Source organism: Streptomyces sp. NPDC001153 (genome assembly GCF_053598315.1).
This window is the reverse complement of sequence record NZ_JBSFJZ010000001.1, coordinates 113,206-170,876: the sequence shown is the minus strand read 5'-3', so window position 1 is coordinate 170,876 and position 57,671 is coordinate 113,206. Positions and strand designations below refer to the sequence as shown.

45 protein-coding genes (1 of these 45 running past the window's edge) are annotated in these 57,671 nt (G+C 72.1%); 26 read left to right on the top strand and 19 right to left on the bottom strand.

Translation table 11 applies throughout. The annotated features are described in order from the left end of the window. The 4 genes from dhaL to ACWDEN_RS00730 all read right to left on the bottom strand — a co-directional run. On the bottom strand, positions 1-358 hold the 5' portion of the coding sequence (gene dhaL / locus ACWDEN_RS00745) for a dihydroxyacetone kinase subunit DhaL (protein ID WP_450856522.1). The gene continues 248 nt to the left of window position 1, outside the view; the window shows 358 of its 606 coding nt (coding positions 1-358); it begins with the start codon at positions 356-358; its stop codon lies off the left edge, out of view. Between the two features lie 67 nt (positions 359-425). Beyond that, positions 426-1,418 (bottom strand): dihydroxyacetone kinase subunit DhaK, encoded by a 993-nt coding sequence (gene dhaK / locus ACWDEN_RS00740; protein ID WP_450856520.1) that lies wholly within the window; start codon positions 1,416-1,418, stop codon positions 426-428. 168 nt (positions 1,419-1,586) lie between these two features. Beyond that, a complete protein-coding gene (locus tag ACWDEN_RS00735) occupies positions 1,587-1,886 on the bottom strand; it encodes a hypothetical protein (protein WP_450856518.1) in 300 nt (99 codons plus the stop codon). A gap of 173 nt (positions 1,887-2,059) precedes the next feature. Beyond that, positions 2,060-6,130 (bottom strand): beta-galactosidase, encoded by a 4,071-nt coding sequence (locus ACWDEN_RS00730; RefSeq protein ID WP_450856516.1) that lies wholly within the window; start codon positions 6,128-6,130, stop codon positions 2,060-2,062. Positions 6,131-6,661: 531 nt separating this feature from the next. On the opposite strand from ACWDEN_RS00730, the gene ACWDEN_RS00725 reads away from it, so the two are divergent. Further along, positions 6,662-6,904, top strand: a complete 243-nt coding sequence (locus tag ACWDEN_RS00725; RefSeq protein ID WP_450856514.1) for a LysE family transporter — start codon at positions 6,662-6,664, stop codon at positions 6,902-6,904. A 461-nt stretch (positions 6,905-7,365) separates the two neighbouring features. Then, positions 7,366-7,710, top strand: a complete 345-nt coding sequence (locus ACWDEN_RS00720; RefSeq protein ID WP_450856512.1) for a DUF3040 domain-containing protein — start codon at positions 7,366-7,368, stop codon at positions 7,708-7,710. 573 nt (positions 7,711-8,283) lie between these two features. Here the strand turns inward: ACWDEN_RS00720 and ACWDEN_RS00715 are convergent. Then, a complete protein-coding gene (locus ACWDEN_RS00715) occupies positions 8,284-8,847 on the bottom strand; it encodes a hemerythrin domain-containing protein (RefSeq protein ID WP_351617152.1) in 564 nt (187 codons plus the stop codon). Positions 8,848-9,376: 529 nt separating this feature from the next. On the opposite strand from ACWDEN_RS00715, the gene ACWDEN_RS00710 reads away from it, so the two are divergent. From ACWDEN_RS00710 to ACWDEN_RS00700, 3 genes are all read left to right on the top strand, one after another. After that, positions 9,377-9,859 (top strand): STAS domain-containing protein, encoded by a 483-nt coding sequence (locus ACWDEN_RS00710; RefSeq protein ID WP_351617149.1) that lies wholly within the window; start codon positions 9,377-9,379, stop codon positions 9,857-9,859. Positions 9,860-9,980: 121 nt separating this feature from the next. Next, positions 9,981-11,510 carry an ANTAR domain-containing protein gene (locus ACWDEN_RS00705; RefSeq protein ID WP_450856509.1) on the top strand — a complete coding sequence of 510 codons (1,530 nt, stop codon included), beginning with the start codon at positions 9,981-9,983 and terminating at the stop codon, positions 11,508-11,510. A 127-nt stretch (positions 11,511-11,637) separates the two neighbouring features. Then, positions 11,638-12,093: an RpiB/LacA/LacB family sugar-phosphate isomerase gene (locus tag ACWDEN_RS00700; protein WP_351617142.1), complete on the top strand. Its 456-nt coding sequence runs from the start codon at positions 11,638-11,640 to the stop codon at positions 12,091-12,093. Between the two features lie 44 nt (positions 12,094-12,137). Here the strand turns inward: ACWDEN_RS00700 and ACWDEN_RS00695 are convergent, their stop codons facing one another. Continuing rightward, positions 12,138-12,503, bottom strand: a complete 366-nt coding sequence (locus ACWDEN_RS00695; protein WP_351617139.1) for a DUF6479 family protein — start codon at positions 12,501-12,503, stop codon at positions 12,138-12,140. A gap of 165 nt (positions 12,504-12,668) precedes the next feature. On the opposite strand from ACWDEN_RS00695, the gene ACWDEN_RS00690 reads away from it, so the two are divergent. The 7 genes from ACWDEN_RS00690 (at position 12,669) to ACWDEN_RS00660 (ending at position 21,863) form a co-directional block, all read left to right on the top strand. Next, on the top strand, positions 12,669-13,040 hold the full coding sequence (locus tag ACWDEN_RS00690; protein ID WP_351617136.1) for a ferredoxin: 372 nt from the start codon (positions 12,669-12,671) through the stop codon (positions 13,038-13,040). 106 nt (positions 13,041-13,146) lie between these two features. After that, entirely contained in the window at positions 13,147-14,325 is a 1,179-nt protein-coding gene (locus tag ACWDEN_RS00685; protein WP_351617133.1) for an acyl-CoA dehydrogenase family protein, read from the top strand. Between the two features lie 9 nt (positions 14,326-14,334). Further along, complete coding sequence (locus ACWDEN_RS00680) at positions 14,335-15,177, top strand: oxygenase MpaB family protein (protein ID WP_450856505.1); 843 nt, start codon at positions 14,335-14,337, stop codon at positions 15,175-15,177. A 111-nt stretch (positions 15,178-15,288) separates the two neighbouring features. Next, complete coding sequence (locus ACWDEN_RS00675) at positions 15,289-17,448, top strand: protein kinase domain-containing protein (protein ID WP_450856503.1); 2,160 nt, start codon at positions 15,289-15,291, stop codon at positions 17,446-17,448. 110 nt (positions 17,449-17,558) lie between these two features. Beyond that, positions 17,559-19,124 carry a phytoene desaturase family protein gene (locus ACWDEN_RS00670; protein ID WP_450856501.1) on the top strand — a complete coding sequence of 522 codons (1,566 nt, stop codon included), beginning with the start codon at positions 17,559-17,561 and terminating at the stop codon, positions 19,122-19,124. A gap of 79 nt (positions 19,125-19,203) precedes the next feature. Next, complete coding sequence (locus ACWDEN_RS00665; protein WP_351617123.1) at positions 19,204-20,313, top strand: NAD(P)H-dependent flavin oxidoreductase; 1,110 nt, start codon at positions 19,204-19,206, stop codon at positions 20,311-20,313. Next, positions 20,310-21,863: an acyl-CoA synthetase gene (locus ACWDEN_RS00660; protein ID WP_351617120.1), complete on the top strand. Its 1,554-nt coding sequence runs from the start codon at positions 20,310-20,312 to the stop codon at positions 21,861-21,863. Before ACWDEN_RS00665 ends, ACWDEN_RS00660 begins: the two co-directional genes overlap by 4 nt. Before the next feature lie 34 nt (positions 21,864-21,897). Here ACWDEN_RS00660 and ACWDEN_RS00655 read toward each other — a convergent pair whose 3' ends face one another. The 3 genes from ACWDEN_RS00655 to ACWDEN_RS00645 form a co-directional block, all read right to left on the bottom strand. Next, entirely contained in the window at positions 21,898-24,807 is a 2,910-nt protein-coding gene (locus ACWDEN_RS00655) for an ATP-binding protein (RefSeq protein WP_351617117.1), read from the bottom strand. 99 nt (positions 24,808-24,906) lie between these two features. Continuing rightward, on the bottom strand, positions 24,907-25,968 hold the full coding sequence (locus ACWDEN_RS00650) for a (-)-alpha-amorphene synthase (RefSeq protein WP_351617114.1): 1,062 nt from the start codon (positions 25,966-25,968) through the stop codon (positions 24,907-24,909). Next, positions 25,943-27,370, bottom strand: coding sequence for a cytochrome P450 (locus ACWDEN_RS00645; protein WP_351617111.1), 1,428 nt, complete (start codon positions 27,368-27,370; stop codon positions 25,943-25,945). The genes ACWDEN_RS00650 and ACWDEN_RS00645 overlap by 26 nt, the downstream gene beginning before the upstream one ends. Positions 27,371-27,602: 232 nt before the next feature. On the opposite strand from ACWDEN_RS00645, the gene ACWDEN_RS00640 reads away from it, so the two are divergent. Further along, positions 27,603-29,099, top strand: a complete 1,497-nt coding sequence (locus tag ACWDEN_RS00640) for an acyl-CoA synthetase (RefSeq protein ID WP_351617108.1) — start codon at positions 27,603-27,605, stop codon at positions 29,097-29,099. Here the strand turns inward: ACWDEN_RS00640 and ACWDEN_RS00635 are convergent. From ACWDEN_RS00635 to paaK, 3 genes are all read right to left on the bottom strand, one after another. Further along, positions 29,096-29,998: a TIGR03620 family F420-dependent LLM class oxidoreductase gene (locus ACWDEN_RS00635; protein ID WP_351617105.1), complete on the bottom strand. Its 903-nt coding sequence runs from the start codon at positions 29,996-29,998 to the stop codon at positions 29,096-29,098. The genes ACWDEN_RS00640 and ACWDEN_RS00635 overlap by 4 nt on opposite strands. A gap of 106 nt (positions 29,999-30,104) precedes the next feature. Further along, the gene (locus ACWDEN_RS00630) at positions 30,105-30,437 is read right to left on the bottom strand and encodes an ArsR/SmtB family transcription factor (RefSeq protein WP_351617103.1); all 333 of its coding nucleotides are present in this window, start codon (positions 30,435-30,437) and stop codon (positions 30,105-30,107) included. Positions 30,438-30,766: 329 nt separating this feature from the next. After that, complete coding sequence (gene paaK, locus ACWDEN_RS00625; RefSeq protein WP_351617100.1) at positions 30,767-32,065, bottom strand: phenylacetate--CoA ligase PaaK; 1,299 nt, start codon at positions 32,063-32,065, stop codon at positions 30,767-30,769. Positions 32,066-32,427: 362 nt separating this feature from the next. Between paaK and ACWDEN_RS00620 the strand changes: the two genes are divergently transcribed. Both ACWDEN_RS00620 and ACWDEN_RS00615 read left to right on the top strand, forming a co-directional pair. Then, positions 32,428-33,294, top strand: coding sequence for an alpha/beta fold hydrolase (locus tag ACWDEN_RS00620; protein ID WP_351617097.1), 867 nt, complete (start codon positions 32,428-32,430; stop codon positions 33,292-33,294). A gap of 38 nt (positions 33,295-33,332) precedes the next feature. Beyond that, positions 33,333-34,046 carry an alpha/beta fold hydrolase gene (locus ACWDEN_RS00615; RefSeq protein ID WP_351617094.1) on the top strand — a complete coding sequence of 238 codons (714 nt, stop codon included), beginning with the start codon at positions 33,333-33,335 and terminating at the stop codon, positions 34,044-34,046. Positions 34,047-34,064: 18 nt separating this feature from the next. Here the strand turns inward: ACWDEN_RS00615 and ACWDEN_RS00610 are convergent, their stop codons facing one another. Beyond that, the gene (locus tag ACWDEN_RS00610; RefSeq protein WP_450856495.1) at positions 34,065-35,897 is read right to left on the bottom strand and encodes a sulfatase; all 1,833 of its coding nucleotides are present in this window, start codon (positions 35,895-35,897) and stop codon (positions 34,065-34,067) included. A 294-nt stretch (positions 35,898-36,191) separates the two neighbouring features. Continuing rightward, entirely contained in the window at positions 36,192-37,808 is a 1,617-nt protein-coding gene (locus ACWDEN_RS00605) for an acyl-CoA synthetase (RefSeq protein WP_450856493.1), read from the bottom strand. 188 nt (positions 37,809-37,996) lie between these two features. Here ACWDEN_RS00605 and ACWDEN_RS00600 point away from each other — a divergent pair, with 188 nt between their 5' ends. From ACWDEN_RS00600 to ACWDEN_RS00565, 8 genes are all read left to right on the top strand, one after another. Further along, a complete protein-coding gene (locus ACWDEN_RS00600; RefSeq protein ID WP_351603576.1) occupies positions 37,997-38,797 on the top strand; it encodes a crotonase/enoyl-CoA hydratase family protein in 801 nt (266 codons plus the stop codon). Between the two features lie 22 nt (positions 38,798-38,819). Then, positions 38,820-39,761, top strand: a complete 942-nt coding sequence (locus tag ACWDEN_RS00595; RefSeq protein ID WP_351603578.1) for a Zn-ribbon domain-containing OB-fold protein — start codon at positions 38,820-38,822, stop codon at positions 39,759-39,761. Beyond that, positions 39,758-40,807, top strand: coding sequence for a thiolase domain-containing protein (locus ACWDEN_RS00590; protein ID WP_351603580.1), 1,050 nt, complete (start codon positions 39,758-39,760; stop codon positions 40,805-40,807). The genes ACWDEN_RS00595 and ACWDEN_RS00590 overlap by 4 nt, the downstream gene beginning before the upstream one ends. Next, a complete protein-coding gene (locus ACWDEN_RS00585) occupies positions 40,804-41,970 on the top strand; it encodes a thiolase domain-containing protein (protein WP_351603582.1) in 1,167 nt (388 codons plus the stop codon). The genes ACWDEN_RS00590 and ACWDEN_RS00585 overlap by 4 nt, the downstream gene beginning before the upstream one ends. Before the next feature lie 82 nt (positions 41,971-42,052). Next, positions 42,053-42,295, top strand: coding sequence for a DUF397 domain-containing protein (locus ACWDEN_RS00580; RefSeq protein WP_055704613.1), 243 nt, complete (start codon positions 42,053-42,055; stop codon positions 42,293-42,295). Positions 42,296-42,432: 137 nt separating this feature from the next. Continuing rightward, entirely contained in the window at positions 42,433-43,335 is a 903-nt protein-coding gene (locus tag ACWDEN_RS00575) for a universal stress protein (protein ID WP_351603584.1), read from the top strand. A gap of 322 nt (positions 43,336-43,657) precedes the next feature. Further along, on the top strand, positions 43,658-45,073 hold the full coding sequence (locus ACWDEN_RS00570) for a 3-hydroxybutyrate oligomer hydrolase family protein (protein ID WP_351603586.1): 1,416 nt from the start codon (positions 43,658-43,660) through the stop codon (positions 45,071-45,073). 120 nt (positions 45,074-45,193) lie between these two features. Continuing rightward, the gene (locus tag ACWDEN_RS00565; protein WP_351603588.1) at positions 45,194-45,691 is read left to right on the top strand and encodes a glycosyltransferase family protein; all 498 of its coding nucleotides are present in this window, start codon (positions 45,194-45,196) and stop codon (positions 45,689-45,691) included. A gap of 15 nt (positions 45,692-45,706) precedes the next feature. Here the strand turns inward: ACWDEN_RS00565 and ACWDEN_RS00560 are convergent, their stop codons facing one another. Both ACWDEN_RS00560 and ACWDEN_RS00555 read right to left on the bottom strand, forming a co-directional pair. Then, positions 45,707-47,677, bottom strand: coding sequence for an N-acetylmuramoyl-L-alanine amidase (locus ACWDEN_RS00560; RefSeq protein WP_351603590.1), 1,971 nt, complete (start codon positions 47,675-47,677; stop codon positions 45,707-45,709). Between the two features lie 259 nt (positions 47,678-47,936). Beyond that, complete coding sequence (locus ACWDEN_RS00555) at positions 47,937-49,082, bottom strand: aminoglycoside phosphotransferase family protein (protein ID WP_351603591.1); 1,146 nt, start codon at positions 49,080-49,082, stop codon at positions 47,937-47,939. A gap of 332 nt (positions 49,083-49,414) precedes the next feature. On the opposite strand from ACWDEN_RS00555, the gene ACWDEN_RS00550 reads away from it, so the two are divergent. After that, entirely contained in the window at positions 49,415-50,908 is a 1,494-nt protein-coding gene (locus tag ACWDEN_RS00550) for a DNA-binding protein NsdB (protein WP_351603592.1), read from the top strand. Between the two features lie 54 nt (positions 50,909-50,962). On the opposite strand, the gene ACWDEN_RS00545 is transcribed toward ACWDEN_RS00550, so the two are convergent. Beyond that, on the bottom strand, positions 50,963-52,393 hold the full coding sequence (locus tag ACWDEN_RS00545) for a PP2C family protein-serine/threonine phosphatase (protein WP_351603593.1): 1,431 nt from the start codon (positions 52,391-52,393) through the stop codon (positions 50,963-50,965). Between the two features lie 347 nt (positions 52,394-52,740). Between ACWDEN_RS00545 and ACWDEN_RS00540 the strand changes: the two genes are divergently transcribed. Then, positions 52,741-53,157 carry an SsgA family sporulation/cell division regulator gene (locus tag ACWDEN_RS00540; RefSeq protein ID WP_351603595.1) on the top strand — a complete coding sequence of 139 codons (417 nt, stop codon included), beginning with the start codon at positions 52,741-52,743 and terminating at the stop codon, positions 53,155-53,157. A 133-nt stretch (positions 53,158-53,290) separates the two neighbouring features. Then, the gene (locus ACWDEN_RS00535) at positions 53,291-55,315 is read left to right on the top strand and encodes a phosphocholine-specific phospholipase C (RefSeq protein WP_450856486.1); all 2,025 of its coding nucleotides are present in this window, start codon (positions 53,291-53,293) and stop codon (positions 55,313-55,315) included. On the opposite strand, the gene ACWDEN_RS00530 is transcribed toward ACWDEN_RS00535, so the two are convergent. Together ACWDEN_RS00530 and ACWDEN_RS00525 are read right to left on the bottom strand one after the other, a co-directional pair. Then, a complete protein-coding gene (locus ACWDEN_RS00530; protein WP_450856484.1) occupies positions 55,305-56,339 on the bottom strand; it encodes a Gfo/Idh/MocA family protein in 1,035 nt (344 codons plus the stop codon). The genes ACWDEN_RS00535 and ACWDEN_RS00530 overlap by 11 nt on opposite strands. 101 nt (positions 56,340-56,440) lie before the next feature. Beyond that, positions 56,441-57,535, bottom strand: a complete 1,095-nt coding sequence (locus ACWDEN_RS00525) for a baeRF3 domain-containing protein (RefSeq protein WP_351603601.1) — start codon at positions 57,533-57,535, stop codon at positions 56,441-56,443. Between the last annotated feature and the right edge of the window lie 136 nt (positions 57,536-57,671).

Sequence of the window (57,671 nt, the reverse complement as noted above, 5' to 3'; positions counted from 1 at the left end):
CCAGCGCCATCACCCCGTCCACCCCCGCGCGCAGCGCCGCGGCCAGCTGCTCCTCGCTGACCTCGGCGGCGTCGCCGAGAGCCTTGCCGGTCCGGCGCAGCAGCGTGCCGTACAGGGGCCCGGACGCGCCGCCGACCGTGGAGATGAGCTGCCGCCCGGCGAGGACCAGGACCGCACCCGGGGTGTCCGGCGCCTCCTTCTCCACAGCGGCCCGTACGGCGGTGAAGCCGCGCTGCAGATTGCTGCCGTGGTCGGCGTCCCCGATGGCCGAGTCGAGGGCGGTGAGCCGCTCCGCCTCACGGTCGACGGACACGGCGGTCGCCGCCATCCAACGGCGGAAGAAGTCGGCGTCGAGCACTGGATCTCCTTGCGTGGTAGGGGTGGTGACCGGCGTGCTGCGGGTGATGGGCGCCTCGTCCGCCGTATCACATCCCCCACCGCAGCGCCGGGGTCTTCACTGGCGCCTCCCACAGCCGCAGCAGCTCCTCGTCGATCTGGCAGAGCGTCACCGAAGCGCCCGCCATGTCCAGGGAGGTGACGTAGTTGCCGACGAGCGTGCGGGCCACGGCGACGCCGCGCTCGCGCAGCACCCGCTGCACCTCGGCGTTGAAGCCGTACAGCTCCAGCAGCGGGGTGGCGCCCATGCCGTTGACCAGCACCAGCACGGGGCTGCGTGGCGGCAAGTCCTCCAGGATCACGTTCACCGCGAAGTCGGCGATCTCCCCGGACGTCATCATCGGCCGCCGCTCCCGGCCCGGCTCGCCGTGGATGCCGATGCCCAACTCCAGCTCGCCGTCGGGCAGATCGAAGGTGGGGCTGCCCTTCGCCGGGGTCGTACAGGCGCTGAGCGCGACACCGAAACTCCGCGCGTTCTCGTTCACCTGACGCCCGATGGACTCGACCCGCTCCAGCGGCTGCCCCTCGGCCGCGGCGGCGCCCGCGATCTTCTCCACGAACAGCGTCGCACCGGTGCCGCGCCGCCCGGCCGTGTACAGACTGTCCGTGACCGCCACATCGTCATTGACGAGCACCTTGGCGACCTGGATGCCCTCGTCCTCGGCCAGTTCGGCCGCCATGTCGAAGTTGAGCACGTCGCCGGTGTAGTTCTTCACCACGAACAGCACGCCGGCGCCGCTGTCCACGGCCGCCGCGGCACGCACCATCTGGTCCGGCACCGGGGAGGTGAACACCTCTCCGGGGCAGGCGGCGGAGAGCATGCCCGGGCCGACGAACCCGCCGTGCAGCGGCTCGTGCCCCGACCCGCCACCGGACACCAGCGCGACCTGCCCGGCCACCGGTGCGTCCCGGCGGACGATCACCCGGTTCTCCACGTCCACGGTCAGATCGGGATACGCGGCCGCCATCCCGCGCAGCGCGTCCGCCACGACGGTCTCGGGCACGTTGAACAGCATCTTCACGGGTACCTCCTGGTGAGGCCGGCAGATGGGCCTCTGGTCAGTATTTTTGCTGGTACTGACGCTGACTCGATGCTGACTTTCGTGACAGAGCGTCAGTCATTGTCGGTGATCGGTGGCGTTGTGGTGGAAGCCCTGCTGTCGGCAGTATCGACCTTGCGGCAGCGAAGGTCACGTGCGGCGGAGCCGAGGCGTGCGATTGCGCAGAGGGAGCAGCCCTAGCGCGCGGCGTTCGGCGGTGCCCAGGACGACGAGTGCGGTGTTGTCCAGCACCTCCGCGAGCGCCCGCGGCGCACGGCTCATGTGACAGTAGTCCGCGAGCGCGGAGGACAGGCGGTGGCCGTCCACGGGCCCGGCGGAGAATGCCAGGAACGCAGCGGGGTCCGCGCCCACGGGTGTGTCGTCGGCGGCCTCATCGTCCCGGACCGGCCAGGAGTCGTAGCTGTGGGCGCGGACTCCGTCACGCCACACCTCCAACTCCAGCCGGTCACCGTCGCCGGCTGCCCGTGCTGCGCAGATGGACCGTCAGCGGGGCTGGGGGCACAGGGACCGCACGGGTGACGGCCGCCTGGTGGAGGCGGCCGCCCGTCCCGTCTACCGGAGGTATCGGCCTTGCGGCAGCGAAGGTCCAGGAGCCCCAGACCCTAGCCGCACGTCAGCGTCGGCATCGCCCAGTCGCCGTGGTCGTTGCCGTTGCCGTCGCCGGCGTCACCGACCCTGAGGTCGACCACCTGGGCGCCGCTGACGTCGACGTCGATCGGCACCGCGGCCTGTTTGCCCCGGATCGGCGGCGTGGTCACCAGGGCTCTGCCGTCGGCGATCACGGAGAACGTCACCGTTCCCGCACCACCTGTCTCGTCGTCGACCCCGACGTCCGCCGTCAATCGCGAGCACCGTCCGGCCAGGTAGAGCTCGACGTCGCTGACCGAGTTGGTGCCCAGGCCCTTGGCGTAACCGACGCCGGCGATGCTGATCGGACGGCCGTCCCCGGCCGCCTGCTCGCCGACGCTGCTGTCGCGCTCCACCGGCCCCCACCCGTTGGTGGAGGACAGGAACGGCAGGTCGCTCACCGCGCTCTTCCCGGCCGGCGGAGCCGGCGGGATCCCGCCGACGATGCGCTCGTCACCGCCGGCGGCCTGCCGTCCGTTCTGCACGTAGTGCACCGTGGCGGTGAGTGCCGAGGCGGAGGGCAGCGTCCCGCTCGGTGGCTGGACCTTCCAGGCGAAGGTGGCCGATCCGCCGGGTCGCACGCGCTGGACCGACGTGGGGCCGGTGGCACTCACGCTCCAGCCGTCGGGCGCGGAGAGCGAGGCCGTCAGCCGCGAGGCGGGCACTCCGTCCTTCGGCACCCGCACCGTCGCCTCGGCCGCGAAGACCTGTCCCGGCTGCGCGGTGTCCGGCACGTCCAGGGCGACATCCGCCCCCGGACGCTTCGGCATCGCGTACTTCCGGTGGTCGTAGCGGGGGCTGTCGTTCTGCGCGACGCGCAGGGACGAGGCATAGCTGCCGTAGTTCGTGAGCGAGACCTTGCCGAGCCCGCCGGTGCCGCCGTCCAGGTTCCACACGGCGATGGCGATGGTGTTCCGGCCGTTCGGATTCAGGATCCCGTCGGGCACCGGGAACGTGCTCTGCGGGCCGAGGTAGTTGACGTAGTTGCCGACCTGCCAGCCGTTCACGAAGATCGTGGCACGGTACCTGCGTGACGGGTCGTCGGTGAACGTCAGCCCGAGCGAGGTGTCCTGGCCGTGCGGCAGGTCCAGGTTGACGTCGGTGCGGTACCAGGAGACCCCGGGACGGGTGTCGGCCGTCGGCAGGGACACCTGGTTCCAGTCGCCGTCAGGGTAGCCCGGCAGGGACCAGCCGGCGCGCTCGCCGTACAGGCCGCCCGTCGAGAGCGGGCCGCGCACCGGGTCCTGCAGGTCCTCACCGCCCCGTACGCCCTGCAGCCGCCAGGTGGCGGAGGTCAGCGGCGCCCCGACGAAAGAGGCGCTGGTCAGGCCGCGCGCGGTCTTGTTGCCGTTGGTCGAGTCGTAGTCCTCCTCGTGGCCCATGTTCACGGTGAGCACGGAGACGACGTTGTCACCCGTGGGCTTCACCGAACCGGCCGGGAAGGTGAGGTCGGCGCTGCCTGTGGTGGAGCTGCCCAGGAAGGTGCCGTTGAGCCAGGCGGAGAACGCCTGCGCCTTGCCGCCGGAGTCCGAGACCAGGTGGATGCCGGTCTCCTTGCCGGTGGCGCGGAAGCGGCCGCGGTACCACGTGGTGCCGGTGTGGAAGCCGTAGTCGTCCGCGTAGAGCACCGGCAGCGAGTTGACGCCGGAGACGCTGTTGGTGGTCGTCCTGTCCGCCACCAGCCAGCTGGAGTCGTCGAAACCCGGGGCCGCTTCGGGGGACTCCTCGGCATGCTTCCAGTTCGTCAGCGCCGGCAGGTGTATCGGGGCGGCCACCGGTATCTTCCCGGTGAGGCTTCCCGTGTCGGTGGCCTGGGTGTCCAAGGTCCCGCCGTTCCAGGTGACGTGGTCGGCGGAGGTGAACACCTCGATGTTCTCGTCATCGGCGTTGTCGCCGGTCAGGGCCACGGTGTGGCCGCCGTCCAGGCTGGTCGCCGTCCGCAGCAGGTGGGTGCCGCGCACGAGCACCGGGCCACTGGCCGTGTCCTGGCGCCAGAAGGTCTCCGCCGTGGCCTTGTCGCCGACGAGCAGCAGCACCGGGCGGGATCCGCCGCCGCTGATGCTGATGCGGATCAGGCCCTTGTGCGTGTAGTTGAGCCGCACGTCACCGGTGGTCGCGTCCCAGGTGGTCGTGACCGCGCCACCGCGGGCGGTCACGGTGGGCTTGGAGGAGTAGCGAAGGACGGTCTCGCCGTCGCTTTCCGGGTCGCCGTAGAGCACGGCGACATCCCGGTTGCCGATGGTCGCGTTGGTCATGATCTCCGAGGTCGAGTACTGCAACCGCGCGTCCCCGAGCCGGTAGTTCGCCACGATCACGTGCGAGTCGCGTCCGTCGAGCGTGATCGCAGTGCCCGGCTGCTGCGGCACGACCGGGTAGGTCGGCTGCGAGGCAGCGGCCGTCGGCACGTCGATGGCGTCGATGGCCACGTAGTTGTCCGTGGACCCCGAGCTGTGGTTCCCGTCGACGACGATCTTCAGCGTGTGTGCTCCGGGTATCAGGCCGGTCTTCTGGAAGACCACCGCCTGGTTCTCGCCGCCGGAGTCGTCGACCGTCGCCACCTTGGTGCCGTCGAGGTAGACGTCGGCGTAGCCGTGGTTGTTCGTCTTCGAGCCGATCCAGCGGATCGCGGTGCCGTCGAAGGGGACGGTGACCGAGTCACCGGCCTTGGCGGAGAACGACTCGGTGTGCTTGTAGTCGCCGCCGGTGTAGCTCTGGTCGGCCACGTGCGACCACGAACCGGTGTACTGCAGCGCGGAGTCGGGGTCGTCCCAGGTGTAGGTGGTGTCCGCGGACGGCTGGGCGTTGAAGTCCAGCGAGATGTGCGTCCCGTCGACCGCCGTGGACGTGGAGTTCCCGTGCCGCAGGACGTGGAACTGCGTCTTGGTGTCGGGGTTCATCCGGGCGGTGTCGACGACCGCCGGGTCGTCCGGCGGCGTGGCCCTGATCGCCTCGGTCTTGGTCAGCGGGGCGACCGACTGCGTGAAGTACCCGATCAGTTTGTCCTCGTAGTACTTCGGATCGAGCCGGCGGTTCTCGCGGATGGCGGCCCCGTAGTCGTACGACGTGTAGTTCTCCGGCATGCCCAGCCAGCCCCAGTTGGTGCCGCCGTAGGTCATGTAGAAGCTCTGCGCGGTGGCACCGACGGCTATGTTCTGCTTGTAGAACACGTTGGCGAACCGGTCGTTGATCAGCTGGGCGCACTTGTCGTAGCCCGGCCCGCCCCAGGGGTCGAAGGCGCCGCCCTGGAACTCCGGCGAGTACAGCGGCCTGCCGGCCGGGTGGTCGTAGCCGATGTCGGGTACGCCGTTCCACTTCGAGGGGTTCGAGCAGTTGAAGCCCTGCGGGTAGGAGTCCGGTCCGTCGACGTCCAGGGCACCCGTACCGGAGTTGAAGGTGCCGTTGTTGTTGCCGGTCAGCGGTACCGTGATGCCGTCGGCGCGGGCCTTGTCCTCCAGGTGCTTCATGTAGGAACGGCCGGCGGTGGAGCCGTTGTAGTACTCGTTCTCGACCTGGTAGGCGATGACCGACCCGGTGCCGTTGGTCAGCTGGTGGCGGGCGATGATCCGGTCGATCCGGGTGAGCCACTCGTCCGCGTACTTCAGGAACTGCGGGTCGTCACTGCGGTTGTGGCCGGCCTTGGTGGTCATCCAGCCGGGCAGGCCACCGCTGTCGACCTCCGCGTTGATGTACGGCGCCGGGCGCGCGATCACGTAGAGCCCGGCCTCCTGGGCCATGTCGAGCAGCTTGTCGACGTCACGCACCCCGCTGAAGTCGTACACCCCCGGCTTCGGCGAGTGGTATCCCCAGTCGAAGTACAACGAGGTGGCGTTGAACCCGGCGGCCTTCATCTTCTGGAAGATGTCGCGCCACAGGTCCGGACTCGGGAGCCGGAAGTAGTGGAACTCGCCGGACCACAGGTAGGTGCGCCTGCCGTCGACGAGGAACGAGTAGCCGTCGAAACTCACCGTGTGTGCCCGCGGACTTGCGGCAGGCGCGGCGGCGGGTGCCCGCCCGCCGCTCTCCCGCGCCGCGGCGGGCGCGGGCATGCCGGCCGCCAGGGCGATGGTCGCGGCCGTCGCGAGGACCGCTCTCCACCCCCGACGGCGACCGGGTCTCGCAACCTCTGAACCGATCCGATCACTCCGCACTGCGGCCTCCCCACCGACTGAGCAATCAGCATCAAACAGACTCAGGCAAAGTCGAACAGTAGAGCCGCACAAGGCTCAACACAATGGGGCGGGAGAACACGGCCGGGGGAGTGGTCGGGCCTCAGCGGATGCGCGAGTCGAAGCGGGCACGCAGGGGCCGGTCGGGGCCGGGGCTGTGCTGTCGGACCATCGGGCAGCCGCCGTCGGCCCCGTGCGGCCCTGGACCCCGGAGCCGGACGCGCCCGGCGATCCGGCTCCGCGGGAGCCCCTGTATCCGGTGGCCGAGACCGCAGCGGCCAGCGCGGACCAGGTCTTCTCACCACAGCACATGGCCGAGGTGCGTGCCGGCGGACACCGGAACGCACCTCGGGGCGGGCAGTGGAGAGTTCAGCGCCGGGTTGGCAGAGGCGTGGTCCCCTCAATCCGAAGATGGGCGCCTTCTACGTTGCGGTCCTCCCGCACTTCATCCCTGCCGGTGCCTCGCACCTCGGTGCGGGCGTGCTCCTGGCCTGCGTGCGCATCCTCCTGGCTGTCGCCTGGGCTTGGGCGCTGATCGCCTTCGCGCGCGTGCTCCGGGACCGCCTGAGTCGGCCTTCGGCCCGCCGCTTTCTCGACCGCGTCACGGGCATGGTCATCGCCACTTTCGGTATCCGGCTCGCGCTCGGACAGTGAGGCCGAATCACTCCTCGAAAGAGTCCGCGAAGAGCTTTCCCGAGGCGCCGCAGCCCTCCCCGGGGCGGCGGAACACTCAGGACAACTCCCCAACTCTCCATCGCCTTCGAGGACTCGGCCACGGGTGCCGCCGCGGCGCGTGCTGCACTCAGCTTCGCGCACATCGGCAGGCCCGCCTGGGCAAGTTGACGACTCCGCTCAGGCCGCGCCGTTCCGGCGGGCCGGCGTGACAGGGGAACACGCCCCGCTCGCACGACCCGCCGGACACCGCCGAGTGCGCCTTGCCGGAGCTGGGTGGAGCAAGAGGCTCCAGGCGGTATCGACCTTGGACCAGCCGAGGTCGCGTGGGATGTTCGTGGTCACGGACCGCGATGTCGCGGCTCCGCATCGGCCGGGCCGTCCTGGGGAACTCGGGCGTCCGGGGACGGAAACCGCCGATCGGCGGAGGAGGTGCCGTTGCCGTGGACGACTGGGAAACATGGGAGATGCACGACTACGTACGGCTGTCGCCACGCGAACGTGTCGCGCTGCTGCAGATCGAGGCCTGCCTCAAGCAGGACCGCAGGTTCGCGCGCCGCATGGGCGACCCGCAGCGAGGCGTGTGGCTGCCGGTGGCGGTGCTGCTGCTGGGCATCGCCTCGGCGTTCGCGGCCGTCATGGGCGTCCGCACCTCGGACCCCGCACTGATGTGGTGCTTCGCGCTGCTCTGGCCCCTGACCCTCTTCCAGGCGTTCCGCCTCCTGGGCCGAGCGGTCCGCAGCCGCGCCCGATCCCGCTCCGGAAAAAGCGTGCGGCCATGGCTGTGACTCTCTGTGGCGGCAACCGGCGACCTCGTCGGCCCACGGATGCCGGAGACGGGTGATCGGAGTCGCCGGTGGACCCTGTGAAGCCTGTGATGAAGGGGCTCGTGAGGCCGATACGGCTGCGGCGCTGATCGCTGATCGGGGCCGTGCCGGCCGCCGTGCTGATCGGGGCCGCGGGCCGAGGCCGGGTCCGGTGCCTGTTCCGCCTGCCGTGCCTGTTCCGCCTGCATGCGTTCTCGGCCTGCGGCCCGCGGCAGTGTCATTCAGCCGCGCCGCTCGGAGCCGGTGGCGGCTCCCCGGCCGCTCCTCGCGGGCAATGCCGCACCCGCTATCCCACGGACGCACGACCGCCCTTGCCGGACAGGCCCCGGCGTCCGCCCACCGTCACGACAGACAGACGCCGGGGTCTGCCCGGCCATGCCATGGGCGCCATGCCATGGGCCAAGACCCGTCGCGGTCCTCGGCTCGGTCGACCCCTGCCCGCGGGGCTCGACCACCGACTCCCTTCCCGCATCCCGGCCCCACCCCGGCCGCGACCCGGCCCCACTTCACCCCACCCCCACTTCACCCCACCCCTCAGCTCCGCTTGCCCCGCCCCGACAGCGCGTCGCGCATCCTGTCGACCAGGCCCGCGCCCGGGGCCAGCAGCTTGTTGGCCGGGGGAGTGTCCGGTGCCGAGGGGTGCGGACGGGTCGGAGCCATCTTCTTCGCGCGGCGCACCTTGTCGCCGAGGTCCATCAGCGCGTCCGCCGGGCAGGCGGCCTCCATCTTCGGGAAGAGGTTCTGCTCCTCGTCCATCACATGGGACCGGATCTCGCTCATCAGCTGGGCCATGAGCGTGTCGAACCGGGCGTCGTCCGCCTGCAGGCTCTCCAGGTCCTTCATGATCCGTTCGGCCTTGGCGTGATCCTCGATCTCCTTGTCGGCCAGGGCGTCCCCGCCCGTGATGTGCTTGCGCACCGCCGGGTACAGATAGGACTCCTCCGCGACCGAGTGCCGTACCAGCTCGATCGTCGCCTGGTCGGCGAGGTTCTTGCGGTCCTTGGAGCCGGGCGGCAGCGCCTCGATACGGCCGAAGATCTCCTCGACCTCACGGTGATCGGTCGTCAGCTCCTGGATGACGTTTCCGCCGTGACCCATGTCGTCACCTCCTGCGAGACATCGCGGCGGCCCATGAGCGGCCTGCCGTCGCCGCGCCGAGTGCCCCGCGCACACCGCGCTACACGGCCCACCCGCGCGCGGCCGGCGCATCACGTGGCGGGCGGCTGCCATCCGGCCCGCTCCGGACAGCGCGCGCCCTCCGCCACCGGTGGTCCGGCAACTCCTCGTTCGGCGCCCCCGCGTCCATCAGCGCCGGGCGGCCCGGGGAGACCAGCGCCAGGAACCGTTCGGCCGTGGCGCACAGCCGCCGGTCGTCCGTGGCCAGGCGGGTGTCGGTGGGCGGGCCTGCGGAGTCCTTGCCGGCCGGCCGGTGCGCCGCATGTCGACCTCCTCGTGCCGACGGCGCTGGAGCGGGCCCGTCGGCCCTCACCCGCCCGGCGGTATGTCGGCCGAACCGCCCCTGGTGCGACACGCCCGGGAGAATCGTTGCGTCAGGCGGGGGGCGCGGGCACAGTGAACTTCCCGGTCAAGACGCGGCTGGCTGATCCCTGCTCACCCAGGAAGCCCGATGCCCATGGAAAAAGGTCAGCTGTCCCGTGCCCGGATCCGCCCCGGCGGCCCGGCCCCGCTGCTCCTGCACACCGTGCGTGAGGACCGGCCCGGGACCGGCGCCGTCAGCGTCCTGAAGGCGCGGGGTACCGTCGACGCCACCAATGCCGTGGAGTTCTCCGAGACGCTCGCCGAGCACATCGCCCGGGCCGACCGGGACGGGGAGCACCCGGTGCTGGACATGACCGAGGTCTACCTCGCCTGCGCGGCCGCGGTGCGGGCCGTGGACCGGGCCACCGGGGTCCTGGCCTTCTCCGGCCGCGCCCTGCCCGTCGTACAGCCCCGGCCGCATGTACGGGAGGCGCTGCGCGCCGCGGGACTGCCGGGCGTCCGGGTGCACGCCACCATGGCATCCGCCCTGAACTCGATGGAGGCCCGGAACCTGAACTCGATGGAGGCCCGGAAAGGGGCCGGCCCACGGCCCGGCGGCAGCGGTTGGTGAGCAGAGCGGCCCGTCCCGTCCGGCGCGGTGGACGGCGCGGCCGGGGGCCGGGCCCCTACCGTGCACAGTGGTCGGGAAGAGGCCGCCCGCGTTCCTCGCACCGTCTTGTCCGGGTGATGCCATGAATCCCTCTTCCGACCCGTCCGCCGCCCCGGCACCGCTCGTCATCGAGTCGTCCGTGGTCGAGGGACTGCCCGCCGAGGCGGCGCTGCTGCTGCGCATGTCCGGCAGCCTCGATCCCGCGGGCGCCCAGGCCTGGTCGGCGGAGCTGCGGGGCCACCTCGAACAGGCCGACCGCGCGGGACTGCGGCCCGTCCTGGACATGGCCCATGTGCAGCTCGGTGGCGCCGCCGTGCTGCACACGCTCAGCGAGGCGACCCGGGCGCGCAGCGGCCGCCCGGACCTGATCATCGTCCGCGCCCGGCCCGGCGTGCGCGAGGCGGTGCATCTCGCCCGCCTGGACGGGGTCCGGCTCTACGCCACCCTCGACGAGGCGATGCGGGAGCTGGCCCGGGCCGTCTCCCGGGTGGAGGAACTGCCCGCCTGGCGGTCCCAGATGGCGGATCCGCTGCGGCCCAGCTACGAGGATCTGCGCAAGGAGGTCCGTGCGCTGCGCGCCCGCGTGCGCACCGCCCCGGTCATCGGCATGGCGCAGGGCGTGCTCATGGTCCGCTACGGCCTGACCGACTCCGGCACCGCCTTCCGGGCGATGCGCGAGGCCTCGCAGCGATTCAATGTGCCGTTGCGCGTCCTCGTCTCCGCCGTGGTCGTGGCCCGGCCCCCGGACGGCGGGGTGTGGTTCCCGGGCCGCCGCCCCGTGCCCGTGCCGCAGCTGCGGATCCTGGCCCGCGACGGCCGCGACCCCCGCTACCGGGGGCAGATGATCGACGCCGTGCTGCACGAGGCGCTGGCCATCGGCCGGGCGCCGGCCGGTTATGTGCGGCTCGTGGACCCGGCCGTGAACGCGCTGATGCTGGAGACCCACTACGGCTGCGCGGACACGTTTCTCGACCTGCTCGTGCGCGGCCGGGACGAGGGCACGGCCGACGCGCTCGCCCGGCTGCGCGGGCACCGGGTGAGCGTGCCCGACGTGGCCGCCGACGCGCTGCTCTCGGAGGAGGCCCGGGGGGTCCTGCTGAGCGCGGGAGTGGGCGCCCTGCAGAGCGTCCCTGTTCTCTCCTCGGCCGGCGCCTGCACCGGCGTGATCACCCTGCAGTGGCCCGACGCCGGGCACCGGCCGACCGCCGCCCAGGCCGAGGCGCTCGGTCTGCTGGCCTCCGACGCGGCGGCCTGGCTGAGCTGGTACCACCGGTCGGTGCTCCTCGACGCCCTCGAACACCTCCACCGGACGGTGACCGGCTCCGCCGCGCCCGCGGAGGGCGGCGGGGGTGACCCGCACCGTCCTGGGAACCCGGAGCCCGTGGGCACCAGGCACCACCCGGAGGGAGTCCGGCGCATGTCCAATCCGCAGCAGCCCGAACAGCGGCGCAGCGACAAGGGGGGCGCCACCCCGCAGGACAGCGGCCAGATGAAGGCCCGGCAGGCAGCCGAGCGCGCCGCGGGCGGCCGCCCGCACGGCTCGGACAAGGGCAAGAAGGGCGGGGGCCAAGGCGGAGGTGTGCCTCCGGCACAGCAGCCCGATCATCCCTGACGGACGGATCACAGCTCGGGGCGCACTGCCGTTGGCCGGGTGCGGGTGCGGGTGAGTCATGGCTGGTCGCGCGGTTCCCGCGCCCCTTGGGGGCGCTCACCTCGCCACAGGCGCTAGTCTCGCCGCCATGAGGATCTCCGTCTCCTCCGACATGGACGAACCCGTGGCGCGCCTCCTCCTCGACGAGCTGAGGCGGCGCGGCCACGACGTGAATCCGCACGGCGCCCTGTGCCCCGGCGCCGACGCGCAGTGGGCGGCCTGCTCGGAGGCGGCCGCCCGGGACGTGGCCGAGGGAGTCGCCGATCAGGCGGTGGTGTGCTGCTGGACCGGCACGGGCGCGTCCATCGCGGCCAACAAGGTGCCCGGCGTGCGCGCGGCGCTGTGCACGGACGCCGTCACGGCGGACGGCGCGCGCCGCTGGAACGACGCCAACGTCCTCGCGCTGAGCCTGCGCCTGACCTCCGAACCCCTGCTGAAGGAGATCCTCGACGCCTGGTTCGCCGGCGAGCCCAGCCAGGACCCCGAGGACCGGCAGAACGTGGCCCGCGTCGGCCGCCTGGACGCCGCCCGGAAGGATTCCTAGGCGGGCGTACGACGGACAGCGCGGGCCGGGGCGGCTGGAGTGGGTCAGTGGGCGCCGAGTCCGCCGCCACCGAACGAGCCGCTGGAACCCCGGCTCCAGCGCGGACGCTCCTTCGAAGCGCTCGGCTTGGAGTCCTGGTTCCTCAGGTCGTACGGGGTGAGCGGACGGCCGCCCTTGGGGATCTCGGGGACCTCCTCGTAGTCCCTGTTCTCCCGCACCTCGCGCACCGGCCCCTCCGGCGGCAGCTTGGGCTGTTCCTCCGGCCGTGGCCGGGGGGACTCTCGGTACTTGACGCGGGAGGTCATCCAGAAGCCGCCGGCGAGCAGCGCCAGGACGGCCACGGCCACGATGAACAGGAACAGGCTCATCAGGCCGCTCGCTGCGGCCAGCTGCATCGATGCGGTATTCATAGGACAGGAATACCCCTCCCAGAACCGGACGAACCGGACACTGTGTGTGACCGGTGGCGGACGGACGGCAACCCGGCTCCTGTCGACGGCTCCCGAGGCGCGTCCGGGGCGTTCTCCGGCCCCGTGGAGTGGTTTGCGGCCCCGCGCCCCGGCTACCCGCACCGTGTGACAACGCCGACTTCGCAGCAGCTCTACCAGTTCCTGGAGGACCGCTTCGCCTGTGCCCAGGCCTGCACGGAATGCGCCCGGGTCTGCGCCGTGCGCGCGAGTCTGGTCGACCCGGACGGCACCGAACGCCATGAGCGGGTGCGCAGGCTCGGCATCATGTGCGCCGAGGTGTGCGACGCCACGTGCCATGTGCTGTGCGAGGAGAGCCGGCAGGACGAGGGTGAGATCCGGGTCCGGCTGGAGTGGTGCCGCTCGGTCTGCCTGGAGTGCGCCCGCGCCTTCGACGAGCAGCCCGGCGCCGAGTCGGCGGCGGCCTCCTGCCGGATCTGCGCCGACGCCTGCTCGGAGTTCCTGCAGAGCCTCATGTGAGGCTGCCGTGGGTCCGGAATTCGCCCGGGGCGCACCATTCCTAATTTCTGAAACACGTTCTACGGTGTGCGCCGTCAGGACCGCCCTTGGGGAGCCTGGAGGCGCCGTGCATCTCGACCACACGCCCGAGCAGCAGCGACTGCGCGCGGAACTGCGCGCCTACTTCGCACAGCTGGTCCCGGACCACGCCTACGCCCGGTACGCCGACCCGGTCGCACAGAAGCGGTTCTACCGCGACACCATCCGCCGGCTCGGCACCGACGGCTGGCTCGGCGTCGGCTGGCCCGAGGAGTACGGCGGGCGCGGCATGACGGCGATGGAGCAGTTCATCTTCTTCGACGAGGCCGCCCAGGCCGGCGTACCGCTGCCCCTGATGGCGCTGAACACGGTCGGCCCGACGCTCATGCGGTACGGCACCGAGGAGCAGAAGGCGTACTTCCTGCCGCGCATCCTCTCCGGCGAGATCGACTTCGCCATCGGCTACAGCGAGCCCGACGCCGGCACCGACCTCGCCTCCCTGAAGACCAGGGCCGTACGCGACGGGGACGGGTACGTCGTCAACGGGCAGAAGATCTGGACCACCAACGGCGACACCGCGGACTGGGTGTGGCTGGCCGTGCGCACCGACCCCGCCGCCCCGCCGCACCAGGGCATCACCATGCTGTTGGTGCCGACCTCCGACCCCGGGTACTCCTGCACGGTCATCAACACGCTCGCCTCGCACGACACCACCGCGAGCTACTACGAGAACATCCGCGTCCCGGTCTCCCGGCGCGTCGGAGAGGAGAACCAGGGCTGGCGGCTGATCACCAACCAGCTCAACCACGAACGCGTCACCCTCGCCGCCCACGGCACCATGGCCATCCGCGCCCTGTGCGACGTGCAGCGCTGGGCCATGGAGACCAAGCTCGCCGACGGCCGCCGGGTGGCCGACCTGCCCTGGGTGCGCCGGCTGCTCGCCCGTACCCACACTCGGCTCGACGCGATGAAGCTGCTCAACTGGCAGATGGTCGGCGCCGTCCAGGACGGCACGCTCACCCCGCAGGACGCCTCCGCCGTCAAGGTCTACGGCTCCGAGGCCCGCCGGGACGCCTACGCCTGGCTCATGGAGATCGTCGCGGCCGCGGGACCGCTGAAGGAGGGCTCGGCGGGCGCCGTCCTGCACGGCGAGCTGGAGCGCGGCTACCGGTCGGCGGTCATCTTCACCTTCGGTGGCGGCAACAACGAGATCCAGCGCGAGATCATCTCCTGGATCGGCCTGGGGATGCCCAGGGTGCGGCGCTAGCCTGCGGGCATGGGCGACCCCGGGCTGTTCACGCCGAACTCCGTGACCTGGCAGATGCACGGCGACCCGATGATGTGGGTCGCCGGCGTCCGCGCGCTCTACCTCCAGGCCCTGCACCCGCGCGCCGTTCGTGGCGTCCTGCAGAACTCGGACTTCCGGCGGGACGCCTGGGGCCGGCTGATGCGCACCGCGAACTTCGTCGGGACGACGACGTACGGCACGACCGAGGCCGCCGAGCGGGCCGGCGCCCGGGTGCGGAAGATCCACAGCGTGCTGACGGCCACCGACCCGGAGACCGGCGAGCGGTACGGCGTCGGCGAACCCGAGCTGCTGCTCTGGGTGCACTGCGCGGAGATCGACTCCTATCTGCACGTCCTGCGCCGCTCCGGCTTCCCGCTCACCGACGCCCAGGCCGACCGGTACATAGCCGAACACCGGGTCACTGCCCGCCTGGTGGGCCTCGACCCGGAGACCGTACCGGCGAGCCGGGCCGAACTCGCCGCGTACTTCGGGAAGGTACGGCCGGAACTGACGGCGGGACCCGAGGCACGCGAGGTGGACGACTTCCTGCTCCGTCCGCCGACGCATCCCCTCCTCATCCCGGCGCGCGAGGTGCTGTGGCGGCGCGTGGCGCACCTGGCGTACGCCGCTCTGCCGCCGTACGCCCATGAGCTGTACGGCAGACCGGCCCCCACGCCTGCCGTCGTCACCCGCCGGCTGCGGGCCACGGGCGCGCTGCTGCGGTGCGTTCCCGCACGTGTGCGCTGGCAGTTGCCGCCCAAACACATCCTGCGGGCCATGGCGAGGCTCGGACCCCAAGCGCGTCCGGCACCGTACAAAGTCGGACGATAGACCGCCATACTGGACGAGCAGGGGGGTGTGGCGCGGATCGGGCCGACGTGGTGCGGTGCCGGGCCGGCCTCCCGGCGGCGGGGCGGACGGCGACGGGGGCGGCGGATCGCTATGGGGGAGAACAGGCTGGTTCAGGGCCGGTACCGGCTGCTCGACCTGATCGGGCGGGGCGGGATGGGCGAGGTGTGGCGGGCCCGGGACGAGTCCCTGGGCCGGCAGGTCGCGGTGAAGTGCCTCAAGCCACTCGGCCCCGACCACGATCCGTCCCTCGCCCGTGTCCTGCGCGAGCGCTTCCGTCGCGAGGCCCGGGTGGCCGCCGGGCTCTCGCACCGCGGGGTGACCGTCGTGCACGACTTCGGCGAGTCCGACGGGGTCCCGTACCTGGTCATGGAGTTCCTGGAAGGCCGCGACCTGAGCCGACTGCTGCAGGACAACAAGGGCCATCCGCTGCCGGTGCGGGACGTGGTGGACATCGCCGCGCAGATCGCCGCCGCCCTCGCCTACACCCATCAACAGGGCGTCGTCCACCGCGACTTGAAACCGGCCAACATCGTGCGGCTGGCCGACGGCACGGTGAAGATCTGCGACTTCGGCATCGCCCGCCTCGGCCACGACATCGGCTTCACCGCCCGGCTGACCGGCACCGGGGTCGCGCTGGGCACCCCGCACTACATGTCCCCGGAACAGATCGGCGGCGACCCGGTGGACCAGCGCAGCGACCTGTACTCGCTGGGCTGCGTGCTGTACGAGATCGCCACCGGGGCGCCGCCCTTCGACCTGGAGGACGCCTGGGCGATCCTCATCGGCCACCGCGACACCCCGCCCCGGCCCCCACGTGAACGGCGCCCGGAGCTGCCCGGCCACCTCCAGCGCATCATCCTCGACCTGCTGGCCAAACGGCCCGAGGAACGGCCGTACGACGCCGGGGAGTTGGTCCGCCGGATACGGGCCGGGCACGGGGCGGTGGTCTCCGGCACGGTGGTGGAGATACCGGAGGCGAGAGGCGCGGCCCGACTGCCGTCCTGGACCCGTGGCATGACCACCGGCCACAAGGCGCTCGGCGCCGGACCGGGCGCGCTGAGCCCGGACGCGGGGGCGGCACTGTCGGTCCGATGGGACGCCGTCCGGTGGGACGCGCCCCGAAGGGGCGCGGGGAACTGCGCGACCAGCCACAACGGACCAGCAGACGCTCGACAACCCGTACGGGCGTTTCCCGCAGCGTGCACTGCGCCCACCGCCGAGCGCTCCGGCCCCGATCACCCCGAGACCCTCGCCGGCCGCCACAAGGCGGCCTTCGCCCTCGTCCGCGCCGGCCGGGTCGCCGAGGCGCTGGCCGCCTACACGGACCTCGCCGAGACCGGAGCGCGCGTTCTCGGCGCCGACCACCCCGACACCCTCGCCGCCCGCCAGGAGACGGCCTACGCGCTGGGCCGGCTGGGCCGCCACTTCGAGGCCCACCAGGTGTACGCGGAGGTGCTGGCCGCCCGGCTGCGCGTCATGGGCCCCGACCACCCCGACACCCTGCGCTGCCGCCACAACCTCGCCTGCACCCTCGGCCGGCTCGGCCGCCTGGACGACGCCTGCCGTACGGCCCTGGAGGTGGCCGCCGCCCGGGCCCGGGTGCTCGGTGCCGACCATCCCGACACCCTGGTCTCGCGCTGCGAAGTCGCCTACTCCCAGGGCCAGTCGGGCCGCTGGGAGGAGGCGCTGCGCATCTACCGCGAGGTCGCCGACGCCAGGGCGCGGGTCCTCGGCGCCGACCACCCCGACACCCTCGCCGCCCGCTACGAGACCGCCCTCAGCCTCGGCCGCCTCGGCCGCAGCGCGGACGCGCTGCGCCTGTACCGCGAGCTCGTCGTGCACCGCACCCGCGTCCAGGGCCCCACGCACCCCGAGACCCTGCGCGCCCGGCACGGCCTCGGGGTCAACCTCGGCCGCCTCGGGCGCTGGGAGGACGCCCTGACCGAGGCCCGGGAGGTCTGTCTGCTCCGCGAGCAGGTCCTCGGCCCCGCCGACCCCGACACGCTCGTCAGCCGCCGCGAGATCGCGGTCGCCCTCGGCTGGCTCGGCCGCTGGGCCGAGGCCCTCGCCGAGTACCGGTGGGTGGCCGCCACCCGCGAGGAGGTCCTCGGCCCGGACCACCCCGACACGCTCGCCGCGCGCGGCGACGAGGCCCACTGTCTGGAGCGCCTCGGGCGGGGCACCGAGGCCGGCGAGTTGTACCGCAGGCTCGCGGTGGTCCGCCGACGGCACGCGTCCGGCGGCATCTGACGGAGACCGCGTGCTGCGGCCACCTGATCGAACGGCCCGTCCGAAGCCGCCCGGCCCACGGTCGGGGCACGCCTCTGGCCGCCATGGATCATCGCGTGTTACGAAGAACCATGCCTGCCAACGAGCACACACGCACCTACGACGCCGTCATCGTCGGCGGCGGCCACAACGGCCTGGTCGCCGCCGCCTACCTGGCCCGGGCCGGCCGTTCGGTGCTGGTGCTGGAACGGCTGGACCACACCGGCGGCGCCGCGATCTCCACCCGCCCCTTCGTCGGCGTGGACGCCCGGCTGTCGCGCTACTCCTACCTGGTCAGCCTGCTGCCGCAGAAGATCGTGCGCGATCTCGGGCTGGACTTCCGGGTGCGCGCCCGCACCATCTCCTCGTACACCCCGGCGGAGCGGGACGGCCGGCCCACGGGACTTCTCGTCGGCGGCGGCGAGCAGCGCACCCGGGCGGCCTTCGCCCGGCTGACCGGCGGCGAGGGCGAGTACCGGGCCTGGCAGCGCTTCTACGGCATGACCACGCGCGTCGCCGAACGCGTCTTCCCGACCCTCACCGAGCCCCTGCCCACCCGCGAGGCACTGCGCCGCCGCATCGACGACGAGACCGCCTGGCGGACCCTGTTCGAAGAGCCGGTCGGTGTCGCCGTCGAGGCGAACTTCCAGGACGACCTGGTGCGGGGCGTGGTCCTCACCGACGCCCTGATCGGCACCTTCGCCGACGCCCACGACCCCTCTCTGGCCCAGAACCGCTGCTTCCTCTACCACGTCATCGGCGGCGGCACCGGCGCCTGGGACGTGCCCGTCGGCGGCATGGGCGCCCTCACCGACGCCCTGGCCGCCGCGGCGCGCTCGGCGGGCGCGGTGATCGCGACCGGGCACGAGGCGGTCCGGATCGCCACCGACGGACACACCGCCGAGGTCACCTACCGCACCGCCGACGGCGAGGGAGTCGCCGCCGCCCGGCACGTCCTGGTGAACGCCTCCCCGCAGGACCTGGCGGTCCTGACCGGGGACCCGGCACCCGAGCCCGCCGAGGGCGCCCAGCTCAAGGTCAACATGCTGCTCACCCGGCTGCCCCGGCTGCGCGACACGGCCGTCGACCCGCGCGAGGCCTTCGCCGGCACCTTCCACGTCGCCGAGGGCTACCGGCAGCTCGCCACCGCCCATGCCCAGGCCGCCGCCGGTGAACTCCCCGCCGTGCCGCCCTCGGAGATCTACTGCCACTCCCTGACCGACCCCACCATCCTCGGCCCCGAACTCGCCGAGCGCGGCTACCAGACCCTCACCCTGTTCGGCCTGCACACCCCGGCCCGACTCTTCGACCGGGACAACGACGCCGTACGCGAGGAACTGCTTAAGTCCACCCTCGCCCAGCTCGACGCCCACCTCGCCGAACCCCTCGCCGACTGCCTGGCCACCGACGCCGACGGCCGCCCCTGCATCGAGGCCAAGACCCCGCTCGACCTCGAGAGGGACCTCAGGCTGCCCGGCGGCAACATCTTCCACCGCGCCCTGTCCTGGCCGTACGCCCAGGAGGGCACGGGCCGTTGGGGCGTGGAGACCCGGCACGCGAACGTCCTGCTGTGCGGCGCGGGCGCGGTGCGCGGGGGAGGGGTGAGCGGGGTACCGGGACACAACGCGGCGATGGCGGTGCTGGAGGACGTTGCGTAAGACAGCGCTCGGCAAAAGAATCTGACGGTACGTCAGAAAAACTCTTCCGTCGTCCGGCCCGCTGCGGCATCCTGCGCCCATGCAGACGGAGCTGAGCAGGAAACTGGGAGTCGAGCACGCCGTCTTCGGCTTCACGCCGTTCCCCGCCGTCGCCGCGGCCATCAGCCGGGCCGGCGGCTTCGGCGTGCTCGGCGCGGTCCGCTACACCGCCCCCGACGACCTCAAACGCGACCTCGACTGGCTCGACGCGCACGCCGGCGGCCGGCCCTACGGGCTCGATGTCGTCATGCCCGCCAAGAAGGTCGAGGGCGTGACCGAAGCCGACGTCGAGGCGATGATCCCCGAGGGACACCGGCAGTTCGTGCGGGACACCCTCGCCAAGTACGGCGTCCCCGAACTGGCCGAGGGCGAGGCGTCCGGGTGGCGCATCACCGGCTGGATGGAGCAGGTCGCCCGCACCCAGCTCGACGTCGCCTTCGACCACCCGATCAAGCTGCTCGCCAACGCCCTCGGCTCCCCGCCCGCCGACGTCGTCGCCCGCGCCCACGACCGGGACGTGCTGGTCGCCGCGCTCGCGGGCAGCGCCCGGCACGCCCGCAAACATCAGGAGGCGGGCATCGACATCGTCGTCGCCCAGGGCTACGAAGCCGGCGGCCACACCGGCGAGATCGCCACCATGGTGCTCACGCCGGAGGTGGTGGAGGCCGTCGATCCGCTGCCCGTCCTGGCCGCGGGCGGCATCGGAAGCGGACAGCAGGTGGCGGCCGCCCTCACACTCGGCGCGCAGGGTGTGTGGTTGGGCTCCATATGGCTGACCACCACAGAAGCGGACCTGCACTCGCCCGCCCTGACCCGCAAGCTGCTCGCCGCCGGGTCCGGCGACACCGTCCGCTCGCGTGCCCTCACGGGCAAACCCGCGCGCCAGCTCCGTACCGAGTGGACCGACGCCTGGGAGGACCCGGCCGGACCCGGCACCCTGCCCATGCCGCTGCAGGGCCTGCTCGTGGCCGAGGCGGTCTCCCGGATCCAGAAGTACGAGGTCGAGCCGCTGCTCGGCACGCCGGTCGGACAGATCGTCGGCCGGATGAGCAGCGAACGCAGCGTCCAGGCCGTCTTCGACGACCTCACCCGCGGCTTCGAGAAGGCCGTGGACCGCATCAACCGCATCGCCGGAAGGAGCGGCACGTGACCAGCACGCCCCCCGCCGGATTCTGGGCCCAGGCCGCCCAGCGGCCCGACCGCACGGTCCTCGTCGCCCCCGACGGCGAGGAGTGGACCGCCGGACGACTGCACGGCGCCGCCAACCGGCTCGTCCACGGGCTGCGCGCGGCCGGTCTGGAGCGCGGTGACGCCTTCGCCGTCGTCCTGCCCAACGGCGTCGAGTTCGTCACCGCCTACCTGGCCGCCACCCAGGCCGGCCTCTATCTGGTCCCGGTCAACCACCACCTGGTCGGCCCCGAGATCGCCTGGATCGTCGCCGACTCCGGCGCCAAGGTGCTCATCGCCCACGAGCGGTTCGCCGCCGCCGCACGCGCCGCCGCCGACGAGGCTGGACTGCCCGCCACCCACCGGTACGCGGTCGGCGAAGCCGACGGCTTCCGGCCGTACCCCCAACTCCTCGACGGACAGCCGGAGTCCGCGCCCTCCGGCCGGGAACTCGGCTGGGTCATGAACTACACCTCCGGTACGACGGGACGCCCGCGCGGCATCCGCCGCCCGCTGCCGGGCAAGTCGCCCGAGGAGGCGTACCTGGGCGGCTTCCTCGGGATCTTCGGCATCAAGCCCTTCGACGACAACGTCCACCTGGTCTGCTCTCCGCTCTACCACACGGCCGTCCTGCAGTTCGCGGGCGCGTCCCTGCACATAGGCCACCGCCTGGCCCTGATGGACAAGTGGACCCCGGAGGAGATGCTCCGCCTCATCGACACCCACCGGTGCACCCACACCCACATGGTCCCCACCCAGTTCCACCGTCTGCTGGCCCTCCCGGACCAGGTGAAGGCCCGCTACGACGTCTCGTCCATGCGGCACGCCATCCACGGCGCCGCCCCCTGCCCGGACCACGTCAAGCGGGCCATGATCGACTGGTGGGGCCACTGTGTGGAGGAGTACTACGCGGCCAGCGAGGGCGGCGGCGCCTTCGCCACCGCCGAGGACTGGCTGAAGAAGCCCGGCACCGTCGGCAAGGCCTGGCCCATCAGCGAACTGGCGGTCTTCGACGACGACGGCAACCGGCTCCCGGCGGGCCGACTGGGCACCGTCTACATGAAGATGAGCACCGGCGGCTTTTCGTACCACAAGGACGAGGCCAAGACCCGGAAGAACCGCATCGGCGACTTCTTCACCGTCGGCGACCTCGGCTACCTCGACGAGGACGGCTACCTCTTCCTCCGCGACCGCAAGATCGACATGATCATCTCCGGCGGGGTCAACATCTACCCGGCCGAGATCGAGTCCGTGCTCCTGTCCCACCCGGCCGTCGCCGACGCCGCCGCCTTCGGCATCCCGCACGACGACTGGGGCGAGGAGGTCAAGGCCGTGGTCGAACCGGCCCCCGGCCACGAGCCCGGCCCGGCCCTCGCCGCCGCCCTCCTCGGCCACTGCGCCGAGCGGCTCGCCGGCTACAAGCGGCCCAGGAGCGTCGACTTCATCGCCGAGATGCCCCGCGACCCCAACGGCAAGCTGTACAAGCGGCGGTTGCGGGACCCGTACTGGGAGGGGCGCACGCGTCCGGTCTGACCACGGCGGGACCCGGTGGCCGGGACCTGCGGTTTCACGGGCGGGGGCGGGTTCCGGCCGCCAGGAAGCCGGCGAGGCCCGCCGCGTCGGTGCCGGCCTTGCGGTAGACGCTGGACAGCAACTGCCGCACGCCTTGCTCGGGGAGGCGCATCTCCTTCGCGACCACAGCCACCGAGTGTCCCTGGGCGGTCAGTTCGGCGGTACGGCGTTCCGGAGCGGTCAGGGTGTCCGCCTGCGCATAGCGCAGCGGCAGCGGGCGCAGTCCGGCCGCCGAGAGCTCTTCCCGGGCCCGGGCGGCGAGTGCCTCGGCTCCGCAGTGCACGGCGCCTTCCAGGCCTTGGTAGAGCCGGTCGGCGGCCTCCTGCAGCCGCCCGTTGCGGGACAGTGCGGCGCCGTGGCCGATCTGGGCGCGGGCGAGTTCGTGAGCGGCGGGCGACTGCTCCAGGTGGTCGACCGCCTCCGCGTACAGGTCGAGTGCGGCCGGACCGCCGGTGACCTCGGCGAGGGTGTACAGGGCCTGGCCGACGGCGGAGGCGGCGCCGAAGTTCCGGGCGCGCCGTACGGCTTCCTGGGCATGGCCGAGGGCCTGCTCCGGGGCGGTGGGGGCGAGCGCGGACGCGAGCCGCAGCTGCCATGGGCACCAGGCCGGATTCCGCCAGGCCCGGCCGTCCAGCCAGTGCCCGACCGACGACAACAGCGGCGCCGCCTCGGCGTGCGCACCCTCCGCCAGGAGCAGTTCCGCGTAGATGGTGCGCGGGTCGGGATAGATGACGGCGTTCGGGGTCATCTCACCGAAGCGGTGCTCGTCGGCCAGTGCGCGTGCCTCGGTGACACGGCCACGGGCCAGCAGGGTCTGGATCAGGATGCCGACGGCGAACCACTGGGCGGGTACGGCACCTGCCACCTTGCCGGCGATGCGCAGGCCCTCCCGTGCGAGATCCTCGGCTTCGGCCAGGCAGCCGCGCTGGTAGCGGATGTAGCCGGCGAGGGTCTGGCCGAGGGCCAGATGGGAGCCGCGCCAGCCCTTCGCCACGCACTCGGCGATGCCCTTGTCGAACAACTCCTCTGCCCGTCGCGGCTGGTCGCCGTACATGAACACCAGGGCGACCGAAACGGGCACCTCGAAACCGTGGTTCTCGTCGATCCAGCTCATGCCGCCGCGCAGGGCCTTCTCGGCATACCCGAGGGCGGTCTGCCGCGGTTCACCGCGCTTGACGGCGTCCCAGGCCCGCAGCCCCAGGATGTAGCGCTCCTCCAGGCTGCGACCGGGCAGCTGCTCGGCCAGACGCGCCAGTGTCCGGGAGCGGGCGGGTGAGTCGGGGTCGTCGGTGCGGACCATGCTCCAGACGAACTGATCGGCCTGCATCCGCAGTTTCACGCGCGGGCTCCTGGCCCGCCGCGCTTCTTCCGCGGCCACGGTCACGGCCTCGGCCAGCTGATCGGTGTGGGCCAGAGCCTGCGTCAGCCGGAAGATGATGGAAGCCCGCAGATCGGGGTCGACGTGGGGCTCCGCCAGCGCCTGGCGGAGATGCCGCACCGTGGCCGTGGGCTCGATCAGGAACGTGGCGCACGCGAGTTCGTGAAGGAGCGCGGCACGGTCCTCGGGGAGCGGCGGCTCCTGCAGCGCGCGGGACAGCAGACGCCGGGCGGCCTCGGTCGCCCCGGCGCGGAGGTAGGCGCGAGCGGCCTCGCGCAGGCAATCGACCGTCTCGGAACTGCCCTCGCAGGGGACCTCCAGCAGATGCCGGGCGGCGGCGGTGGGGCCGTATCCCGCGGCCAGCACGGTCTGCGCGGCGGTGTTGTGCAGACCGGCCCGGAAGGCCGTGCGGATGGACCGGTAGATCGTCGTGGCGATCAGCGGGTGCACGAACTCGAGCTCGCCCTCGGGGCCGTGGCCGTCGGCGAGGATCCGGGCCGCGCGCAGCTTCTGGGTCGCCTCGGCGACGGCCTCGTCGCCGAGCACCGCGATGGTCGCGGCGAGCCGCGGTGAGAAGGGCGAACCCAGTACGGCCGCGGTGTGCGCGAAGCGGACGGTCGCGGTGTCCAGCCGTTCCAGGCGCTCGATCAGTCCCGGGCCCTTGATCGCCGCGGCGAGCTCACGCATCGCGGGCAGGTCGTCCTCGGTGCCGCTCAGTTTCCGCTCGGCGAGTCCGATGGCGAGCTCCACCGCTTCGAAGGGGCTTCCCCCCGTGGCCGACCAGCATTCCTCGCAGAACCGGTCCTCGGCCGCCGCCCCGATTTCCTTCCTGACGATCTGCGCCACGCCGTCGGCGGTGAGCAGCGCCAGGTCATGGGGGCGGTTCCCCCGGTCTCCGACCAGCGACCGGAGTTCGCCCGCCTCGGGTGGCAGCTCGTCGGGCCGGTACGCCACCACGATCAGCAGCGGAAGGTCCTCTGCCCGCGGGGCGAAGGAGGCGAGCCAGCTCAGGGACTCGGCGTCCGCCCAGTGCAGGTCGTCCAGGAGCAGGACGACGGGTGCCTTCTTCACCGTGAGGCGTGTCATGACCCAGTCGAGCCCTTCGCGGACCCCGGTCGGGTCCGGGGCGGGGGCGGAGTCCCTCGCTTCGAGACCCAGCGCGGCGGCGACGATGTCGTACCAACTTCCCATGAACGAGCGGAGTTCCGCCCCGTCCATGGCGGCCAGCGAGGGCTGCGCCAACTGGCGCACCACGCGGAACGCCGACCCCTGTTCCGTCTCGCCGCCCCTGCCCGACAGCACCGTGAATCCGTGGGCCGCGGCCCGGGCCCGTGCCTCCGCGATGAGTGCCGTCTTGCCCAGACCGGCCTGCCCGGTGAAGGCCAGCAGACCGCGGCGTCTGGCTCGCGGCACGCCAGCGGTGGTGCGCCGCAACTCCTGGAACGCGGTGTCGAGGGCCTGGAGTTCCCGTCGGCGCTCGATCAACGTCGGCTGCTGCGTGATCGGTTGCCGCGGCCCCGTCGCCATGTGCCCTACCGCCTTCTGTCGTTCGGCCAGGGGAGCCGAGCGTACGCCTCGCCGAGGTGGGGCAGGCCGGATTGAGCACCATAGGATGAATCGTCGGCTTCAGATGGGATAATGCCTGCCCACCGGGTATGGGACCTGGTCGGACCACGGCTCCGCGGGCACCGAGGTCACGTCCGCGTACCGTGGCACGGTGCGGGACCAGTGGTAGCACCCGCGGATCCAGCCGATCATGCCCTCCACGTAGCCGACGCCCGCCGGGCTCAGCTCCGGTTCGATCTCCGCGTAGAGCGCCTGGAACTCCTTGATCGTCGCGTTGATCTTCTCGATGGCCATGAGGACGGCGCTCTGCAGCGAGCACCGGTGCTCGCGTTGGTGGGCAAGGGCCAGATTGATCATTTCGCCTGCGCGCTGTTCCTTCACCGCGGAGAACAGGTCGGGTATCCACACCGCCGCGTCGGCCGACAGCCGGCTCAGGCGCTGGACGACGGGATGGTGGAGCTCGGCGGACGACAGTTCGTACGGCTGCGCGGCCTCGCACAGCGGGTAGAACGGCTCGACGCCCGCGGTCAGCGACCGTATCGAGGTGCAGTCCCCGGTCCGCACGAGCAGGGGGTGGGCCTGGGCCACCGCCTCGTACAACAGACCGTGCACGTACTCCCGGCTCTTCCAGGCCCATCGCGCCGCCTGCGCGGGTGTGCACCGCTCCCGGACCTGCCGGTGGAGATCGGCCAGAGCCGCTCCGAGGGGAGTGCTGGGCCGCCGGCCGTCCCGCAGAATCGCGACGCTCTCGCACAGCATGGGAACCAGCCTGCCCGGTGAGCGCCGACCGGTGTCCTCCGCACGGTCGTCGAAGACGAACTGATAGGCGATCTGATTGGCCACGATCTGGAGCAGACCGGCATCCATGGTGGGGCTGTTGTAGGACGCGAGCTCGGCCGGGCGCGTGCGGACGATCATCTCCGCCACGCCTGGTTCGTCGGTCAGCCCCCACGCGCTCAGCCATGCGTCGACGCCGGCCGCGGCTTCGGATTCATGGGGATTGCGCTCGAACGGGAAGGGCATGTGGAGGTGGCCGTCGATCAGGTCCCTGAGCGTGGGAACCGGAATTCCGTCCGGTACGGCGACCGGGATTTCCTCATGCGTTGTCGACAACGTCGTCACCCGCCGTCCGGGAATCCGATGCGCCGGAAGGCATGGGCGAACGTGCTTCGCAGGCCATCACCAGGGAACGCGGGCCCAACGTGATCGCCGGCCGCGGATTCCGCTCGACGTACCCGGGCAGATGGCGCAGGCGCCGCCGGCCGGCGATGGTCGCGAGCGCCAGGGTGGCCTCCACCATGGCGAACTCGTCACCGAGGCACTTGCGGTTGCCCGCGGAGAACGGCATCAGCGCGCGGCGCTGTTCGGCGGTGGGCCTGCCCGGCAACCAGCGGGCCGGGTCGAAACGCCCGGGGTCGGGGAACGACGAGGGATCGTGGTGCAGGAGGTAGGGGCTGTACAGAACGGTGGCTCCCTCGGGCAGCCGGCATCCGGCGAGTTCCGTCTCCCTGGTGGCGACCCGGGTGAAGAGCCAGCCGGGGGACGAGTGGCGCAGCGTCTCGGAGACGACGCACCGGGTGAAGACGAGGTGCGGAAGATCCTCGGGGCCGGGCCGTCGGCCTCCGGGGAGGACGGCGTCGAGCTCGGCGTGCAGGCGGCGCTCCGCCTCCGGGTGGCGGGCCAGCAGGCTGAAGGCGTCGGCCAGGCACAGCGCCGGCGCCTCGACGCCGGTGAGCAGCAGCGTGATCAGGTGATCGTGGACCTCCTGGTCGGTGATCGCGGCCGCTCCGCCGTCGCCGCGCGCGGCCGCCAGCAGCGTTCCCAGCACATCGTCGCGGTCGGCGCCCCGGCGGCGCTCCGCGATCGCCGTGTCGATGATCGCGTGCAGACGCGACAGTGCGTGCCGGTAGCGGCGGTTGGCGGGTGTGGGGAGGCGGAACAGGGCGTCGATCGGTACGACCGTGCGGACGAACAGTCCACGGACGACGTCCGTGAGACAGTCCCGCACCTCGGTGGTCGTCGTGTCGTCCAGCGCGTCGGAGAGCAGGACGCGGCTGATCACACGTGTCGTGAGGGTCATCATCGCCTCGGTGACGGGTACCGTCCGACCCGCCGGCCACTTCCGGTACACCGCCTCGGCCTCCTCGGCGACGAGGTCGGTGTAGTGGGCGACGTACGAGGGACGGAAGCCGGGCTGCAGCATCCTGCGCTTGGTCCGGTGCGCCGGCTGGCGGCAGGTGACGAGACCGTCCCCCATCAGCTTGCCGAGCCTGTCGTACAGCGGACCGCCCTTGTCGAAGGTGTGCGGGTCCATGAGCACCTCGTGGGTCAGCTCGGGGTGACACACCATCCAGGCGCGCTGGGGACCCAGCCGTATCTCGACCAGATCCCCGTACGCCGGCAAAGAATTCAGAAACGCCAGCGGCCGACGGTATAAGGCGATACCGTGGCCGAGGAGTGGGAATATGCCGGGAGCAGTACCTGTCGTCCACGTTTCTTTCTGCTCAGGCACAGCACGGTTCATGGATTCCTCCTGCCCTACGTGACATGAGAAGTGCGTGAACTGCTACGGACTTGGCGCCCGAGACAAGTCCTGCCCAGGTTCTGTGGTGGCCGGTTGCCCAAATCCTTTCTCCAAAGGGGCGCACAGGAGCACGCGGAAGCGAAAACCGCATTCGGCGGACGACCGGTGGGACCGGTGTATGCGCCTCCACGATGCTTGACCTGTCTCCTCGACGGACCCAGGATCATGAGCCATGACCCAGGGACACGGCAGCACGGTCGACGGGGTGCTGCGGCGCAGCGCCCGGCGCACCCCGGCCCGCCGCGCGGTGGAGTACGCAGGGCGCCGCTGGACGTACGAGGAACTCGACGACGCCGTCTCCCGAGCCGCCTCGGTGCTGCTCGCGGAGGGCCTCACGCCCGGCGACCGGGTCGGCGCCTACGGCCACAACTCCGACGCCTACCTGATCGGCTTCCTGGCCTGCGCCCGCGCCGGCCTCGTCCATGTGCCGGTCAACCAGAACCTGACCGGGGACGACCTGGCGTACCTCGTGGGCCAGTCCGGCAGCACCCTGGTCCTCGCCGACCCGGGCCTCGCCGGCCGACTCCCGCACGACGTACGGGTGTTGCCGCTCAGGGACACCGCGGACTCGCTGCTCGCCCGGCTGGCCGACGCGCCGCCGTACGACGGGCCCGAACCCCGCACCGAGGACCTGGTGCAGCTGCTGTACACCTCCGGTACGACCGCCCTGCCCAAGGGCGCGATGATGACCCACCGCGCCCTCGTGCACGAGTACCTGAGCGCGATCACCGCCCTGGACCTCAGCGCCGGTGACCTTCCGGCGCACGCGCTGCCGCTGTACCACTCGGCGCAGATGCACGTGTTCCTGCTGCCGTACCTCGCCGTCGGCGCGACCAACATCATCCTGGACGCGCCCGACGGGGACCGGCTTCTCGACCTGATCGAGGCGGGCCGCGTGGACAGCCTCTTCGCGCCGCCCACGGTGTGGATCGGGCTCGCGGGCAGGCCCGACTTCGCCACCCGGGACCTCGACGGCCTGCGCAAGGCCTACTACGGCGCGTCGATCATGCCCGTCCCGGTGCTGCAGCGGCTGCGCGAGCGCCTGCCGCGGCTCGCCTTCTACAACTGCTTCGGGCAGAGCGAGATCGGACCGCTGGCCACGGTCCTCGGCCCCGACGAGCACGAGGGCCGGCTGGACTCCTGCGGGCGGACCGTACTGTTCGTGGACGCACGGGTCGTGGACGACCAGGGCGAGGACGTACCCGACGGCACGCCCGGCGAGATCGTCTACCGCTCACCGCAGTTGTGCGAGGGCTACTGGGACAAACCCGAGGAGACCGCCGAGGCCTTCCGGGACGGCTGGTTCCACTCCGGGGACCTCGCGGTGCGCGACGCCGACGGCTACTTCACGATCGTGGACCGGGTGAAGGACGTCATCAACTCCGGTGGTGTCCTGGTCGCCTCACGCCAGGTCGAGGACGCCCTGTACACCCACGAGGCGGTCGCCGAGGCCGCCGTGATCGGCCTGCCCGACGAGCGGTGGATCGAGGCCGTCACGGCGATCGTCGTCCCACGCGGTGAGGTGACGGAGGATCAGCTCATCGCGCAGGTGAAGGAGAAGCTCGCGCCCTTCAAGGCGCCCAAACGGGTGCTGTTCGTGGACGAGTTGCCGCGCAACGCCAGCGGGAAGATCCTCAAGCGCGAACTGCGGAACCGCTTCGGCGGCTAGCCGAGGCGGTCAGCGGCCTTCGACGGCAGCAGGGCGTCGGCCAGCAACCGCCACCGGGGCAGCGCCGATCCGCCCGGCTCGACACCGATCACCTGCACGGCGACGTGATCCGCACCGGCCTCCTCATGCCCGTGCAGCTTGCGCACGACCGTGTCCGGGTCGCCCCAGAACACCAGGTCGTCCACGAACCGGTCGCTGCCGCCGCCGGAGAGGTCGTCGTCGGTGTATCCGAGCCGACGGAACTTGGCGATGTTGTAAGGGGTTTCGAGGTAACCGTGCAGGTGCTCGCGCGCGAGAGCGCGGGCCCGGCCGGGGTCGGTCTCGAACAGCACGGCGTGCTCGACGGCCAGGAAGGCGTCCGGCCCGAGGATCTCCCGCGCCTGCCGGGTGTGTGCCGTGTTCACGTGGTACGTCTGGGCCCCCTCGGCGCGGTCGCGGGCCAGCTCCAGCATCTTGGGTCCGTACGCGGCCAGCAGGCGCCGGACGGGCTGTGCCGGTCGGGGGTTGGGCGTCCGCAGGGCGTCCAGCTCGTCGAGGTACCCGGCCATCGCGGCGAGGGGCCTGATCCCCGGGCGGGGCTGCCCGCCGAAGCCCAGGCCGAGCATGTGCCGACCCGGATAGGCGTCCGCGAGCAGCAGGGCGGCACCGTGCGTCCAGGCCGCCTCGCGGGACCAGATCCGGGCGATGCCGTTCACCACGCTCAGCTGCCGCGTGGAGGCGAGCAGATAGCCGGCGTGCGTGAACGCCTCCCGCCCGAGCGCCTCCGGGATCCAGACGGCTCGCCAGCCCAGATCCTCCAGTTCCTGGACAGAGTCCCGGATCCGCGCGGCCGGCTGGTGCTCGAAGTCGAAGGTGTAGATCCCGAACCTGCCGAGGTCCAGGCCGTTCTTCCCGGTCATCGTGTCTCTCCCTGCGCGTCGACGGCTCGATGCTCGATGCGATGATTCGAAATATCGCAGATTCTCGATATGAACCGCAAGGGGTGGCCCCCGGCGACCGAGTGGGCTAGAGCGACCGCCCCAGCTCCGCGACCAGGTCGGCTATGCGCCGTTCGTCCCGCTTGTAATGGGTCCACTTGCCCACCCGGGTGGCCCGGACCAGGCCCGCGCGCTGGAGTTCGGCCATATAGGCCGACACGGTCGACTGGGCCAGGCCCGCCTTGGCCTGGATGTGGCTCACGCACACACCGACCTCGGCCGGATCGGCGATGGCCGTCTCCATCGGAAAGTGCCGCTCGGGCTCGCGCAGCCAGCGCAGCATCTGCAGCCGCATCGGATTGGACAGCGCCCGCAGCGCGTTGACCAGGCCGGGGTCCGGGGTGGGAGCGGTGTCCGTCATGGCCTCGGAGTATAGGGCCGGTGCGACGTTTCGGGGTACGTCGATGCGATCCGGGCCGGAGGCACGGCCATGGTCGGTGATGCGGCGACCAGGTCCAGTGCGTCCCGTGGCGTGCATGGGGTCTTCGGCGTGCCAGGTCGGCCGTTCGGTGGGTCCAGGGACGGTACCGGTACGGCGTGAACCGGGGGCGCGACCGGCTCGGCCGGCCGGGGGCACCGCGGAGACGCCGAGCCGGGTGCCGTGACGGGTGCGGCCCCGAGGAGTGTCCGCGCCTCGGGGCCGCCGGTCTCGGGTCGTCCGTCTCCGGTCGTCCGTCTCGGGTCGCCGTCCTAGCTCCGGGTCCGCAGGTCCACGATCCGGCGGATCTTGCCGACCGAGCGCTCCAGGGACTCCGGCTCCACGATCTCCACGTCGACGGACACCCCGATCCCGTCCTTGACGGCCGCGCAGATGGACCGGGCCGCCGCGTCCCGCGCCTCCGGGCCCGCGTCCGCGCGGGCCTCGGCCCGGACGGTGAGCCGGTCCAGCCGGCCCTCCCGGGTCAGCCGGAGCTGGAAGTGGGGCGCCACGCCGGGCGTGCGGAGCACGATCTCCTCGATCTGGGTCGGGAAGAGGTTGACCCCGCGCAGGATCACCATGTCGTCGCTGCGCCCGGTGATCTTCTCCATCCGGCGGAACGCCCGGGCCGTGCCGGGCAGCAGCCGGGTCAGGTCCCGGGTGCGGTACCGGATGACCGGCATGGCCTCCTTGGTCAGCGAGGTGAACACCAGCTCGCCGCGCTCGCCCTCCGGCAGTACCTCGCCCGTGACCGGGTCGACCACCTCCGGATAGAAGTGGTCCTCCCAGATCGTCAGCCCGTCCTTGGTCTCCACGCACTCCTGCGCCACGCCCGGGCCGATCACCTCGGACAGCCCGTAGATGTCCACGGCGTCGATCGCGAACCGCTCCTCGATCTCGCGCCGCATCTGTTCCGTCCAGGGCTCGGCCCCGAAGATCCCCACGCGCAGCGAGGTGCCGCGCGGGTCCACGCCCTGCCGCTCGAACTCGTCCAGCAGCGTGAGCATGTAGGACGGGGTCACCATGATGACGGCCGGCTGAAGATCCTGGATCAGCTGCACCTGCCGGGCCGTCATGCCGCCGGAGGCCGGGACGACCGTACAGCCCAGGCGCTCGGCACCATAGTGGGCGCCCAGACCGCCGGTGAACAGCCCATAGCCGTAGGCCACATGCACGATGTCACCGGGCCGCCCGCCGGCCGCCCGGATCGACCGGGCCACCATGTCGGCCCACATGGAAAGGTCGTTGTCCGTGTAGCCGACGACCGTGGGGCGCCCGGTGGTGCCGCTGGAGGCGTGCAGCCGGCGGATCCGCTCGCGCGGGACGGCGAACATGCCGTACGGGTAGTTCTCCCTGAGGTCGGCCTTGGTCGTGAAGGGGAAACGAGCCAGATCGGCGAGGGATTGGCAGTCCTCGGGTCGGACACCGGCCTTGTCGAAGGACTCCCGGTAGAACGGCACGTTGTCGTAGGCGTGGCGCAGTGAGGCGCGCAGCCGCTCCAGCTGGAGCTCCCGCAGTTCCTCGGGCCCGAGCCGTTCGCCCGCGTCGAGCAGGTCGGTCGCATCCGCCATCGAGTCGTCTCCCTCGCCGCACTCACATACCGGACGACCGATCATTCGGTCGATCCGTTCGGGGCCAGTAATCCAGGCCATACGGCTCCAGGCAAGAGGCCTGCGAAGAATTTCTGCGCCGGTCGCGCCGGAGAAGGGGCCCGTGGAGCTGTGAGGGGAACGGACGCCGCCGCCCGTGCGGGCCCGCCCGCCTTTCTGGAATGGCGGGCATCACGTGATCTGGCGGAGTCCGCCCTGGGAGGCCGCCCGGCCTCTCGCCCCGGGCGGCAAAGCCCCTCGTACGGTAAAGCGCCTCGTACGGTAAAGCGCCTCGGACGGTAATACGTTGCGCCGCTCCAGGGCCGAACGACATGATCACCACCATGCCGACCTTCACCGCGCCCGACGGCACCCGGCTCGCCTACCACCTGCGGGGTGCCGGCGAGCCCCTCGTCGTCCTGCCCGGCGGCCCGATGCGCGCCTCCGCCTACCTGGGAGACCTCGGCGGGCTGGCCGCGCACCGGCGACTGACCCTGCTGGACCTGCGCGGCACCGGGGACTCCGCGCCGCCGGCGGACCCGGCGACGTACCGCTGCGACCGGATGGTCGAGGACGTCGAGGTGTGGCGCGCACACATGGGTCTGGAGCACATGGATCTGCTCGCCCACTCGGCGGGCGCGGCCCTCGCCATGCTCTACGCGGCCCGCCACCCGCGGCGGATACGGCGACTGCTGCTGATCACACCCAACCCGTCCGCCCTGGGCCTGCGGGCGACGCCCGAAGACCGGCTGGCCGCGGCCCGGCTGCGCGCGGACGAGCCGTGGTTCGCGGAGGCGTTCCCGGCCTTCCGGGCCTGGCTGGCGGGGGAGGCGGACTTCGACGACGTGTTCCTGCCGTTCTTCTACGGCCGCTGGGACGACGCGGCCCGGGCGCACACGGACGCCGAACCGGAGCAGACCAACGAGGAAGCGGCGGACCGCTACTTCGCCGACGGCGCCTTCACTCCGGACGCGACGCGGACGGCCCTCGCCGCACTGACCGCGCCGGTCCTCCTGCTCGCCGGGGAACTCGACGGCGGCCCCCTCCCGGACCTCGTCCGCCGTGCCGCCGAGGCCTTCCCGGACGCCGAGGCCGCCGTCCAGCCCGGCGCCGGTCACTATCCCTGGCTGGACGACCCGGAGTGGTTCCGGGAACGCACCCTCGCCTTCCTCGACGGGCCGGCGGGCGCCGCTCTGCCCTCGGCAGAGTAGGCGGCTCCCCACCGGACCGACCGGATAGCGTGCCCGGCATGGACACCGCGGCGCCGTACACCGTCGAGGCGAACGGCATCACCCTGGCCTGCCGGTCCTGGGGCCCGGCGGACGCCCCGCCCGTCGTACTGCTGCACTGCCGGGGCGCGGACGGCGCGGACTGGACGCACATCGCCGAGCGGCTCGCGGCACCCCCGCGCCCGCGCCGGGTGCACGCCCCCGACCTGCGCGGCCACGGACACAGCGACTGGCCGGGGGACTACCGGGCCGAGGCGATGAGCGAGGACGTCCTCGCCCTGCTGGCCGCCCTCGGCGTCGGCGGCGCCGATGTCGTGGGCCATTCGCTGGGCGGCATCGTCGCCTACCTGCTGGCCCAGCGTCATCCCGGTGTCGTACGACGGCTGGTGCTGGAGGACATCTGCGCACCCGTGCCGCTCGACCCGCCCCGGCCGCCCGCCCAGCGGCCCGCTGGAGAGCTGCCGTTCGACTGGGCGATGGTGCGGGCCACCGATGAACAGCGCAACACACCTGACCCTGTGTGGTGGCACCACATGGACCGGATCACCATGCCGACGCTGGTCGTCGGGGGTGGTCCCACCAGCCACATCCCGCAGGACCAGGTCGCGCAGCTCGCCGGCCTGATCCCCGGAGCCTCGCTGGTGACCGTGGACGCGGGGCATCTGGTCCACGAGTCCCGGCCGGAGGAGTTCCTCGCCGTGGTGCGGGAGTTCCTCGACCGGCCCGGCCGTTGAGGACCGTCACCGGCGGGTTCAGCCCGGCTGTGGCCCGAACGCCTTCATGAACCGGTCGCGGAAGCCGTCCATCGGCCAGACGGGGGCGTTCGCCGCGGGCTTGAGGCCCTCCGTCCAGCCCCAGCCGGAGATCCGGTCCAGCACCTTGGGGTCCCGGGCGACGATGGTGACCGGCACGTCCTTGCTGGGGCTGTTGCCGGTGACGGTCGGCACGGGCTGGTGGTCGCCCAGGAACACCATGACGGTGTTGTCGTTGCCGTAGCGCCGCAGGAATTCGACGAGGCTGTTCAGCGAGTACTCGATGGAGGTGCGGTATTCGGTGCGCACGCTCTCCGGGTTCTTCCAGACCTCGTCCTGGGACTTGCCCTCGCTCCTGATCGGCTGGAAGACCGAGCCGTCGCCCAGCTTCGCCCAGTCGACCATGCGGGGCAGGGGCGCCCACGGATAGTGGCTGGAGGTGAGGATGATCTCGGCCATCAGCGGGCCCCGGCCCCGCGTGCCGAACTCCCGGCGCTGGAACGTCTGGAGGGTGAACTGGTCCGGCACCTGGGACCAGCCGAAGTCCGGGCCGCGGTAGTCGAGGTGATGGCCGTCGTAGACGTGGTCCAGGCCGAAGAACCGGCCCTCCGGCCAGGCCACCAGCACCCCGGGCACGACGCCGACCGTGCGCCAGGCACCGGTCCTGCGGAACGCGCCGGTGAGGGTGGTCCGGTCGCTGGAGGTGAGGCTGCGGAACCGCTGCTGGTTGCTGATCCACAGGCCGGACAGGAAGGTCGAGTGGGCCAGCCAGCTGCCGCCACCGGTCACCGGCGAGCGCAGCCAGCCGCTGCGGGACCGGAAGCCGGCGGCCCTGAGGACGTCGTCGCTCTCCTTGAGGACGTTGCCGATCGGCGGCCCCATCACCGGGTCCTCGATCGCCGAACGGCCGTAGCTCTCGACGAACGTGAAGAGCACGTCCTTGCCGCGCAGGCCGGTCAGCAGCTGGTCCGGGGGCGTGTGGGCGAAGGCGTCGTGGGCGGCCTGGCGCCGGAAGAGCCGGGCGTCGGCGAGGGAGACGCGGACCTGTTTGGCGCGGTTGTCGAGGAGGCCGGCGTCGAGCGTGGAGGCGATGGGCCCGGCGCCCGCGCGCAGGCCGAGCACGACACAGCTGATCCAGGCGGTGCCCAGCACCAGGACGACGTGGACGGACCGGGCGCGGCGCCGGGTCAGCACGGTGGTGAGGCGGACCGTGGAGCCCGCGGTCAGGAGAAGGACGGCGACCGCGAGGAGCAGGGCACCGGCGGTGGCGACCAGCTCGCCGGTGCGGCCGTGGGTGTCCCGCACATAGTCCGCCGCGTTGCCCAGCAGGCCCCAGTCCAGCACCAGGTCGAAGGGGCGGTACAGCACCGAATAGAAGCCGATGTCCAGGCACTTGAGGAGCGTGAGCAGCCCGATCAGCACGCCGATGGCCGCCGCCCCGGCCCGCCTCCCCCGGGGCGGCAGCACGAGCAGCACGGCGGCGAGCAGGATGCCCTCGGCCGGCAGCCGTACGAACGCGGCCGGGGTGAGCCGGTCGGGCTGGTCCGGCAGCAGCAGCGCCGCGAGCAGGACGGCCACGGCGAGGACGGTGGAGCCCACGGCCGCACACCGCGCGATACGGGCCCGTCGGCCGGGCGGGCCGGCGAGCGCGGCGAGGCCCGGGACGACATGTCCCCGCCCCGTGAGCCGGCCGGCCGTCGTGGCCGTGTCCTGCGCGAGAGGGCCGGGCCCGTCGGTCCGGTCGGCCCCGGCGCCCGGGCCCCGCGTGATGCGGGCGCGCCGCCAGAGCCGGCCGGCCTCGGTCGCCAGGCCCCGTGCGACACGCGCGCGCATGCCGGCCCGGCCGGGTGCCGCGGCCGGCTCCGCCTCCCCGGCCGGCTGGGCTTCTGCGGCCGTCGCGCGCCCTCCGGCTTCCTCCGAGCCGCTGTCCGTATCGTCTTCGCTCCCCGGCAGGTGGCCAGGCGTGTGGTGAGACACCCGGAGATCCTTCCGTGCGTGGCCCGGTGCCGGTGCGGAAGGCCTGGACCGGCACCATTCGACCGACAGTCACCCAAAGTAGTCGAGCGGTGCCGATCGTGCGCGCGGAGTAGTGCTACCGGGTGGTGGGGGCGGGGGGCACCCCGGGCATCACCGCTTGTCGGCCGCCACCGCGACCTCTCGGGCCCACCGGTAGTCGGCCTTGCCGCTGGGCGACCGCTGGATGGAGTCGGTGATCACCAGCTGGCGGGGGATCTTGTAGCCGGCCAGCCGGGTACGGCAGTGGGTCTGGATGTCGGCCAGCGAGGGCTGCGCGGCACCCTCGCGCAGCTGCACCACGGCCGCCACATGGTTGCCCCAGGTGACGTCCGGGACTCCGGCGACCAGCGCGTCGTACACATCCGGATGCGCCTTGAGTGCCTGCTCGACCTCCTCCGGATAGACCTTCTCGCCCCCGGTGTTGATGCACTGCGAGCCCCGGCCCAGCACGGTGACCACGCCGTCCTCGTCGACCGTCGCCATGTCGCCGAGCAGGACCCAGCGCTGCCCGTCCTTCTCGAAGAACGTCTCGGCGGTTTTCCGCGGGTCGTTGTAGTAGCCGAGCGGGACATGGCCGCACTGGGCGACCCGGCCGATCCCGCCCGCGGCGACCGGCTCGTGCGTCCCCGGATCCACCACGCGGGTACGGGAGTTGACTCGCAGGCGGAAGCCGCGCTCGGGGCCCGAGTCCTCCGTCGCCGTACCGTTGAAGCCGGACTCGGAGGAACCGAAGTTGTTGAGCAGCATGGCGTTCGGGACCAGCTCCCGGAACTGCCGGCGCACCGTCTCCGACATGATCGCGCCCGACGAGGACACGCTGAACAGGGCCGAGCAGTCCGTGCCCTTGAGCGGCCCGCTCAACGCGTCGATCAGCGGCCGGAGCATGGCGTCGCCGACCAGCGACACGCTGGTGACCCTCTCCTTCTCGACGGTCCGCAGTACCTCCTCCGGCACGAACTTGCGGTGTATCACGACGCGTTGGCCGAAGTTGAAGCCGATGAACGCCGTCAGTGTGGAGGTGCCGTGCATCAGCGGGGGAGTGGGGAAGAAGGTGATCCCGGAGCCCCCGGCGGCGACCCGCTCGGCCAGCTCCTCCGGTGTCTTCACCGGCTCCCCGGTCGGCGCCCCGCCGCCGAGCCCCGCGAAGAACAGGTCCTCCTGCCGCCACATCACGCCCTTGGGCATACCGGTCGTGCCGCCGGTGTAGATGATGAACTGGTCGTCGGCGGAGCGGGCCGGGAAGCCCCGGGCCGGCGAACCGGCTGCCTCCGCGTCGCCGAACGGCACCGCCCCGCGCACCCCGGCCGTCTCCGGGCCCACCCGCAGCAGGTGCCGCAGCATCGGCGCCCGCGGCAGCGCCGCCGCCACCCGGTCGGCGAACTCCGCGTCGAAGACCAGGGCGACCAGATCGGCGTCCCGGTAGAGATACACCAACTCCTCTTCGACATAGCGGTAGTTGACATTGACCGGGACGATCCGCGCCTTCAGGCAGGCCAGCACCGTCTGCAGGTACTCGACGCCGTTGTACAGATGCAGGCCGAGGTGTTCTCCGGGCCGTATCCCGCTGTCCAGGAGGTGGTGGGCGATGCGGTTGGCGGCCGCGTCGAGCTCCGCGTAGGTCAGGCGGCGCTCCGCGCCGGTGCCGGGATGGTCGACGTACACGAGCGCCTCGCGGTCCGGGACCACGTCGACGACCGACTCGAACAGGTCGGCAAGGTTGTACTCCACCGCTCCTCCTGACCCCGATCGTGCCCGGATACGTCCGCTAGCCGGTCATCAGAGCAAAGGGCGCCGCAACTGTGAAGGCCTGGCGCCAAACAAATCTGACTGTCTGTCAGAAAACCTCGGAAGCTCCCTTGAAGTGCCTCGCCGCCTACTGCAACCTGTTCTCGTTCTCACCGAGGGGAGACAAGCCCATGGGCGGGACGGAACACCTCACCGTGCGGCGCGAGGGCGCCACACTCGTGCTCACGCTCAACAGGCCCGACGCCAGGAACGCGCTCTCGCTGCCGATGCTCGTCGGCCTGTACGACGGCTGGCTGGAGGCCGACGCGGACGACGAGATCCGTTCGATCGTGCTCACCGGCTCCGGTGGCTCCTTCTGCGCCGGAATGGACCTGAAGGCGCTGGCCGGGAAGGGGATGGAAGGGGAGCAGTACCGCGACCGGCTCAAGGCCGACCCGGACCTGCACTGGAAGGCGATGCTGCGCCACCACCGCCCGCGCAAACCGGTCATCGCCGCCGTCGAGGGGTACTGCGTCGCCGGCGGCACCGAGATCCTGCAGGGCACCGACATCCGGGTCGCGGGCCGGTCCGCGACCTTCGGCCTGTTCGAGGTCCGGCGCGGCCTGTTCCCGATCGGTGGCTCCACCGTCCGGCTGCAGCGCCAGATCCCGCGCACCCACGCCCTGGAGATGCTGCTCACCGGACGGCCGTACAGCGCCCGGGAGGCCGCGGACATCGGACTGATCGGCCATGTCGTCCCCGACGGCACCGCCCTCGGCAAAGCCCTGGAGATCGCCGAGCAGATCAACGCCTGCGGCCCGCTCGCCGTCGAGGCCGTCAAGGCGTCGGTGTACGAGACCGCCGAGATGACGGAGACCGACGGGCTCGCGGCCGAACTCGCGCGCGGCTGGCCGGTCTTCGACACCGCCGACGCCAAGGAAGGCGCCCGCGCCTTCGCGGAGAAGCGGCCCCCCGTCTACAAGCGTGCCTGAACCGCCGAAGGAGACCTCCAGGATGCCCGAAGTCCTCAAAGCGCCCCTCGTCGTGGAATTCCCCTTCACCCGCTCCCTCGGCCCCGTCCAGAGCGCCTTCCTCACCGGCCTGCGCGAACGTGTCGTCCTCGGCGTGAAGACCGCCGACGGACGCACCCTCGTCCCGCCCGTCGAGTACGACCCCGTGACCGCCGAGGAGCTCCGTGACCTGGTGGAGGTCGCCACCACGGGCACCGTCAGCACCTGGGCGTGGAACCACGAGCCGCGCCGCGGCCAGCCCCTCGGCACCCCCTTCGCCTGGGTCCTGGTCCGGCTCGACGGCGCCGACACCGCCCTGCTGCACGCCCTCGACGCCCCCGGCCCCGACTCCGTGCACACCGGAATGCGGGTCCGCATCCGCTGGGCCGCCGAACACACCGGCGCCATCACCGACATCGCCTGCTTCGAGCCGTACGACGGAGAGCCCCACCGACCTGGTGGCCACACCGGCGAGTTCGAGGACCCGCTCACCGGAATCGTCGCCCCGGCCCGACTGGACTACTCCTACTCACCCGGCCGCGCCCAGTCCGCCTACATCGACGCCCTCTCCGAACAGCGGACCGTCGGTGAACGCTGCCCCTCCTGCCGCAAGGTGTACGTCCCCCCGAGGGGGGCGTGCCCCACATGTGGTGTGGCCACGAAGGAACAGGTCGAAGTAGGTCCCCGCGGCACGGTCACCACCTTCTGCATCGTCAACATCAAGGCGAAGAACCTCGACATCGAGGTGCCCTACGTCTACGCGCACATCGCTCTCGACGGCGCCGACCTCGCCCTGCACGCCCGGATCGGCGGCATCCCCTACGACCAGGTGCGCATGGGTCTGCGCGTGGAGCCCGTGTGGACCGAGGGCGCGCGCTACCCCGACCACTACCGGCCCGCCGGTGAACCCGACGCCGACTACGACACCTACAAGGAGCTGCTGTGACCAGGGAGATCGCGGTCGTCGCCTTCGCCCAGACCGACCACCGGCGCTCCACCGAGGAGTCCTCCGAGGTCGAGATGCTCATGCCGGTCCTGCACGAGGTGCTGGCACAGACCGGCCTGCGGACCGCCGACCTCGGCTTCACCTGCTCCGGCTCCAGCGACTACCTCGCCGGCCGCGCCTTCTCCTTCACCCTCGCCCTCGACGGCGTCGGCGCCTGGCCGCCGATCTCCGAGTCGCACGTCGAGATGGACGGCGCCTGGGCGCTGTACGAGGCCTGGACCAAGCTCCTCACCGGCGACGCCGACACCGCGCTCGTCTACTCGTACGGCAAGTGCTCGCCCGGCTCGGTCCGCGACGTCCTCACCCGTCAGCTCGACCCGTACTACGTCGCTCCCCTGTGGCCCGACTCCATAGCCCTCGCCGCCCTCCAGGCACAGGCCCTCATGGACGCCGGCCACACCGACGAACCCGCGCTCGCCGCCGTCGGTGCCCGCAGCCGCGCGGATGCGGAAACCAACCCGCACGCCCAGCTCAAGGGGCAGGTGCCGCAGGGCGACTACGTCGTACGGCCGCTGCGCACCGGCGACTGCCCGCCGGTCGGCGACGGCGCGGCCGCCGTGATCCTCGCGGCGGGGGAGCGGGCCCGCCGGCTGTGCGAGCGGCCCGCCTGGATCCGCGGCATCGACCATCGCATCGAGGCCCACGCCCTCGGCGTCCGCGACCTCACCGACTCACCCTCCACCCGGCTCGCCGCCGAGCGGGCCGGTGCCTTCGAACGCCCCGTCGACACCGCCGAGTTGCACGCACCGTTCAGCTCCCAGGAGGTGGTCCTGCGCCGGGCCCTCCGCCTCGGCGACGACGTCCGCGTCAACCCCTCCGGCGGGGCGCTCGCCGCCAACCCCGTCATGGCCGCCGGGCTCGTGCGCATCGGCGAGGCCGCCGCCCGCATCCACCGCGGTGAGTCCGACCGTGCCCTCGCCCACGCCACCTCCGGCCCCTGCCTGCAGCAGAACCTGGTCGCCGTACTCGAAGGGGATCCACGATGAGCAAGGAACCCGTGGCCGTCGTCGGCATCGGCCAGACCAGGCACGTCGCCGCCCGCCGGGACGTCTCGATCGCCGGACTCGTCCGCGAGGCGGCACAAAGGGCGCTGGAAGACGCCGAGTTGACCTGGGGCGACATCGACGCCGTCGTCATCGGCAAGGCACCCGACTTCTTCGAGGGCGTGATGATGCCCGAGCTGTACCTCGCCGACGCGCTGGGCGCCGTGGGCAAACCCATGCTCCGGGTGCACACCGCGGGCTCCGTCGGCGGGTCCACCGCGCTCGTGGCCGCGAACCTGGTCGCCGCCCGCGTCCACGGCACCGTCCTCACCCTCGCCTTCGAGAAGCAGTCCGAGTCCAACGCCATGTGGGGCCTGTCCCTGCCGATCCCCTTCCAGCAGCCCCTGCTCGCCGGTGCCGGCGGCTTCTTCGCCCCTCATGTGCGCGCCTACATGCGGCGCAGCGGCGCCCCCGACACCGTCGGCTCCCTCGTCGCCTACAAGGACCGGCGCAACGCCCTGAAGAACCCGTACGCCCACCTCCACGAGCACGACATCACCCTGGAGAAGGTCCAGGCCTCGCCCATGCTGTGGGACCCCATCCGCTACTCCGAGACCTGCCCCTCCTCCGACGGCGCCTGTGCCATGGTCCTCACCGACCGCGCCGGAGCCGCCCGCGCGCCCCGGCCGCCCGCCTGGATGCTCGGCGGCGCCATGCGCAGCGAGCCGACCCTGTTCGCGGGCAAGGACTTCGTCTCCCCGCAGGCCGGCAAGGACTGTGCCGCCGACGTCTACCGGCAGGCCGGCATCGCCGACCCGCGCCGGGACATCGACGCCGTCGAGATGTACGTGCCGTTCTCCTGGTACGAGCCCATGTGGCTGGAGAACCTGGGCTTCGCGGAGGAGGGCGAGGGCTGGAAGCTCACCGAGTCCGGGGTGACCGAACTCGACGGCGACCTGCCCGTCAACATGTCGGGCGGAGTGCTCTCCACCAACCCCATCGGCGCCTCCGGCATGATCCGCTTCGCCGAGGCCGCCCTCCAGGTGCGCGGCCAGGCCGGAGAACACCAGGTGGACGGCGCCAGGAAGGTCCTCGGGCACGCCTACGGCGGCGGGTCGCAGTTCTTCTCCATGTGGCTCGTGGGAACACAGCCCCCGGACGCCTGAAAGTCCTCCCCACGTGGCCTGTTGGGCATCGTGAGCGGTCGCTAGGCTGACCCGCGGACGACGAACCGGGAGGAGCACGGACGTGGCCGAGACCACCACCCAGCACAAGCCGCTCGCGGGCTGGGACAAGCCGGAGCTGGACCTCAGCAAGGCCGAGTGGCAGTCCAGCAGCCGAGGTCTGGGCGATGTCCAGATCGCCTTTGTCGAGGGCTTCATCGCGATGCGCAACAGCGGCCGTCCGGAGAGCCCCTCCCTGATCTTCACGCCGGCGGAATGGGGCGCTTTCGTCTCCGGAGCCCGGGAAGGGGAGTTCGACCTCACCTGAGCCGGGTCCACCTGACCTGAACCGGGGGTGTTCCGACCCGATTTCCGGACACGCGACCAACAGGGCCCCGCGGCGGCCGACGCCTGCGTCAGGCTGGCCCGGCAAGGGGAAGGTCGTGTTCCGAAAGGTGAGGGACGATGAGCACTGCGCCGGTCATCGCCGCGGTCGACGGCTCCGACGACAGCCTGCGCGCGCTGGAGTGGGCCTTCGACGCCGCCCGCCGCCGCGCCGCACCGCTGCGGGTCGTGCACGTACGGCAGTACGCCGCCTGGGGCCAGGCCGATGTGCTGGTCGCCGCACAGCCCGAGGTGGAGGGCGATCCGGTGCTCGACGACGTGCACGCCCGGCTCGCGGACCGCGGCGCGGAAACCGCCGTCGAGTACGTCGCCCTGGAGGGCGTACCGGGCGCCGTCCTGCCGGAACTCGGCGCCGACGCCCAGCTGTTGGTGCTCGGCTCCCGCGGCCGTGGCGGCTTCGCCAGCCTGCTCCTCGGCTCCAACGGGCTCGCCGCCGCCCGGGACGCCGAATGCCCGGTGGTCGTCGTACCCCGGCCCGGTCGGCAGGTGCACGGCGAGGGTCCGGCCGAGCCCGGGCCCCGGGTGGTGGTCGGCCTGCACGCCGACAGCCCCGACGAGGCCACCCTCGCCTTCGCCTTCACCGAGGCCGCTCTGCGCGGCGCGCGCGTCCAGGTGATCGCCGCCTATCCGTGGCCGGTGCAGACCTGGTCCGCCCCCGGCCAGCTGGTGCCGCCCCAGGTCGACCAGGGCGCCGTCGAGAACGAGACCCGCGCCCTAGCCGAGGGCTTCCTCGCGCCCCACCGCGAGCGGCACCCCGAGGTCCGCGCCGATGCCGAGGCGCTGCCCGGAGACGCGGCCGGCCATCTCGTCGCCGCCTCCAAGGACGCCGAGCTGGTCGTCGTCGGCCGGCACCGGCGGCGCCTGCTCGCACCGGCCCGCATGATGGGCTCGGTCACCCAGGCGGTCCTGCTGCACGCGGCGAGCCCGATCGCGGTGGTGCCCCCGGTACCGCCGCAGGAGTGAGAGCGCCGAGCCCGGGCAGCACCGAGGCCGGGTCGGCCACGGTTCCGCCACGTCCGGCGCTGTGCACGCCGCCCCGCGCCCGCGCCCTGCCGGCGGTGCGGCGACCAGGACATCAGGGTCGTCGCGCGCAGCGCCACGGAGTTGCGCGAGGGGTTGCGACACCATCGCCGGCAGCGGCCGCCTCTGACACAAGGTCAGCCACGGTCGGTCATGGTGGCCGACGACGCTGCCGGGGCCGTCTTCATGGCGGCCCCACACATGTCCGGCGCGCCCAGTCCGCCCCTAGCCTCCTGCGCGTCCACCCACAGCCGGAGGAACCCGTATGCCGACCACACCGCACAGACGGCCCATCCGCCGAGCTCTACTCCCCGCACTCTCGCTTACCGCGGCCTGCCTGCTCCTGACCACCCCCGCCACGGCGGCACCCACCGGCACACCGGACGACCACTGTGCCGAGCTCACCCATCTCCGGGTGCCCGGCGCCGCCCACCAGCAGGCCGACTGCCTGGACGAGCTGACCACGGCCGGCACCGTGGCCTCCGGCCACACCGACCCGGCCGACTACGCCGGACTCACCCCCAGGAATCTGCCCACGCCCGGCGGCGTACCCGGCATCCAGATCGACGGCTACTTCCCGGACACCTCCACCACGAACACGAACCACGGCTGGAACCACGACTCCCAGTTCGTCGTCCGGCTGCCCGACCACTGGAACGGCGGCCTGGTCGTCGCCGGAACGCCCGGCAACCGCGAGCAGTACGCGAACGACAAGGCCATCTCCGACTGGGTGATCGCCCGCGGCTACGCCTACGCCGCCACCGACAAGGGCAACACCGGCACCGCCTTCTACCGCGACGGCGAGCGGCCCGGCGACGCCATCGCCGAATGGAACACCCGCCTCACCCAGCTCACCCGTGCGGCCCGCGCCGTGGTCGCCCAGCGCTACCACCGCCCCCCGGCCCGCACCATCGCCACCGGCCTGTCCAACGGCGGCTACCTGGTCCGCTGGCAGTTGGAGAACCACCCCGAGCTGTACGACGGCGGAGTCGACTGGGAAGGCACCCTCTGGCGCGCCGACGGCCCCAACCTGTTCACCTTCCTGCCGCAGGCCCTGCGCAACTACCCCACCTACGCCGCCGGCGGCGTAGGCGCCGCCCGGGCCGAGGCCACCCTGCACCGGGCCGGCTTCCCGGCCGGCTCGGAGTTCCTGTGGCCGTACCACTACCAGGTCTACTGGGACCTCACCCAGCGCATCTACCGGGAGGAACTCGACCCCGGCTACGACGGGGCCACCGAGGCCGGCACCCCGTTCTGCGCCTCCGGCACACCGGGCTGCGACGCCGACTACGACTACGCGGCGCGGCCCGCCGCCGTCCACCGCGCCGTCCAGCGGATCGCCCTCACCGGACGCCTCGGCAAACCGCTGATCACCATCCAGGGCACCCTCGACGTGCTGCTGCCGATCAGCCAGGACTCCGATGTCTACGCCCGCATGGTCCACGCGGCCGGGCGCGGCGCCCTGCTGCGCTGCTACCGCATCGAGGACGGCACCCACACCGACGCACTCGTCGACGCCTTCCCCGACCGACTCCGCCCGATGGTGCCCTGCCACCACTCGGCCTTCGAGGCCCTGGAACGCTGGCTCTCCGGCACGGCCCTCCCACCCGCCGACCACACGGTCCCGCGCCCGCCCGGCGCCACCGCATCCACGCTCCTCACCGACTGCCCCCTGAGCTGAGCGGCAGTGCCTCGAGGAGCGACCAGCCACAACGGACCCGCAGCCGGCCGGGAGACCCCACCCCGGTCCTTCCGGCGGAGCCGCTCCGCACTTCCGGCGGAGCCCACGTACCATGGCCGCATGTCGTTCCTCCGCCGCCGCAGCGCCACCCCAGCCGGACCCGACTTCGACGTGCTGGCCATGGACCCGGGCGACTGGCCGGGCAACCTCGGCGCGGGTCTGCTGCCCGCGCCCGACGGCACCTGCCAGGGCGTCTTCCTGCGCTACGACCTCTTCGGCGGCCGCGGTCCCGCCATGATCATCGGCAACCTTCCCGAGGGCTCCCCGGCCCGCGAGGTCGCCAACGGCGAGATCCCCTTCGAGGTGGGCCAGCTGCTGCTCGCGCTGGAGAACGACGAGGATGTCACCGTCGTCGGTGTCGAGGACACCCCCGTCCTCCAGGGCGACAACCTCCTCATCGTGCGGCGGCTGAAGCTGTCCGAGTCCCGGATCTCCTGCGTCCAGTTCGACCGCAGCGACGGCGTCCTCGTCACCATCGCCGCCTGGGACCGCCCCATCACCGACGACCTGTACGCCCTGCTGAAGCCGCTCCCGGCGGAGCTTTTCCAGCAGGGCTGAGGCCGCCCGCGCCGGTCAGCCGGCCGAGCCCTCGAGGGTCACGTCCGCGGCGCGGACGAAGGCCACCCGGTGGCCGTACTGGATCTCGTAGTACAGGTCCTTGCCCATCACGACCCGGTGCGAGTCGGTGGTGAAGGTGACCGAGTAGTAGTACTCGCCCGGCACCTCGTCACCGACCACGTACTTCTGCCCGGCCGGGATCGTGTACGGCAGCGGGACGACCGACTGCACGGGGACACCCGCCGGGTAGGCCTCCTTCTCCGGGTAGGCCCTGCCGTACACCGGGACGTCGGCCAGGCCCTCCTTCGGGGTGATCACCACACCCTTGGCGGGCACCGCCGTCGGAGCCTTGCGCGGGTTCTCGAACCAGGCCTTCTGGCCCAGGTACCAGATCGCGGTCCAGTCGCCCCAGCGGTCGGCGACCGCGTACTGCTGACCGGTGGCGACCCGGGAGGACAGGTCGTTCACATCGATGGTCGGGTCCTTCTTCAGCCCGATGTCCTTGATCAGGGGCGCGTTCACGTCGTGGTCCGCGTACAGCCGCACCTCGTCGGAGCCGTGTGCCGTGCAGGGCTCGCCGCCGGTGGTGCAGCCCGTGTACGCCGGCTGGTTCGTGGCGTAGTCCGGCAGGATCGTCACCAGTCCGGACTTCTTGCCGGCGGTCCTCTTGAACGGGTGGCCCAGCAGCTGGAAGTAGTGCCGCCAGTCCCAGTACGGGCCCGGGTCCGTGTGCATGCCGGGGATGGTGGACGTGGTCGGGCCGGGCACGTTGTCGTGGCCCAGGATGTGCTGCCGGTCCAGCGGGATGTCGTACTTCCGGGCCAGGTACTTCACCAGCCGGGCCGAGGAGCGGTACATCGCCTCGGTGTACCAGGCGTCCGGGTTGGCGAGGAATCCTTCGTGCTCGATGCCGACGGACCGGGCGTTGATGTCCCAGTTGCCCGCGTGCCAGGCCACGTCCTTCGCCTTCACGTGCTGGGCGATCAGACCGTCCGTGGAGCGGATCGTGTAGTTCCACGACACGTAGGTCGGGTCCTGGATCAGATTCAGCACTCCGTCCCAGGCGCCCTCCGTGTCATGGATGATGATGTACTTGATGCTCTGCGACACCGGCCGGTCGCCGAGGTCGTGGTTGCCGTAGTTTCCGTTCCCGAACTGCGCGTACGGCGCCCAGACCGCCTCGCAGGACACCGAACTCGGGCACTCGACGCCGTCCGTGGGCAGCGTGCCCAGTCCGGTCCGCCGCAGCTGGGCGGTGTCGGCGGTCAGCCGCGGCCGGGCGGCGAGCGCGACCAGCTGGCCGTCGTCCGTGACGCGCTCCTCGCCGGTGCGCAGGACGTCGTACACGTCGTCGGCGTACGCCGCCGCGGTCGCCCTGTCGTCGGCGCCGGAGAAGCGGGCCACCGCGCCGTACCAGTCGGCCGGGTCGGCGCTCAGTGGCGCGCCCAGTTCCTTCTGCGCGGCGGCGAGGAGGGCGGCGCCGCCGGCCACGTTGGCCGCCGGGTCGGTGCGCAGTTCCTCGGCCCTCAGGCCGGTCAGTTGCGCCGCCTTCGGCAGCGTCTTCAGGCGGGCGGGGAGCGCGGACTCGGCCGGCACCTTGACGGCGGGGTGCACGGCGGCGCGTTCGCCGTCGCCGCGGGCGTCCTCCGTGCCCTCGGCGTTGTGCTCCGTGGTGGCGATCGCGGTGCGGGCGTCCGTGAGGTGCATCGGACCGTAGCCGCCGGACACGCTGGGCGCGCCGGCGTGCCAGTCCCAGCGGGACTGCAGGTAGGAGACGGCCAGCAGGACGCTCTGCGGCACGTGGTACTCGGCCGCGGCGGTGGCGAAGGCGTGCTGCAGCCGGCCCGCGGAGGAGTCCGCGGCGCTCTGGGCGGGGGCCGCGCCGAGCAGCGGCAGCAGCAGGGCCGCCGAGGCGAGCGGGCCGACGGCTCGCCGCAGTTGTCCGGGGCCGGGTGCGGTCGTGGAATCAGTGGCGGAACCTCGCAATGCGGCCTCCTGTGACGGGCGGGCGTGGCGGGGCGTGCGGCGCCGAGCTGGGTCAGTGGTACCGGCTGGCCGACGATCCGTCAATGATGCATTCAGGACGGCGATTTCCCATGTCACGAAGGGTTTTCGGCGAGTTTCTCGACGGCGGTGCGCGGGCCTGCGGGGCGTCACTGGTGTACACCAGTGGCCGCCCGGGCCCGGACACACGAAGGTCCGCGGTGCGCCGCCGCTCTGGCGCACCGCGGAACCGTCGTCCCCGTCAGCGAGTACCGACCGCCGCTCGGACGGCCTTGCGGGCCATCTGGCAGTCGTCGTGCAGCCGCCTGAGCAGCAGCCGCTGTTCCTCGCCGGACGGCGCAGCACCGGGGTGGGCCAGGCCCGGTGCCGCCGGGGCCACCTCGTGCATCGAACGCTGCACGGCGGTCTCGTAGGTACGGATCTCCCGGGTCAGCACCAGCATCAGGTTCACCAGGAAGGCGTCCCTGGAGGCCGGGCCCGCCGACTGGGCGATCTGGCTGATCTGCCGTCGGGCCACCGGCGCGTCCCCGAGGACCAGCCACAGCGTCGCCAGGTCGTACCCCGGCAGGTACCAGCCCGCGTGCTCCCAGTCCACCAGCACTGGACCGGCCGGTGACAGAAGGATGTTCGACAGCAGGGCGTCGCCGTGGTTGAACTGGAGCATGCCGTGCCGGCCCACCTCGTGGGCGATGCCGTGCAGCAGCTTCTGCAGATCCCCGAGGTCCCGGTCCGTGAGCAGGCCCAGCTCGTGGTACCGGGAGATCCGGGCGCCGTAGTCCAGGGGCATGTCGAAGGTGCCCGCCGGGGGCCGCCAGGCGTTCACCCGGCAGACCGCGCCCAGCGCGGCCCGGATGTCCGGACGGGGCGGCGCCTCCGCCGGATGGCGCTGCAGCGCCGCCACCCGGCCCGGCGCCCGCTCGATGACCAGGGTGCAGTTGTCCGGGTCCGCCGCGATCAGCCGGGGCACGCGGACCGGTGGCCGGTGCCGGACGAACGAGCGGTATGCGGCTATCTCGTGGCGGAACCGCTCGGCCCAGGCGGGCGAGTGGTCCAGGAGACACTTGGCCACGGCCGCGCCGCGCCCGGTCGTCCCGACGAGGAGGACGGACCGTCCGCTGCGCCGCAGCACCTGCACCGGGGTGAACTCCGGACAGATCCGGTGCACCGATGCGATCGCGGTGCGCAGCTGCGCGCCCTGGGGACCGGACAAGTCGAGTCTCCCGCTGAGCGGTTGGGTACCGACCTGGCCCGGTACCCGCCGGAGCCGCCCGGCGACCGGCACGGGGCCGCCCGGACGCGCCGCCGGGTCCAGGTACGGCCCGCCGCCCGCGGGGCGGGAACGCAGCGGCCGGGGCGGGGCGGACACGGAGGACGATGCTGCGTACATGGGAGATACAGATCCCTTCGTGTGCCTGCGGTGCCTGCCTGTGGTGCGTGCTCGGGGCACATGCGCGGGGCCGGGGCACGGGAGAGCCCGTACTCCGTTCGCATGCACTGCGAGCGTGCGCCTGCCCGGCCCGGCCGCCCGGGTGCACCCTGGGGAATGCACCCGTCAGCTCGGGAAGCCGAGCGGCGACCGGGTCGGGGTGGCGCGTTCCTACTCGACACCCGATGCCCAGTGGCACACCATCTGGCGGACCCTGGCGAACCCTGGCGAATAGTCGCCCGGCAACCTGCACCGGGCTACTGTCAACTCAGCCGAGAACCTGGGGGCTTGACGTGAGCGGACAACCCAACACCCGCCTTGCGGACCTGTTCGGCCTGGCCGGCTGGTCCAAGGGCGAACTCGCGAGGCTGGTCAACAAGCAGGCGGCGGCCATGGGCCACCCCCAGCTGTCGACCGACACCTCCCGGGTCCGTCGGTGGATCGACATGGGAGAGATCCCGCGCGATCCCGTACCGCGGGTGCTGGCAGCCCTGTTCACCGAGCGTCTCGGCCGTGTCGTGACCATCGAGGACCTCGGTCTGGTACGGCACGGGCGTACGGGGAAACGGCAGGGCGACGGGATCGAGGAACATCCCGACGGCGTGCCGTGGGCGCCCGAACGGACCGCCGCGGTCCTCACCGAATTCACGGGAATGGACCTCATGCTCAACCGACGCGGCTTGGTGGGCGCGGGTGCCGCGCTCGCCGCGGGATCCACACTCAGCAGCGCCATGTACGACTGGCTGCACACCGACCCGGCCCTGAAGGCCGACGCCCCTGTCCTCGACGACCCCCTGCACGCCGACCCCGCTGGGTTCGACCGCTATGAGGCCGCCCCCATCGGGTCGCAGGAGATCGAGGAACTGGAGCGCTCGGTCGAGGTGTTCCGCGCCTGGGACGCGGCCCGTGGCGGCGGGCTTCAGCGCAAGGCGGTCGTGGGCCAGCTCAACGAGGTGGGCGGCATGCTCGCCTACCACCATCCACCCCATCTCCAGCGGCGCCTGTGGGGCGTCGCCGCCAACCTCGCCGTCCTCGCCGGGTGGATGTCGCACGACGTCGGCCTGGAGCCCACGGCGCAGAAGTACTTCGTCATCGCCGCCCATGCCGCCCGCGAGGGCGGAGACCGGCCGCGCGCCGGTGAGGCCCTGTCCCGGGCGGCCCGGCAGATGGTGCACCTGGGCCGGCCCGACGACGCCCTGGACCTGATGAAACTCGCCCAGGACGGCGCCGGCGACCGGCTGCAGCCACGCACGAAGGCGATGTTCCACACCATCGAGGCCTGGGCGCAGGCCTCCATGGGCAAGGGCCAGGCGATGCGCCGCACGCTCGGCCAGGCGGAGGACATGTTCGTCGCCGACCGGGGCGACGGCGAACCGCTGGACTGGATGCAGACCTTCAAGGACGAGGACCTGTACGGCATGCAGGCCCTCGCCTACCGCACGCTGGCCGAGTTCGACCCGAGCGCGGCCGTGCACGCCCAGCACTATGCGGAGAAGGCCCTGTCCCTGCGCGTCGACGGGCGCGAGCGGTCGAAGATCTTCGACCATCTGTCCATGGCCTCGGCCTGTTTCATCGCCGACGACCCTGAACAGGCCGACCGCTACGCCCGGCTGGCCCTGATGTCGATGGGCTCGAACTCCTCCCGTCGCACCTGGGACCGGCTGCGGCAGATGTACCGGCTGACCGCGGAGTACTCGGGCTATCCCAGGATCCACGAACTGCGGGAGGAGATCCGGCTCGCGCTGCCCAAGCCGAGGGCCAAGGGCCCGGGCAGCGCACAGGCGTGAGCGCACAGGCACCACGCCTGTGCGCTGGATGACCTCGACAACTCCCCATTCAGCTCATGCGGTGACCCTGGCGACGAGCACACAGGCGTCGTCCTCGCGTCCGGCTCCGCCGAACTCCTCGACCACCGCCCGCAGGCAGTCCTGCGCGGTGCGCGCCGCGCCGAACCGCGGGGCGAGGGCGAGCAGGCGGTCCACGGCCGTGCTCGGGCTGTGCCCCGGCACCAGCCCGTCGGTGTGCAGCAGCAGGAGGTCGCCCGGCCGGAGGGCTTCTTCGGCCTGCCCGTAGACGGCGCCCGAGGTGGCGCCGAGCAGGACGCCTTCCGGTGCGTTCAGCACGCGCCCCGTCCCGTCGCGGTACAGCAGCGGGGCGGGGTGTCCTGCCTGCGCCCAGACCAGGGCGTGGGTCTCGGGCCGGTAGCGGCAGCAGACGGCGCTGCCGAGGGCCGGCTGTACGGTGGCGTCCAGTAACTGGTTGAGCATGCCGAGCAGTTCACCGGGCGGGCTGCCGGCCAGGGCCATCCCGCGTACGGCACCGAGCAGCATCGCCATCCCGGAGGCGACGGCCACCCCGTGCCCGGTGAGGTCGCCGACGCTCAGCAGGGTGTCGCCGTCGGACAGCTCCAGCGCGTCGTACCAGTCGCCGCCGAGCGGTGTGGTCGTCGCCGCGGGGAGGCGGCGGGCGGCGAGGTCGAGGGTGCGCGGCCCCTGGTGCGGGAGCCGCAGGGAGCCGCGCCATGGCGGTAGCACGGCTTCCTGCAGCTCGACCGCGATCCGGTGCTCGGTCTGCTCCTGCCGGCGCTGACGCTGCAGCGAGTCACGGGTCTCGCTCACCGTCCGCCGGCAGCGGCGCAGTTCGCTGACGTCGCGCAGCACGGCCCACATCGAGGAGGTGCCGCCGTCGGCGCCGAGCACGGGTTCGCCCATCATGTGCACCGCCCGTACGGAGCCCTCGGCCCGTACGACGCGGAACTCGCCGTCGATGGGTTTGCCGTCGACCAGGCAGTCCGTCACCATCGCGGTCAGTTTCGGCCGGTCCTCCTCCAGTACCAGCGAGGGCAGTTCGTCCAGGGTGAGGGCGGGGGCGTCCGGGTCCAGGCCGAGGATCTGGTACAGCTCCCCGGACCAGGTCGCCTCGTCCGTCAGCAGGTTCCACTCCGCGCTGCCGACACGGCTGAGCAGCGAGCCGCTCGGGGCGGCGGCGGGCGCCGGCCGGAGGGCGGGTGCCTCCACCGGTTCGGCGGGTTCGGCGGCCGGTCCGTCCCGGAGCTGGGCCAGATGGGCGTCCAGGTCGTCCAGTTGGTGCAGCGCGAGGTCGTACAGGGCGCGCTGCCAGCGTTCCTCCGGGTCCGCACCGTCGCTCGGGGTGTCCCGCCGTACGGCGTCCACGTCGCCCTTGAGCCGCCGCGTCTGCGTTATCAACGCTTCCACCGAGCCGCGTCCGGGTGGCTGGGCGGCTGAGCGGTCCGCGGAGACCGGTGACGGCATGACGCACTCCGTTGGGGGACGAGACGGTCGGGGAGGACGGGGGACCGTTACGACTCTCGCACAGCCCGCGACGCCCCGTAAGGGATTTGGCAACACACGATACGGTGGTGCTTCCGGCATATGCCAGAGTCTTCCCCGAGTGATCCGCGCACACGAACGATGTACGCGCCGGGCGGGTCAAGTCGTAGGAGAACTACGCGAGTTGTCTCCTACGGGCCGCTTTTTCCTCGACGCTCACCCCTGTGTTCGACGCTCCTTCGTTCCAGTGTGCGGCAAGCGTCTTGTACCTGTCGAAGTCTGACCGGATTTCGCGGCATGCGAGGCGCCTTCGAGGACTCCATTAAGGCATGGACGCCATCACTGTCGAACAGCCCGCACAGGCCCGGCTCGTCACCGCCGAGGACGAGGAGATCCCCGTGTCGGCCACGCTGCGCTACACCACGGACGACCCCCTGGCCGTCTTCGTGGACTTCCCGGGCGAGGCCGCCCTGGACGGCGTGGAGGTCACCTGGGTCTTCGCGCGCTCCCTGCTCGACCAGGGACTTCGGGCCCCGGCCGGCCACGGGGACGTGCAGATCTGGCCGTACGGCCGCACCCGGACCGTCCTGGAGTTCCACTCGCCCCACGGGCTCGCCCTGCTGCAGTTCCCCGCGTCGGCCCTGCGCCGCTTCCTGCTGCGCACCTACGGAGTGGTGGCGCCGGGGCAGGAGGATCTGGGCGGAGTGGTGGAGCGGGGGCTGAGCGCCCTGTTCGGCGGGGTATGAGGCGAGAGCCCCGGCTGCTTTGACTTCTGTTCACCTTCGCCTCACCGCTGCGGTATGGACCGCGACGACGGCCCCGGGCACCCTGGCGCGCGGTGTGCCGCAGGGGCATCCGAAGGTGACAAGGACGGGGCGAATGACACCGATCAGCCGAAGAGGCTTCGTGGGGCTCGGCGCATCCGTGGCGGCGGGTGTGGCGCTGGGCGGCGCCGCCACCCGTACCGCAGCCGCAGCGACCACCGCGACCGGCACGATCAAGGACGTACAGCACGTGGTGATCCTGATGCAGGAGAACCGCAGCTTCGACCACTACTTCGGCCGTCTGAAGGGCGTGCGCGGCTTCGACGACCGCAGCGGCATCACCCTCGGCGGCGGCCACCCGGTCTTCGACCAGCCGAACGGGACGGGCCGCCAGTACCCGTGGAAGCTCAGCGCGACCCCGTCCGCCGGCGGCAAGGACGGCGAGACCCTCGCCCAGTGCAACGGCGACCTGCCGCACTCCTGGTCCTCGCAGCACTCCGCCTGGAACAAGGGCCGCATGGACAACTGGGTCGCGGGCGTCGGCAACGTCCGCTCGCTCGGCTACCTGGACCGCTCGGACATCCCCTTCCACTACGCGCTCGCCGACAACTACACCATCTGCGACGCATACTTCTGCTCCACGCTCAGCGCCACCGGCCCCAACCGCACCTTCCTGTGGAGCGGCAAGGTCGACTCCACCAGCTACGACGGCGGCGACGAGTCCGGCCTGACCTGGCAGACCTACGCCGAGGCGCTGCAGGCCGCCGGGGTGTCCCGGAAGGTCTACCAGAACGCGGCGGACAACTACGGGGACAACGGCTGCGCCTACTTCAAGAACTTCGCGAACGCCAAGGCGGGTGACCCGCTGTACGACCGCGGCATGTCCTCGGTGCCGAAGGTGACCGGCTCGACCCCGGACGACATCGCCGCCGCCCTCAAGGCCGACGTGCTCGCGGGCACCCTCCCGCAGGTCTCCTGGATCGTGCCCAACCAGGCCTTCTCCGAGCACCCCTACGCCCCGCCCGGCGACGGCGCGCACTTCGTCAACCTCGTCTACCAGGCCCTCGCCGCCGACCAGGACGTGTTCGACTCCACCGTCCTGTTCCTCAACTACGACGAGAACGACGGCTACTTCGACCACGTGCCCCCGCCGGCACCCCCCGCCGGAACGGCCGGCGAGTTCCTCAACGGGGTGCCGTACGGCTTCGGCTTCCGTGTCCCGATGATCGTCATCTCGCCCTGGACGCGCGGCGGCTGGGTCTCCTCGGAGGTCTTCGAGCACACCTCGGTGCTGCGCTTCCTGGAGACCTGGACGTCCGCCATCGGCAAGCCGGCCAAGTGCGCCAACATCAGCGACTGGCGGCGCAAGGTCAGCGGCGACCTCACCGGAGTCTTCGACTTCGCCAACCCCGTCCACGGCCCGGTCTCCCTGCCCGCGACCAGCGTCATCGGCATCGACACCTGCGGCCCGCTGCCCAACCCGGCGCCGACCGACAACGCCCAGCCCGCCCAGGAGCCGGGCACCCGCCCCGCCCGCGCGCTGCCCTACCAGCCGAACGGCTACCTGGACCACCTGGAGTTCGGCGCGGCCGGCAAGATCCTGGCCTGGTTCACCATGACCAACCAGGGCAGCCCGGCCGCCCGCGCGGCCCACTTCTCCATCCACCCCAACGCCTACCGGGACACCACCCCCTGGCAGTACACGGTCGACGCGGGCGGCACCGCCTCCGACTACTTCAACATCGGCACGGGCTTCGGCGGCGGGAAGTACGACCTGACCATGGTCGGTCCGAACCGCTTCCTGCGCCGCTTCCAGGGCGACGCGACCAGGGCGGGCAAGTCGGCCGAGGTGAGCACCCGTTACGCGGTCGAGCCCGGAACGGGCAAGCTCGCGATCTACTTCAGGATGACCAACGCGGGCTCGTCCTCGGTGACGTTCACCATCACCTCCAACCACTACCGCGGCGACGGTCCGTGGACCTACACCGTCGCCGCCGGTGCCTCGGCGGAGGACTACTTCAACGCCGTCGCGTACCAGAACGGCTGGTACGACTTCACGGTGACCGTCGACTCCGACGCGACCTGGTCGCGCCGGTTCACCGGGCACCTGGAGACGGGCGCGGCCGGCGTCAGCGGCTGACCCCGGCGCAGGGGCCGTACAGGTCCGGGCGCGGGGCGAGTTGGACGGCCACCCGGCCGCCGGTCTCCAGCGCCCGGACGCCCGCCTCGGCCACGACGGACGCGGCGTATCCGTCCCAGGCGCTCGGACCGGTGACCTCGCCACGCCGGGTGGCATCCACCCAGGCCTGCACCTCGCGGTCGTAGGCGTAGGCGAACCGGACGAGGTAGTCCTGCGCCACCTCCTCGCGGGCGCCGCCCGCGGTGGTGACCACCATGGTGTGCTCCTCGCCGATCCGCGCGCTGCCCCGCTCGCACACGGCCTCGCAGCGCACCTGGTAGCCGAAGCCGCAGTTGACGAAGACCTCCACGTCGACCAGGGCGCCCTGCGCGGTCTCGAACAGCACGAACTGCGGATCCAGCAGCCCCTCGGGGGCGTTCGCGGACGGTGTGGGACGCAACACGGTCACCGCCGTCAGCTCCTGCCCGAGCAGCCAGCGGGCCGCGTCGATCTCGTGCGAGACGGAGCTGTTGATCAGCATGGCGCTGGTGAAGCCGCCGGGGGAGGAGACGTTGCGGTGGGTGCAGTGCAGCATCAGCGGCCGTCCCAGATCGCCGCCGTCCAGCAGCGCCTTGAGCCGCCGGTACTCGGCGTCGTAGCGGCGCATGAAGCCGATCTGCGCCAGGCGGCGGCCCAGCCGTGCCTCGGCCTCCACCACCCGCAGCGCACCCGTGGAGTCGGGCACCATGGGCTTCTCGCACAGCACCGGCAGCCCGCGGGCGAAGGCGGCGAGCAGGGCCTCCTCGTGGGCGGGGCCGGGGGAAGCGATCAGCACGGCCGCCACGCCGGGGGCGTCGAGCGCGGCCACGGGGTCCGGGTGCACGGTCACCGCGTCGAGTCCGGCCGCGGCCTTCTCGGCCCGCTCTACATCGGGGTCGGCCACCGCCGCGACCCTGGCTCCGCTGACCACTTGGTCGAGGCGTCGTATGTGGTCGGCCCCCATGTGTCCGGCACCCAGTACCGCCACTCCCAGCAGGTCACCCATGTGTGCGCTCCCTTACCCGACGATCACGCCGTGACGATCACGGCGTAGCGTACGCCGGGCAGGGAGCGCTGCCGGGGGAGTGCGGGGGGTGCGGGGGCGGCTCAGTACCGGAGTACGCCCGCGATCCCGTTCGCGTCGCCCAGTGCGCCGTCGGGCACGAAGCGGACCTCGGCGCCGGTCTCCAGGCACTGCTCGACGATCTCGTCCACGATGTCCTCGCGGGCGTCCAGGTCGCCGGCTTCGGCCGGCACCAGATGCCCGCCGAGGTCGTTGACGGTGGCCCGGAAGTTCTCCTCCACGGCGAGCAGCCGGACCCGGCCGTCGCGGGCGCTCTGCCACAGCTCGTCCAGACCGGCCGCGTAGGTCTTGTGGCCGCGCGCCGAGGTCAGCTCCCGGATCACGGACGTGGTGTCCTTGCGGGCCTCGTCCTCCAGCACCGGCCGCAATGCCTGCCACACGGCCTCGGGACCGGCGTGCGCAAGGCCGCCGTGCGGGACCAGGGTGGCTTCCTTGGCCGCGATGCCGACCTCCTCCAGCAGGGACAGCGCCGCCTGCTCACCGGTGATGTACAGCGGCCGGGGCTGGTCGCGCAGCAGCGCGGCCATGACGGTGTCCGCCTCGCGCAGGAAATGGCGCGTGCCCTCGTCGCGGAAGGCGCTCGGCTGGTCGCCGATCTGCATCTGACGCTCCGCGTCGAAGTTCTCCTGCCGACGCTCCAGCGGGAAGCCGCCGGACTCCTCCGCCACGACACGGCCCTCGCCGCCGCTCCACAGGGTGACGCGGTCCGTGGAGACCGACAGCGCCCAGAAGGGCCGTTCGGAGGCGTGCGCGGCGACCAGGTTGCGGGTGAGGAAGGTGTCCGAGAGCACCACCCGCTCGGGGACGGTGCGGGCCAGGGACCAGACCTGGTGCTCGCCCGGAGCGGCGAAGATCACCAGGCCGTCCTCGGCATGTGCCAGGTCCACCTCCGCCAGCGCCCGGTCGAGCTGGGCCACGACGTCGTTGCGCCGCTCACGGGTGACGGCGGGGTCGGACTCCAGGCGTTTGCGTGCCTCGGTGACGACATTGCGCAGCCGGACGGGATCCTGCTCGTTGTCCGGTTCCCGGCGGTGTGTCGGGGTCAGCACGGACACTGCGGGGTAAGGGCGCGGGCGCCGCAGTTCGGCCAGCATTGCGGGACTCAGTGCGTGCTCCATGACAGCACGATAGGGCGGATTCACGAGTACGGCATTCGGGGTGTTCCGGGCCCGGAACACCGCAGCGGATTCCCCCGTGGGAACCGGTGACGCGGCACCCCGCGGACGGCTACCGTACCGGCCAGTAACCCGACCG

Coding starts and splice junctions, on each gene's coding strand:
- ACWDEN_RS00715 (WP_351617152.1), bottom strand. CDS start 8,847: ATGGGTCACGGCGGAAACGTCATCCAGGAGCTGACGACCGATCACCGT.
- ACWDEN_RS00575 (WP_351603584.1), top strand. CDS start 42,433: ATGAGCACTGCGCCGGTCATCGCCGCGGTCGACGGCTCCGACGACAGC.
- ACWDEN_RS00630 (WP_351617103.1), bottom strand. CDS start 30,437: ATGACGGACACCGCTCCCACCCCGGACCCCGGCCTGGTCAACGCGCTG.
- ACWDEN_RS00565 (WP_351603588.1), top strand. CDS start 45,194: ATGTCGTTCCTCCGCCGCCGCAGCGCCACCCCAGCCGGACCCGACTTC.
- ACWDEN_RS00595 (WP_351603578.1), top strand. CDS start 38,820: ATGCCCGAAGTCCTCAAAGCGCCCCTCGTCGTGGAATTCCCCTTCACC.
- ACWDEN_RS00705 (WP_450856509.1), top strand. CDS start 9,981: ATGAATCCCTCTTCCGACCCGTCCGCCGCCCCGGCACCGCTCGTCATC.
- ACWDEN_RS00615 (WP_351617094.1), top strand. CDS start 33,333: ATGGACACCGCGGCGCCGTACACCGTCGAGGCGAACGGCATCACCCTG.
- paaK (WP_351617100.1), bottom strand. CDS start 32,065: ATGGCGGATGCGACCGACCTGCTCGACGCGGGCGAACGGCTCGGGCCC.
- ACWDEN_RS00555 (WP_351603591.1), bottom strand. CDS start 49,082: ATGTACGCAGCATCGTCCTCCGTGTCCGCCCCGCCCCGGCCGCTGCGT.
- ACWDEN_RS00620 (WP_351617097.1), top strand. CDS start 32,428: ATGCCGACCTTCACCGCGCCCGACGGCACCCGGCTCGCCTACCACCTG.
- ACWDEN_RS00655 (WP_351617117.1), bottom strand. CDS start 24,807: ATGGCGACGGGGCCGCGGCAACCGATCACGCAGCAGCCGACGTTGATC.
- ACWDEN_RS00700 (WP_351617142.1), top strand. CDS start 11,638: ATGAGGATCTCCGTCTCCTCCGACATGGACGAACCCGTGGCGCGCCTC.
- ACWDEN_RS00730 (WP_450856516.1), bottom strand. CDS start 6,130: ATGCCCGCGCCCGCCGCGGCGCGGGAGAGCGGCGGGCGGGCACCCGCC.
- ACWDEN_RS00725 (WP_450856514.1), top strand. CDS start 6,662: ATGGGCGCCTTCTACGTTGCGGTCCTCCCGCACTTCATCCCTGCCGGT.
- ACWDEN_RS00540 (WP_351603595.1), top strand. CDS start 52,741: ATGGACGCCATCACTGTCGAACAGCCCGCACAGGCCCGGCTCGTCACC.
- ACWDEN_RS00610 (WP_450856495.1), bottom strand. CDS start 35,897: ATGCGCGCGCGTGTCGCACGGGGCCTGGCGACCGAGGCCGGCCGGCTC.
- ACWDEN_RS00585 (WP_351603582.1), top strand. CDS start 40,804: ATGAGCAAGGAACCCGTGGCCGTCGTCGGCATCGGCCAGACCAGGCAC.
- ACWDEN_RS00695 (WP_351617139.1), bottom strand. CDS start 12,503: ATGAATACCGCATCGATGCAGCTGGCCGCAGCGAGCGGCCTGATGAGC.
- ACWDEN_RS00645 (WP_351617111.1), bottom strand. CDS start 27,370: ATGAACCGTGCTGTGCCTGAGCAGAAAGAAACGTGGACGACAGGTACT.
- ACWDEN_RS00665 (WP_351617123.1), top strand. CDS start 19,204: ATGCAGACGGAGCTGAGCAGGAAACTGGGAGTCGAGCACGCCGTCTTC.
- ACWDEN_RS00640 (WP_351617108.1), top strand. CDS start 27,603: ATGACCCAGGGACACGGCAGCACGGTCGACGGGGTGCTGCGGCGCAGC.
- ACWDEN_RS00600 (WP_351603576.1), top strand. CDS start 37,997: ATGGGCGGGACGGAACACCTCACCGTGCGGCGCGAGGGCGCCACACTC.
- ACWDEN_RS00670 (WP_450856501.1), top strand. CDS start 17,559: ATGCCTGCCAACGAGCACACACGCACCTACGACGCCGTCATCGTCGGC.
- ACWDEN_RS00525 (WP_351603601.1), bottom strand. CDS start 57,535: ATGGAGCACGCACTGAGTCCCGCAATGCTGGCCGAACTGCGGCGCCCG.
- ACWDEN_RS00680 (WP_450856505.1), top strand. CDS start 14,335: ATGGGCGACCCCGGGCTGTTCACGCCGAACTCCGTGACCTGGCAGATG.
- ACWDEN_RS00545 (WP_351603593.1), bottom strand. CDS start 52,393: ATGCCGTCACCGGTCTCCGCGGACCGCTCAGCCGCCCAGCCACCCGGA.
- ACWDEN_RS00570 (WP_351603586.1), top strand. CDS start 43,658: ATGCCGACCACACCGCACAGACGGCCCATCCGCCGAGCTCTACTCCCC.
- ACWDEN_RS00675 (WP_450856503.1), top strand. CDS start 15,289: ATGGGGGAGAACAGGCTGGTTCAGGGCCGGTACCGGCTGCTCGACCTG.
- ACWDEN_RS00535 (WP_450856486.1), top strand. CDS start 53,291: ATGACACCGATCAGCCGAAGAGGCTTCGTGGGGCTCGGCGCATCCGTG.
- ACWDEN_RS00530 (WP_450856484.1), bottom strand. CDS start 56,339: ATGGGTGACCTGCTGGGAGTGGCGGTACTGGGTGCCGGACACATGGGG.
- ACWDEN_RS00710 (WP_351617149.1), top strand. CDS start 9,377: ATGCCCATGGAAAAAGGTCAGCTGTCCCGTGCCCGGATCCGCCCCGGC.
- ACWDEN_RS00635 (WP_351617105.1), bottom strand. CDS start 29,998: ATGACCGGGAAGAACGGCCTGGACCTCGGCAGGTTCGGGATCTACACC.